This is a genomic window from Pedobacter vanadiisoli, from assembly GCF_042684385.1.
GTDB classification, from domain to species: domain Bacteria; phylum Bacteroidota; class Bacteroidia; order Sphingobacteriales; family Sphingobacteriaceae; genus Pedobacter; species Pedobacter vanadiisoli.
This window is the reverse complement of record NZ_JBHULL010000008.1, coordinates 519,043-576,713: the sequence shown is the minus strand read 5'-3', so window position 1 is coordinate 576,713 and position 57,671 is coordinate 519,043. Positions and strand designations below refer to the sequence as shown.

Sequence of the window (57,671 nt, the reverse complement as noted above, 5' to 3'; positions counted from 1 at the left end):
TAAAGGCAATTATGTATGTTAAAGTTTGAACGCTACCCCAACATTTAATAATGAGAGGCTCTGATAGCCCAACTCGGAGTAAATAGCGGTACTGGATCCCAGGTAGTATTTACCGCCGGCAAAAAGCCCAAAACCCAGGCCGCTTGAGGTACCCGAAATATTGCTTTGGTTATCGCTGATACTTACCGTAACATAACCAAGACTGGCCCCGCCATAAAGATCGAATTTAGGATCAATTTTAAGCAGCTCGTTAAAATGGTAAGAACCCCTTGCACCTATATAAATGGCACTTTCTTTAAATGTATAATTATAGCCATCATATTTAGCGCTTGCATACGATACCTGTCCGCCAACACTGATGGCATCCGTTACGCCCCTTTCGTAGCTGATGGATGGATTAACCGGTAAAGATGAGCTATAACCCGATCCAAAAAACGGACTGCCAATACCCACACCAATATTAAACAGGTTATTGCCTTTGCTAAATGAGGATTTAGACTGAGCGTTAGCTATCGTTACGGAAAGGATAAATAAAGCAATAAATAGTAGTTGTTTTTTCATTTTTAATTTATTAATTCTATTTAAGTGGTTTAAACCACCACACATTAAAAAATTAATTGGGGCATAGCGCCACACCCCAATTAACTGAGTGCATTTTTAGATTCGAAAGATTTACAAAAAAATAATCGGCAGGTAAAATTCCGGTGCTAAAGTTGCACCTGTTTCAAGAATTTGGTTTGTAGTTACCAGCTAACCTGAGTATTTTTTAATAATTATAAGATTGGGTAAAAGTATCGGTTGTAAATGTTTTATTCACTGAAGCAGCGGGTACACCATTAACTACCGGATCAACATTTATTGAAAAGGTGTGTCCGGTTGTACCACTATAGCCACTCAGTACGAAACTCATTTGATATATAGGTAATACTGATTCTACTACCACACCACCTGATTTTGTTAATTGTGCCCTGGTAAGTTCAACACTGTATTGATTATTTTGTTGTACTCCATCTACTTTTATAACCGTTTTTACCTTGTCATCAATTGGTGAGCCACCAAACTCCACTGAAATCCTGTCGTCGGCCAGCAATCCCGAAGATTTAACCGTAAACTTATAGGTTTTGGTGGGTACCTGAGGTACGTCATCGCCAGATTTCTTACACCCGCCCAAAACCACTATGCCTGCTATCAAAAGGCATATCATTAAACTCATTTTTTTCATTAGATATTTGTTTTTTTTCCATAGGCCTACTCTTTACTCGCAGTTTTCGGCATCCCTGATTATCAATTATCAAAGTTACCACCAATAAATAGGGCACATATAGCTACAAATCGCCGTTTTTTTATATAGCTATAAATAGCTATACGTTGTGTGTTTTTTAGCATAATTTAGATCGTACTATATTATTACAGTGTTAATGCATCTGTGCTTTTTCTTTTTTAACAAGAAACCAATGTTATATTAATGGGAAGGTTATCAATATTCTGTTTATTATTCTTTAGTTACCAAACTACGTTTGCCCAGCTTCTTGAAACCGATAAGCGTTACCCTGATAGTTTACAATATGTGGTCAAACATGCAGGTACAGATAGTTTAAAGGCTATAGCCAATTTCGCCTTATCCCGGCATTGGGGTAAACAGCGAGATGATAAAAAAGCAAATGATTACCTAGCCGAAGGGAGAAAAAAAAGTAAAAACTCGCGTTACCTGTATGCTTTATACCTATATTCTGCTGGTATAAATTCGGCATACCAGGATAAGGGGGCAGCAGTTGCCAAAAATTTTTTATTAAAGGCAGATAGTATTTTTGCCTATACCAAAACCAAAGAATGCAATCTTTTGAGGGCAAAACTCTGGAACAATTATTCAATTCTTTTATCGAGGGAAAACAAACAACAACAATCAATAGATATTTTATTAAATAAGGTAATTCCTTTGGCAAGGGCATCTGGCGATGTAGCGATGGAAGGTGTGGCCTACCATGCTGTTGCCGTTTTTATGGACCTGGTAGCACAAAGCGAAAAAGCATCAGTTTATTTCAAAAAAAGTATCACTATACTGGAAAACATTAAAACCGACACGGTACGCCTGGCCAGGGCTTACAACAACAGTGCAAGAAACAGCATGGTAAGGAATAAGTTTAAAGAAGCCGGGGCGACAATTGAAAAAGCCAGATTATTATTTAAAAACCATACCAATATCCCTTCTTACGTATATTTCTGCGGGTTTGAAAGTTATTATTTATTAATGCTGAAACAATACGGCAAATCACTAAAAGCATTAAATAAAGGATTAGAAACCGCTACAAGACTAAAACTTACTAAAGAACGGAACGACCTGCTGATCCAAAAGTATAACATTCTTAATGCACAACAGAACTATGAAGAAGGTAAAAATGTTATTCTGGAAATCATAAAAAGTGATAGCAACACGTATATCGAAAATAAGGCTACCCACTATAAACAAGCTTCTGAATCTTACGAATTGCTCGAAAATTTACCTGAGGCTTTTAAGTGGTTAAAAAAATATACTCTTTTGAGAGACAGTGCCAATAACATCAGGCTAAAAGAAGAAGTAAATGCGCTGGAGATCAAATTCAAGGCTGCCGAAAATCAGAAAAAAATTGCTGACCTGAATCTGGCCAATCAGAAAGCCAATTTATCCGCTAAGAATAGTCGCCTGTTAAATTGGTTGCTGAGCGTAGTAAGCCTCTTGGTTTTATCTGTATCCATTTTTGCCGTTTATTATTATTACAACCAGAAAAAACTCGCAACACAGCGGGAAGAAATCAGGTTAAGCAATGCTATGCTCCAGGGCCAGGAAACCGAACGTTACCGTGTAGCCAGGGATCTGCACGATGGTTTGGGAAATTTGCTTACCGTAATAAAATTTAACCTCGGACAACTGGTAAAAGAAAAACCAGCTGCAGAACTTAATGAAATTGCCTATCAGCTGGATCACTCTATAAGCGAACTGCGACGTATTGCACACGACATGATACCCGAAATGCTCCTCAATATTGGTTTGGAAGCCGCGCTTAAAGATCTCTGCGAATCACTTACATCCGATAACCTGGAAATTGATTGCCAGCTCATTAAGATTAAAAATACCATTCCGCAACAAATACAGGTATCCATTTACCGCATAATACAGGAACTCCTAACCAATGTAGTAAAACATGCGCAGGCCCGGAACGTATTATTACAATGTACCCAGCAAAAAAATATATTTTTTATTACCCTCGAGGATGACGGTAGAGGATTTGATACGAACCAGCAAAAGGAAAAAGCAGGAATCGGCCTTAATAATATAAAAAGCCGTGTGGCTTACTTAAACGGAAAAATGGAAATTGTATCCCATACTGATCAACCAGGTACTTCAATTAATATTGAACTCAATGTTAAAGCTTAAAACAGTATTCGTTATACAGTAAATTTTGGATGCTGCCTAAGTCCGACTTCCGGCAATAAAATATTACCCTATTTTTTTATGATAATGGAGATCTGTCCGTCTTCCATTCCTGAAATATTCTTTTCGGCGAATACTGTAGGGTTTGTTTTTTGAAGCGCTTTTAACAGGTCATCACTGGTACCACTATGTTGCAGGCTAATGCTGGAACCACCGGTACTGAATTTCGTTTTTGCGCTGATTACCCCCTTTGTATTTTCTGCTTTTTCTGCAATACTTTTTAGGGTAGCGAAATCGGCACCACTAATGTTTACAATGGTTTGTGTTTCTACAACCGCAACGGCACTCGTATTATCTTTCTTTTTACCGAAAAAATTACTAATTAAACCACCTGTTTTTCCGGCTTTATCAGCAGTGGCGCCCGCCTTATCTACCTTCTCACTTACCTTGTCAATTTTACCCAATAAGCGATCAACAGCACCCTGTGCGTTTGCATTTACCAAGCCCAACAACAGAAAGGCCAAGCATAAAATTCCAATCTTTTTCATTATATTTATTTTCCTGATAAGCCTACTCTATATCAACAGTTTTCGGCATCCCTGGTCATCCCTAATCAAATTTAATTTCAATTAAGCACCATAACTATAGCTACAACTAACCTTTTTTTTATATGGCTATAAATAGCTATTTAATGTCTTTTTTTTAACCTAATTTCGGTCATCCCTTAAAATTGAATTGTGGTGATGGCTTCCGCTCGTTTCTTCCATACCACATACAGCGGATTAATGTTTCAGTATGAGCAGATGAGGAAGTTATTGGTATTTTTTTTATTGATGTTCTGCCGGTGTTTGATTGCATTTCCACAAACACCTGTAGTGAGCAAACAATATCCTGATAGTTTATTGCAGGTAGTAAAAAAATCGCCTTCTGATAGCTTAAAGGCCAGGGCCTGTTTTAAATTAACCCTTTACTGGCGCGATAGGGACCAGGTAAAATCTAAACTGTACCTCGATCAATCTTATAAATTTGCAGCCAAATATCCTTATTTAAAAGCCATTTATTACCATTATCTGGCAGCCTACTATTACCCCACCAATACCTCTAAAAGTGAAGCCAATTACCTGATCGCGGACCGGGAATTAGCTCATTTTAAAACCAAAGAATCTTACTTTATCAGGGCTAAGGGATGGGGAAATTATGCTAACCTGCAGGGACACAAAGGCAACGACCTTTTAATGGTGGATATCCTGTTGCAGAAAAGTATCCCACTGATCAAAAAATCGGGCGAAGATGAGTTTCTAGCTAAATACTATAACGATCTGGGATTGATATTCAGCAACCAGCAACAGTATGATAAATCAGAAAAATACTTTCTTCTGGCCATATCAATTTATAAGAAACTAAAGCTATGGGATATTACCCATTTGTGCGATGCCTACTTAAATGCTGGTAAAAACTACCTGTTAACCAATAAAACAGACCTAGCCAAACAGGCACTTGACAAGGCAAAAAAAATCCTTCCCAAGTGTCCCGACAGCTTAACTTATGCAGATTATTACCTGGTAGAAGGGCAATATTTTAGAAATAAGAAAAAACTTAATGAAAGTCTCGAAAGCATTAATAAAGGGCTTATCATTGCGAAACAGATAGAAGACCCTTACGAAGAAGAGCTTCTGAATGCTCAAAAATATAAAACATTGATGGCACTGGGAGAATACCATAAGGCTGCAATTATTATAAATTCAATATTAAAAAGTCCGGAGGTAAAATTTTCACCTGATAGTTTAACCTATTACAAAGATTTATCGGCTATATACCACAAACTGGGTGAAAGTAAAAGCGCTTACAACCTGCTTAAAAAATACACGATATTAAATGACAGCTTAAAGAAGCTTGATATCCTGCGTAAAATAAACCAGTTGGAAATAAAATTTAAAACTGCCGAAAATCAGAAAAAAATCGCTGAACTGAACACAGCAAACCAGGAAGCAAATCTATCTGCAAAAAACAGCCGACTGCTAAATTGGTTATTGGGCGTAATCAGCCTCTTAATTTTGTCGATGTTTATTTTTGGCATCAATTACTACTACAACCAAAAAAAAATCAGTATACAGCGAGATGAAATCCGGATCAGTAATGCCATGATCCAGGGGCAGGAGATAGAACGTTACCGGGTAGCCAGAGACCTTCACGATGGTTTGGGCAATACTGGCCGTGGTTAAATTTAACCTGTGGCAATTCGCCAAAGAAAAACCCGATACAGAACTCGATGAAGTGATCAGTCAGTTAGACCACTCGGTAAACGAACTGCGGCGTATTTCGCATGATATGATGCCAGAAATGCTTTTCAATATTAGTTTAGAGGCTGCACTAAAAGATCTTTGCGAATCGCTCATGTCTGACGAACTCGAAATAGATTGTCAGTTTATCAATATCGAAAGTACCATCCCGCAACAAACACAGGTATCTATTTACCGCATTATACAGGAGCTGCTTACCAATGTGGTGAAACATGCAGAGGCAAAAAATGTATTTTTGCAATGCACACAGAACAAAAATATTTTCTTTATTACGCTCGAAGACGATGGCAAGGGCTTTAATATCGACCAGCAAAATGTAAAAGCCGGAATGGGCTTAAATAATATTAAAAGCCGGGTAGCTTATTTAAATGGAAAAATAGAAATCGGTACCCGGATCAATCAACCAGGTACTTCAATTAATATAGAATTAAATGTTAAAGCCTAAACCAACACTCGTTCTTGCTGATGACCATCCTATTATTATAGAGGGGTTAACCAAGTTATTGGGCAAAAACGAAGGATTTGAAATTATAGCCAGCTTTACCAATGGGCAGGATCTTCTTACTTATATTAAAAAAAATCCAGTGAACATTACCCTCATCGATATTATCCTGCCCGATATTAATGGCATGATACTGTGCAAGGAAATCAAAAGAATAGCACCTGATACCATTGTTATTGCTTTAAGTAACCACCGGGAAAGGAGCGCCATTAGCAAGATGCTGGAGAACGGGGCAAATGGTTATATCCTTAAAGATGCATCGATAGATGAAATTGGCAACTGCATAAACGAGGCCCTTGAGGGTAAGATTACTTTTAGCAAGGGAGTTACAGATGTGATATCAAAATCGCCTGCAAAAACAAAATGGGGCTTTGTAAAACTCACCTCAAGGGAAAGCGAAATCCTGAAACTGGTAGCACAGGGCTTAACCGCTTCAAAAATTGCCGAAATACTTTTTTTGAGCAAATTTACGGTTGATAATCATAAGAAAAACCTGTTGCAAAAACTTCACGCCAAAAATATTGCCGAACTCATTAGCAATGCCACCGGTCAGGGTTTACTTTAATATCAGATCAATTCTTTTTGCAGCATAAATTCTTTCGCATTCGCAAAACTGAGGAACAGCTCATCGGCCACTTTAAGCTTTTGGTGCGCACGCACATTACTCTGGATAGCATAACAGGTTAGGCCTGCAGCCATGGCAGATTTAACACCATTTAAGGTATCCTCAAAAACGATACATTCGTCTTTTTGCACGCCTAAGCGCTCTACACACAGGTTATAACTTTCCGGGTCCGGTTTTGATTTACTTACATCTGTCCGGGTAATGAATAAACTGAAATATTTAGCCAAACCATTTCGCTCAAAAACAGCTTCCACATCTATTTTAGGACTGGCTGTAACCACTGCAAGCGTAAGTCCTTTTTCATAAGCAAACTGCACAAATTCCAGGGCAAAGGGCATTAGCTGAATATCGGTTGTCCTAAAACCATCAAAGGTTATTTTTTCCCTTCTATTGATAAAGCTTTCTAAATCTTCATCAATTTTATATCGGTCTATAATCGTTTTTGCATTTTTGGGGAGGGGGATCCCTGCATAATTGCTTAGCCAATCTTTAAATTCAATGTTAACATGATATGGGCTTAAAAACGTATTCCAACAATCGAAATGAAATTTCTCTGAATCAATTAATGTACCGTCTAAATCGAAAAGCAGGGCTTTTATTTTACTCATTTATGGATTTTAAATTGGAATGATGTTATGGGATGATCTCGAAAAGAAAAAACTGCTGTACCTGCGATTTTCCAAAATTATTGTCTACACAGAATATCAGGGAATGGTGTCCGTTCGCAAGTTTGGGGCCAAATGTTACCCCTTCAAAATTATCGATATGCCTGTTTAGCGTATCAAAATCGAAAAGCAGTTTCTTGGTTAAAGGTTTTGGAGGGTTTTTCATGAACGATGTATTGTTCATCTCGTTTTCGGCACCATGCAGATCAACCAGGTAAAGTTTTAGAAAAGTATGGTCATCATGCCCTTTTGCCCAGGCCCTTTCCATCACCAAAAGGGTATGATTGTTAATTGCCAGTATCTCTGAAATGCCGTTTACATTCCAGTCATTGTCTACAGTAGGTTTTACAGGTAAAGCATCAAGATTATAGGCATATTGTGCCGTATTCTTTTTAGTAGCCACATCGAACTTTAAAATCCGGGTTAAAGCCTTATCATAGCCAAAAGAAGATTGCGGGCCATCCTGGTATAAAGGTTCTTCTAAACTGGCATATAACGTTTTATAATGATCGGCATAGGTTAAGCCCTCAAACAACGCATTTTTACGTGCGCCGCTTTCTGTTTTTGTAAAATGAAAGCCTGCAGGTAATGGTATGGTATCCAAAAACTTCCCACCTGTAGAAATAAAAGTTAAACTGGGCTGAACAATGGTCGTATCGCCATTTTTAAACAACCGTTCGCCTTCGCTGCTCCAAATTAATTGTTTGGTAACCGGATTATAACGGACAGACTCGCCATCTGGCTTCACGCTTTTATCCGTGCCATATTTGGGATATTGTTTTCCGTTTTCCTGTAAAAGATAGGTAACACCAGTTATACGGATCGTATCAATTTTATTCTCTTTGAGCGTTAGCTGTGCTGTGTAAATCCTCGCCGGGCTAAACTGAGACGGATCATCACTGATCAGGTAATATTGATTATGGACGGCATCATAATCAATCCCCGATAAACCCCCAACCACCGAATTTTCGAAAACCTGGTTTAACGGCATAATATACTCGTGGAGAAATTTAACCGACGAAATACTGGTTTCATTCTGCCTAACCGCCACCTGTTTTGTTACAGAGCATGACGATAGCAGAACCGCAAAAAAAGCATAAACAAAAAAGAGCTGCGATATGGGTTTCAAATCGGAATGTTTAGGATGTAAAAATATGGATTTTTGGTTGCCTGCAATACGTCACCATGAATTTATTTCAGGGTCTCCCCGCTAACAATACACCAGTGCGAGATTTTTCTGTGGTGTTGGATGTTTCCATCCGACACTCTTTAATAAAACCTGTTGTTTTCTCCGGATCAACCATTGTTTGGCATAAAACAAGAACAGCCAGATGTGGTACCATCTGGCTGCACAATAAGCGTATATAACCCTGCTTAAAACAACTTACCGATTACACGGTAAATAATGTTTGTTCCATCTACTATTTCTTCGTAATAAACATCATCTGGCGAAACAAAATATTTTTCGTTTTTAATGGTTACTTCCCTGCATCCTTCTGGTAATTGATTAATAATATCGCCTATATTATGTGTGTCGGCTGTACCATCACCTGTATTTAAAACACCATCTTTACCGGCAACCACATATACCGTTTTGCCATCGGCATTTTCTTTTTGGGTATAATAAACGCCTTTATATTCATAATAATCTACGCCGTTAATGGTTACCCTGTTGGCATCTGACGGTAAATTCGGAACTTCGGCACCAACCGGTGGGGTTACCACTTCGTACTGATCGTTGTTTTGTTGATAGAATAGCCCGCCAGAATAGTAAAATTGGCTCGGACCATACCAAAAAGGATAATAACCATAAGGCAGCACGTTGATCCTGAAACCTAAAAACGGTCTGTAAAAATTGTAATAACTATAGTATGGCCTGTAATATGGTCTGCTAAAGCCTACGCGATATCCATAACCCGGCCTAAAAAATCCTGATCGGTAAGCCGGTCTGCTATATCCGTAGCTTGATCTCCCTGGTCGGAAACCCTGCGAAAAACTACTTCTACCAGGTGATATATGTGCCATAGAGCCGCTACCTCTTGATGAACCGATGGAACCTGATCTTCCGCCACCTCCGCCTCTTCCGCCTCTTTGTGCAGAAACATGCTCAATACTCAAGGTTGTTATCATTGCTGCTGCAGCAAAAACAACCAATCCTCTTTTTAATAACCTATTCATTTTTTTGTGTTTAATTCCATTATCAATATGACGGTTAAAATTCTTAAAAGATTATCTCTTAACAAGATTTAACTAAATTTTTATAAAGCAATGACAAAGAGCGCGTTATTTAAATAAAATTAGCTTTCAGGACTTTTCCATCATCTATCCCACCTCTTCCATCTTATCTGTTACTAACAAACCTTTTACGGGCTGTTTTTTCAGAATCGTATACGAATCTGCTATATTTAAATTTTATTCCTAAAAACTAAACTTAAATGAACTTTCCCAGAATTTTCAGCCTCTTAATCTGTTTGTTTATTTCAAATGAATTGCTTGCCCAGCAGAATGATTCGGCATATGTTAGAGAAAATTACACCAAAATAGAACGCCAGATTCCCATGCGCGATGGGGTAAAATTATTCACCTCCATTTATATACCCAAAAATCAATCCAAAAAATACCCTTTTTTAATTAACCGTACACCTTACACGGTTGCTCCTTATGGTGAAGATAAATATAAGCTGAGCCTGGGTAATTTTCCGGCGATGATGCGCGAGGGATTTATTTTTGTTTATCAGGATGTTCGCGGCCGTTGGATGAGTGAAGGAACCTTTGCCGATATCCGTCCGCAGGTTACAGATAAAAAATCTAAAACGGCAATTGATGAAAGTACCGATACCTACGATACCATCGACTGGCTGGTTAAAAATATAAAGGGCAATAATGGTAACGCCGGTATTTATGGCATTTCTTATCCGGGTTTTTACTCCACTACCTCATTGCCCAATGCCCACCCGGCGCTCAAAGCGGTTTCGCCACAAGCACCCGTTACCGATTGGTTTGTAGGCGATGATTTTCATCATCGCGGCACCTTATTTTTAATGGATGCCTTTAGTTTTATGAGCAGTTTTGGCGTTCCGCGCCCAAAACCCATCACCCCCGATAAAGGGCCTAAAGGTTTTAAGTTCCCTATTCAGGATAATTACCGTTTTTACCTGGAAGCCGGATCAGTTAAAAATTTAAAAGACAGCTATTTTGCTGACAGCATTAAATTTTGGAACGATTTGTTTAGACACCCTAATCTCGATACTTTCTGGAAAGCCCGTTTAATCACTCCGCATTTAACCAATGTTAAGCCTGCAGTTATGGTTGTAGGCGGTTTCTTCGATGCCGAAGATGCCTATGGAACCTTTGCCACTTATAAAGCCATTGAAAAACAAAATCCCAATGCCAATAATATCCTCGTGGCAGGACCATGGTTTCATGGTGGCTGGGTACGCAGCGATGGGTCTTACCTTGGCGATATTAGTTTTGGCAAAACCACCAGTATCGATTATCAGCAACAATACGAACTGCCTTTCTTTAAACATTACTTAAAAGGCGAAGGCGATTTTAATCCTGCCGAAGCCAATATCTTTGTAACCGGAAGCAATGAATGGAAAAAATTCAGCACCTGGCCACCACAGGAAACAGAAACTAAAAACCTGTATTTACACCCCAATGGCAAGCTGGAATTCGAAAAAGTAGGCCGTACCGATAGCTGGGATGAATATGTGAGCGATCCGAATAACCCGGTACCTTATCAGGATGGCGTGCAGGCTAAACGTACCCGCGAGTATATGATAGACGATCAGCGATTTGCAGCCCGCAGGCCCGATGTAAAAACTTACCAGACCGGCGTATTGATGGAAGATATTACCTTAACCGGGCCTGTTCTGGCTAACCTGGTTGTTTCTACTACCGGAACAGATGCCGATTACGTGGTTAAACTGATTGATGTTTACCCTGAAGATGCTCCTAACCCCGTACCAAACCCAAAAAACCTGATTATGGGAGGTTACGAGATGCTGGTACGTGGCGAAATTATGAGGGGCAAGTACCGCAACAGTTTCGAAAAGCCCGAGCCTTTTGTGCCGAGAGCCATCACCAAGGTAAACTATCCTTTGCCTGATGTGGCCCACACCTTTAAAAAAGGGCACAGGATCATGATCCAGATTCAGAACTCATGGTTTCCTCTGGCCGATCGCAACCCACAAAAGTTTATGGATATTTACCAGGCAGAACCCGGCGATTTCCAGAAAGCGACCCATAAAATTTACCATGATACCTTTAACAGTTCGTTTATTACAGTTTCGGTCTTGAAATAATAAATGCCCCCGGTTCGTGCCAGCACGAACCGGAAAGATAAGATCGGACTCAAATAAATAATTTAAATACTAACTTTAATCTAAAAAAAATAAACATAACAACCGCCATGGTTCGTTTCTCCGCGAACCAAAAGCAGGCTAACTTACTTATTCTTAAAAAATGAAATACTTTAAACTCTTTATCATCCTGCTTTCAGGATATTCTGCCTTTGCCCAAAGCGACGCAAATTATCCAAAAGCCAATTATACCAAAAAGGAAGTTTACATTCCCATGCGCGATGGGGTTAAGCTTTTCACGGCTATTTACACCCCTAAAGACGCCTCCAGGAATAAAAAATATCCCATGATTATGCAGCGTACCTGTTACAGCGTGGCTCCTTATGGCGAAGATAAATTCCCTGCACGTTTAGGCCCGTCAGAGCTGATGATGAAAGAAGGTTATATTGTTGTTTACCAGGATGTACGCGGTCGCTGGAAAAGCGAAGGCACCTGGACTAACATGACACCTGTAATCGACAATAAAAAAACCAAAAAAGATGTAGATGAAGGCTCAGATACCTACGACACCATCGATTGGCTGGTAAAAAATGTAGCCAACAATAACGGCAAGGTTGGCCAGTGGGGAATTTCTTATCCCGGTTTTTATACCGCAGCAGGCATTTTAAGTAACCACCCTGCTTTAAAAGCTTCTTCACCACAGGCACCGATTTCTGATTTCTTTTTTGATGATTTCCACCACAATGGTTCTTTTTTACAAAGTTACTTTTTCACCTTCCCGGTATTTGGTGTACAGAAAACCGACACAACTGCTAAGCCGTGGTACAACAACCAAATCATTAATCCTAAAACCAAAGATGGATACCAATTTGCTTTAGACCTTGGCCCTTTAACCAATGCCGACAAATATTATAAAGACAATTTTTTCTGGCAGGAAACTGTAAATCACCCCAATTACGATGAGTTTTGGCAAAAACGTGGCCTGCTAAAGCACTATAATACTGTTAAACCTGCTGTAATGGTAGTTGGTGGCTGGTACGATGCCGAAGATTTATCTGGTCCGTTGAACATTTATAAAACCATCGAAAAGAAAAATCCAAGTGCCTACAACACCATTGTTATGGGACCTTTTGGCCACGGGAGATGGAGCCGTGAAACCGGTCATACGATGCACAGTAATGTGTATTTCGGCGACAGCATTGCTACATTCTACCAAAAAAATATCGAAGCCAAATTCTTTAATCATTTTTTAAAAGGCAATGGCGACCCAAATTCTGGCTTACCTGAAGCTTACATGTTCGATACCGGTAAAAAAGAATGGGAAACTTTTAGCAAATGGCCTGCTGAAAAAGCCAGCAAACAAAAACTATATTTAGGTGCCGATGGTAAACTGAGCATGACTGCTCCGACCACCGCAGGCTCGGTTAATTACATCAGCGACCCGCTAAAACCAGTTCCCTATACTGAAGATTTAACTACTACAATTGGTTTTACACCACATAACTACATGAGCGAAGATCAGCGTTTTGCTGGCCGCCGCCCTGATGTTCTGGTTTTCCAAACCGATGTATTGGACAACGACATCACTTTAGGAGGCGAAATCATGTCGCACCTTAAAATTGCATCTACAGGTACTGATGCCGATTTCATCGTAAAGCTAATTGATGTATACCCTGCCGATGAACCGAACAACCCATATATGCCGAATAAAAACATCATTTTAAGCAACTACTGGCAAATGGTACGTTCGGAGGTAATGCCGGCACGTTTCCGTAACAGTTTCGAAAAACCTGAGGCTTTGGTAGCCAACCAAAAAACGGATGTAAATTTCAGATTGCAGGATGTATTGCACACCTTTAAAAAAGGGCACCGCATCATGATTCAGGTACAAAGCACCGCCTTCCCATTGTTTGCGCGCAACCCACAAAAATTTGTAGATAACCCATATAAAGCAACCGAAGCAGATTACATTAAAGCCACGCAAACCGTTTTTAACGATAGCTTTATCGAAGTTGATGTCATTAAATAAATGCCTGCCCGCGTTTCTAAATGCGGGCATAAATAACCAATCGTTTTAAACGATTAATAAAATACAAATGAAAAAACTATTTACCATTTTAGCACTCGCCTGCAGCATTTCAGGTTTACAGGCTCAAATGCTGGGCAAAAACCAGGTCAACCCACGTGCCGATAGCCTACGCGGAACGCTTACCCCCCTACGTACCTGTTACGATATCAATTACTACCACTTGGATGTGAAAATCGATATCGACCAAAAATCGGTTAGCGGCAGTAACGAATTTGCTTTCACCGCTACACAGGATTTTACCAAACTGCAGTTCGATCTTTTCGATAACCTTAAAGTAGAAAAGGTGCTGTACAAAGGTGCCGAACTCCCATTTAAAAGAGAATACAATGCTGTTTTTGTAACCTTCCCTAAGGCGGTAAAAAAAGGGAGCAAAGATAAGTTCACGGTTTTTTATTCGGGTAATCCCATTGTAGCTAAAACACCACCCTGGGATGGCGGTTTCATCTTCAAGAAAGACAGTGCGGGCAACCCTTTTGTTTCGGTAGCCTGCCAGGGCTTGGGAGCCAGTGTATGGTGGCCAAATAAAGATCACCAGAGCGATGAGGTAGACAGTATGCTGATCAGCATCACCGTTCCAAATACTTTACAGGAAATATCGAACGGCAGGTTAAGGAATACGGTTGATAAGCCTGATGGATACAAACAGTACAATTGGTTTGTGGCTAACCCCATTAACAACTACGACGTAACTTTTTACATTGGCAAATATGCCCACTGGCAGGATAGTTTTGCAGGCGAAAACGGAAATCTTACCATCGATTACTGGGCCCTGCAAACCGACAGTGCCAAAGCACGGCCGCACTGGGATGCCGAGGTTAAACCTATGCTAAAATGCTTTGAATATTGGTTTGGCCCTTATCCCTGGTATAAAGATGGCTACAAGCTGGTACAGGCACCACACCTGGGGATGGAGCACCAAAGTGCCGTAGCTTACGGCAACCAGTTTAAACAGGGTTATTTGGGGAGAGATTTAAGTGGCACAGGACATGGTTTAAAATGGGACTTCATTACCATCCACGAAAGCGGTCATGAGTGGTTTGGCAATAACATTACCTCGAAAGATATTGCCGATATGTGGGTTCATGAAGGTTTTACCAACTACTCTGAAGTTTTGTTCACCGAGTGCACCGAAAATAAAGCAGCAGCCGATGAATACGTTATCGGGTTACAAAAAATTATCCAGAACAATGTTCCGATTATTGGCCCTTACGGTGTAAATAAGGAAGGTTCCGGTGATATGTATCCTAAAGGTGCCAATCTGATCAGCATCATCCGCCAGCTGATTAACAACGATGAGAAATTCAGGCAGATATTACGGGGTTTAAACAAAACTTTTTATCATCAAACGGTTACCACAGCACAAATTGAGCAGTATATCGCCAAACAGAGTGGTTTAAAGCTCGATAAAATATTCGATCAGTATTTACGCTACACCAAAATTCCCGTACTCGAATATAATATCAGTAACCATACCTTGTCTTACCGTTGGGTAACCGATGTTAAAGGTTTTGATATGCCGGTACGCGTAACTTTAAAAGCAGGTGCTTATTCTTTAATTAAACCGACCAACGATTGGAAAACCATTCCGGTAGATGCCAGTATAACTGCCGAAAACTTTAAACATGATCCGCTTTTTTATATAGGGATAAAAAAGGGGGAATGATTTACCTTTAGGTGAGGTCAGATGTTACCATCTGACCTTAATCTTCAGTTCTGAGTTAGCTATTACTAGCTGACACCACTCAGCAAATCAGCATGATATTTTTCAATTTTATGCAACTTTTTGGCTAAACCTGCGTCTTATATTCAAAACGCATTATTCATTATCAAAATCTATAACCATGAAAAAATTGTTTGCCCTTTTATTAGCCGCATTAACTTTAACTTCAGGCATTGGTATAACTGCTTCGGCACATACTAAACCGGGTACTGCAACCCATCAAAAAGAGGAGAGAGAGGTAAAAAACTTCAACGGTGTTGCCTCTGCGGGGCCCATTAATGTAATTGTGACCTTGGGTAACACCGAAAGCTGCCGTTTAGAAGGCGATGCTGATGCTCTTGCCACAATTGTGACCGAGGTTAAAGGCAACGTTTTGGTAATCCGCCCGCAAACCAGCATCAGAAGCTGGTCTAATAAATATGAGGGTAAAAAAATTACCGCTTATGTAACGGCAAAAGAACTGGCCAGCTTAACAGTGAGCGGCGATGGCAGTTTAACGGTTAATGGAAAAATCAGTACAGGCAGCTTAACTACCACCGTTAGTGGTTCAGGAAATATCAAAGCTTCGGCTGATGTAGATAACTATAGCGGTGTAATCAGCGGTTCGGGGTCGATCAACATTACCGGTGGCGCCGATCATGCCAAAGTGGTGATCAGCAGCTCTGGTACTTTAGCTGGTAAATCTTTTGCTGTAAAAACATTATCTACTACCATTAGCGGATCGGGTACAGTTAACATCGCGGTTGATGAAAGCATCAGGGCCGTAATCAGTGGTTCAGGCAGCGTAAATTATTCTGGCAATCCAACCGTTGATAAAACGGTAATCGGATCAGGAAAAGTAAGAAAAGTATAATGTTAATAAAGGCTTAATTGAAGAACGTCCCTGCGCAATCAGGGACGTTTTTTTTGTGCAACCGGGAGATATCAGCATATTCTCCTTAAATAATACTACCCATCGTTTTAAGTCGATTGTATCATATATTTTAACAATAATATCTCCCACTATATCCAAAACATGCTACATTTAGGCATGAATTTATTCAACCGATTTAAAAAGAAAAATACGACAACAAAAGAGATTGAGCCTATACCTGAAGATAACCAGCTCCAGAATTTCCCTGAAATGCTGATGACCAAGCTTTTATTTTCTGGCAAACCTAATCTCAATGCCGATCAGATTTTAGCCGAACTCAAAAAGCACATCAACAATATAGATCATTCATTTTCTGTAAGCAGCCTTATTTTTTCCTTTCCAGATTATCCTATTCAGCTGGCCGATGCTACCCTTCCTGCGCAGCTCAACATCCTGATCCCGGACAGGGATGAAGCAGGAATCGGCCTTCCCGACACTGCATTTACGCAAAACTGGCACTGGCCAGAAGCAAACCAAGTGGCTCAAAACTGCCAGTACGAAATACTGATTACTGATTTAATGTCGCGAAGCTTACCCTATAAACAACGGGTAAACCTGTTTATGGATTTCCTTGCGGCCGTAATAAGGGTTACGCAACCCAGTGCGGTATACACCTTTCACGGCGATAAAATATTAAACCCGGCGGCGATTACCAGCCTTTGGGAAACCGATAAAGTACAGGCATTGTACGCCCTCTGCAATGTAAGGTTATTTAATATAAGCAGCGATCCGCAAAAGCGTGAATTACTGATGGACAGCATAGGCATGCACGCGTTGGGTCTCCCCGATTTCCAAATCAGGTTCTCTACTTTTAATGAAAACGAAATAGCCAATTTATTGTGGACTTATGCCTACCACATTTACGAATATGGCGACATTATTGAAGAAGGAGACACTATGGAAGGATTAGCAGGTTCGAAATGGAAATGCGTAAAAGAGGTTTCGCTGGTTGCGCCAGAAAGAATGGTAATTAATATGATTCCAGCATAAAAAAATCAGTTATATTCACTCAATAAAAACGCTCAACTATATGAAAAAGTTATTGATAGGTATATTATTGATTATTCATGGATCGGCTTACAGCCAAAAGCTCAATCCAAAATATCTTCCATTGGTCAATAGTTTTATAGACTGTATAAAAAGACAAAACCTTGAAAAGCTAAGTACCAAAATCAAGTTTCCCCTTAAAAGAGAATACCCCATTGCCCCTGTTCAAAACAAGCAGGAATTTATAAAGAGGTATAAGGCTATTTTCGATGAAGAGTTAACCAAAAAGATTATCAACTCTAAACCAGATGCCGATTGGGATGATGTTGGCTGGCGGGGAATTATGTTATTTAACGGCGATTTATGGCTGGATTATGGTGGCAGTTTGATCGCCGTAAATCACCAATCGAAACAGGAAAGCGACGAAAAAATACGGTTAATTGCCGCAGAAAAAGTAAAGCTTCACCCGTTAATTAAGTCGTTTCAATCGCCCGTACTTATTTTTGAAACAGCAAAATACAGAATCAGAATTGATGATTTGGGCAATTTTAATTACCGTTATACCTCCTGGCCCATAAAAAGTACAATGCATGATCAACCTGCATTAATACTAAAAAACGGAAAATATACTCCCGATGGCAGCGGAGGAAACCATAATTATCAGTTTAAAAGCGGAGATTATACTTACACCTGTTACATTACTGTAATGGGTGAAACCGGCACTGCCCCTGCCTCGCTGGTAATTACCAAAAATGGTAAAGAAATATTATCTCAAGATGCAAAAAGAATGACTCCTTAAATGCTGAAACCATGTTGAACCAAACCCTAAAAAAACTATTTAACCGCGACCTGAATAAACTAAAAACCGAAATTGAGTCGTATCAAAACGAGGCTAATTTGTGGATCGTAGACCAAAGTATAACCAATTCGGCCGGTAACCTATGCCTGCATTTAATCGGGAACTTAAATACCTATATTGGGGCTACATTGGGCGGCAGCGGTTACATCAGGAACCGTGAGCTCGAGTTTTCTTTAAAAGATGTACCCCGCTACGAACTGATTGAAAAAATAGACCAGACCATTGAGGTAGTTAACCAAACACTTGATAAATTAACTGTTGAGGAAATCGCTGCCGAATACCCCATGCTGGTTTTGGAAGAAAAAACCTCAACCGAATATTTCCTTGTCCACCTTGCTACACACCTGGCCTATCATCTGGGGCAAATTAATTATCATAGAAGATTACTAAATGTTATTAAATTTTGACCGTTGTTGTAACTGGATGTGAGTACCGTGAAGCCAGGTTGAGCAATCTCAACCAAAGTTTAACAACTTAACAAAAAAAGGAGGTTTAAAACCTCCTTTTTTATTTAAAACTGAACACCGATCTGCCAGATATTTTCAATGTAATTAATCTTCTGAGAAGCATGATCGTACTCATCCCAGCCAGTAGTATGCACGTTTGTTAAATTAGTGGCTCCAAATTTTGTAGTATTCTGCAGGTAAACATTTTTCCAGACATAAAACTTAAGACCAACTTTAGCCGAAACACCATAACCCGAAATACTGAAATGGTTATTCCTTCCCTGGCCAAATAAACGTACATCAGACCGCGGAACCATCATTCCACCGCCCAGGCCGGTTTCTAAGGTTAGTGAGGTATTGCCGCCCGGTGCCACCCAAATATCATCATAGCGCTCTACTTCAACATTTGCGTAGTTAAAACCATCGGTATGCTCATAAGTAAGCATACTTTCCTTCACATTAATGAGCTGCCCATTATAATCGCCGGCCAAATTACCTGTAGGTGTATTGGTAGGAGAGATATTGGAACCGATATGGCCAGTAATTGCAACTGTTTGCGGGATATCCATTACATATTTCATATGGTCCCAGCCAATAGAGATACTGTAATTATCTTTTATAAAATAACCTAAACGGATGTTATACTGCGGCACGGTAATTAAACCAGGGTTCAGATACTCCCAGCTTAATTTCGACTGCCTGTCGTGTGCAACCACATCTTTCAGGGTGAAATCGTAATTAGGTCCCTGAAACCTGATGTCGCTTTTGCCGTACCAGGAACTATTGTATCCCCAATGAAAATAAAAATCGCCTTTGCGCGAAAAATTCCGTTTATGCTCCGGGTTAAATAAACTTTTCGAGGCCGGGATTGGGTTAGCCGAAGAGCTTCGAATTTCCTGTGCCTGCATCCGCTTGCCAAACAGGAGTGCTAAAAATAGAAGGGTAAATCTTTTCACGCGGCAAATTGAGCAAAAAGACCAATCAATTACAACAGCTTTAACATTTTGCATCCTTTGTTAAACAAAAAATGACTTTAAATCATTAAAACCTAGTATAAACAGCCAGCTGAATAATGTTATTAATGGTATTATTATTCAATCCGTGGGTAGCCTGATTCATATACCCCGTTTCCAGGTCAATTTTTTTCGAAAAACGGTATCCCACAGCAAGATAGGCCCTGTTCTGATCGAACACGCTGTTATTGATTTTGTTCCTGTTCTGCAGGTTTAAGAAAATTTCGTTTTGTAAAGCCACAAAAGCACCTTTTTCAAAAGCAGGCTGTGTTTTTTGTAGTGGCTGTATCAACCTTACAAAATAACGGAACCTTTGCGAAAATACATCTTCTCCGGTTCTGCCGATAAAGCGTTGCTCAAGCCTAAGCCTATGACTGGCAAATACCGAACTGATTTTATGGTTGTAGATGTATTGTTCAAAAATACGGTGTTCGTGAAGGGTAAGATCGGTACTTCCTGCCACTTCGGTGGTTGTGGTCTGCCATAGGTAACCCAGCGCAAGATTGCTTTTGTTATTGATGAAATATTGCACTGCAGGCCGTACCAGTGTATTGCGCACATAGCCCCAGTTATCTGCCGAACGGATCTGCAGATCGAACTGTAATCCCCATTTCTCATTAAACCTGGTATTGTTCAAAAACATAAACCAACCCGAATTTTGGTATTGGGTCTGCGCATATAGCCTTCCTGATGCCAGGACGAATACCATCGAGGCAAGTAATAATATTTTTCTCATAAAAAGATAAACCGGTTTTATCTGTGTGCTGCTAAAATAAAAGAAATATGTTAAAGTCGGAAGTCAGGAGTCTGGTCGTCCAAACCCTATCTCCTGCCTTGCCCCCCTCTGTGTGCTTAAAATAATAAGGGCTTTGTATATTCCGTATCCTTTGTGGTTAAATAAAAGCCCGAATTTCAATTTACAACAATAGATTTTCCGACTGCATTGCACTCCGCCCGAAATGACGATTGTGCGGAATCAACAAACTTAAAAATCTTCAATATTTAAAATTCATTTAAGGTTAAACAATTAAAAATATATCTTCGTTAAAGATTTGGACATTAAGGCATTTTCAATAACCTTAAAACTGTACTTATTTTAACATTACAAAACGTAAAAAAGAACAAAAATGATTATCGAACCTAGAATGAGGGGCTTTATCTGTTTAACTGCACATCCTGATGGTTGCGCTCAAAACGTAAAGAACCAAATTGAATATGTAAAATCAAAAGGAGCTATCAATGGTCCGAAAAAAGTATTGGTAATTGGCGCATCAACCGGTTTCGGTTTGGCATCGAGAATTACCGCTGCTTATGGTTCAGGTGCTTCTACTATTGGCGTATTTTTCGAAAAAGCCCCCTCAGCAGGCAAAACAGCTTCACCGGGCTGGTATAACAGTGCCGCTTTTGAAAAAGAAGCACATGCAGCAGGTTTATATGCAAAAAGCATTAACGGTGATGCCTTCTCTAAAGAAATCAAAGCAAAAACTATCGAACTGATTAAAGCAGATTTAGGTCAGGTAGATTTAGTCATTTATAGTTTGGCTTCGCCGGTAAGGAAACACCCGGATACAGAGGTTTTACACCGCTCTACCCTAAAACCGATCGGCCACACTTATACCAATAAAACGGTCGATTTCCACACCGGTAACGTGAGCGAAGTTTCTATCGAGCCAGCTACCGAAGAAGATATTGCCAATACGGTTGCCGTAATGGGTGGCGAAGACTGGGCCATGTGGATTGACGCTCTAAAAGCAGAGAACCTTTTGGCTGAAGGCGCCACTACTGTAGCTTATTCTTACATTGGTCCTGCCTTAACCGAGCCGGTATACCGTAAAGGAACGATAGGAAGAGCAAAAGACGATTTAGAGGCTACCGCCTTTACCATTGGCGATAAATTGAAAGATATTAACGGTAAAGCCTACGTATCAGTAAACAAAGCATTGGTTACACAGGCCAGTTCAGCTATTCCGGTTATTCCATTATATATCTCATTATTGTACAAAGTAATGAAAGCCGAGGGCATCCACGAAGGTACCATCGAGCAGATTCAAAGGTTATATGCCGATAGATTATTTACCGGCAATCCGGTTCCTGTTGACGAAAAAGGCAGAATCAGGATCGATGATTGGGAAATGCGCGATGATGTACAGGCTAAAGTGGCCGAACTTTGGGAACAGGCAACTACCGAAACTTTACCGGCTATTGGCGACCTGGCAGGTTACCGGTCTGATTTCTTAAGCCTTTTCGGTTTCGAAATTGATAAAGTAGATTACCAGAAAGAAGCAAACGAAGTGGTTGAAATTGAAGGCCTGGTTGACTAAATCACTAGCCCCTCGCCCTGAACCCGTGTCAGGGCCTCCACTATAAAATACTCAACAAACGGCTGGCTTTTTAGCCGGCCGTTTTTATAAAAAACATAATGCATTTCGATTTACAACCCACACCAGAAGACGATCTGATTAAAATTGTTCCGTTAAAAGAAACAGATTTTGAAGCCGTGTTTGCCGTAGCATCCGACCCCTTACTCTGGGAACAGCATCCCAATAAAGACCGTTACCAAAGGGAGGTTTTCCAGAATTTCTTTAAGGGAGCTATCGAATCGCATGGCGCTTTTATCGTTTATGAAAAAGAGACCGGCGAAATTGTTGGGAGCTCGAGGTATTACGATCTAAACGAAGCAAACCGTTCAGTTGCCATTGGCTATACCTTTGTTGGCCGCAAGTTTTGGGGTAAGGGCCATAACCGTTCTTTAAAAACACTGATGCTCAATTATGCTTTCCGTTTTGTAGATAAAGTAATCCTGCACATTGGTGCAACCAACTTCAGGTCGCAAAAGGCGGCAGAAAAATTGGGTGCTATAAAAACAGGCGAATTTGAAGTGGCCTACTACGGCGAACCCGTAAAACCCAATTTTATTTATCAGATTGATAAGGCAAAATGGGCAGCCAGGTAAGTTTCAGCTGATTTAAGTAATAAACACATTGTTTATAAGCTGCTTCTCCCGATTAAAATCGTGTTTATGATTCTGTATTGCTATCTTTGTTTAATTCTCCATTCCACTTACCCTTCTAAAACAATACAGCAAATAAAATATGGCTAAATCCCAGGCATCATACAGTAAAAAAGAAAATGAAAAAAAACGGTTAAAGAAACAAAAAGACAAACAAGAGAAAAAAGAAGAACGCCAGGCTAATGCCAAAAAAGGTTTAGCACTGGAAGATATGATGGCTTATGTAGACGAAAATGGAAACATCTCTTCTACCCCACCAGATCCGAATAAGAAAATTGTAATCAATACAGAAGATATTCAAATTGGTATTTCAAGGCAAGAAGACATTGTAGACGAAAACCCTGTTAAAAAAGGAACCGTTACTTTCTTTAATGACAGCAAAGGTTACGGTTTCATTAAAAACACCGAAACACAGGAAAGTATCTTCGTACACGTTAATGGTTTAACAACCCAGATTAAAGAGGGTGATAAAGTTACCTTTGAAGTAGAAATGGGTCAAAAAGGGCCAACCGCTGTTAGGGTTTCAAAAGTTTAACCGCTAAACACCCCACCGGCAGCCTATCCAGGATTGCTATAAAAAGTAAAATTCAGCAGCAAACATGCTGTTGCGCATGGTTTTATACCTCTTTATAATTCCGTCTATTTAAGCATAAAACCTTGCGCACAATTTTTCCTGAATCGGAAAACACACCAGTAAGTTTTATATTTTTCGTTACCTGTTAGCCTTTTCTGGTACAGGAATAAGCCATGCTTCGGCTGCAACATTAATACAATACTCTTGATTAATGTTCCAATTATTAAAAATATTTTATGATTAAATTTTAGCATTTATGGCTTAAAAAAATGTTTTATAAGCTTTTTTCAATAAAACACATTCAACTGAAAATAAAGCAGATACAAACCAAATAAGCCTAAATATCAATAAATAATAACCTCGCTGTAGCTATTTGCCGGCCGCAACCGTTATCAGTGAAAAGAAAAAATATTTTAATCTCGGTGTGGAATTTGTATGGCATTTACATCTTTACAGTACACACAAAGAAAAAATTTGAATTATGAAAAAGTTAATAGCACTTGCATTAGTTGCATTTTTAGGATTATCAACAGCGATGGCTCAACAAGTAGATTTACGCAGAAAGATTAATGTTAGCGGTACCTCTGAAACTGAAGTTACACCAGATATTATTTACATTGGTATTTCACTTAAAGAGTATTTAAACGGCAAGAAAAAAGTAGAGATTACTGAACTGGAGAAACAACTCTATGCGGCAGTTCAAAAAGCTGGTATTGCCAAAGAAAATTTAACCATCAGCAATTTAAGCAGCTGGAACTATGCTACTGAGAAAAAGAAAAATCCTGATTTTTTAGCAAGCAAACAATACCGCTTAAAAGTGAGCGATTTAAACAAGTTCAACGCAATTATTGAAGCAATTGATGCGAAAGGGATTGCCAACACCAACATCGAAAGCTATGATTACAGTAAAATTGAAAGCCTGAAAAAAGAGCTGAAAATTAAAGCCCTGATGGCTGCCAAAGAAAAGGCTGCTTATATGGTAGAAGCTTTGGGCGACAAATTAGGCAGCGTTATTGAAATACAGGATGGTGGCGATAATATTGTACAGCCTGTTTACAGAAGTTTTGCAATGAAAGCTGAAATGGCTGATGCCGCCGGCGCCCCGGAAATTGATTTCAAAAAGATTAAGTTGAGTTTTACAGTAAATGCCATTTTTGAGATCAAATAAAAATTTTAACCGATAATTAACGCTTTTTAAAACCTACCAGAACATTTTGGTAGGTTTTTTGTTAAGTAGAAATCGAAACACTAAAAAATTAGATATTATGAAAAAATTCATTTACACGTTAGCCTTGGTTTTCGCTTTAGGAATTAGTTTTAATTCAGCTCAGGCTGCTGATAAGCCTGCGAAAAACCCTACAGAATTAACTGCAGAACAAGCGGTAAAACTGGAAAAAATTAAAAGCCGTGTTGAAGAAATCAGAGACATGGACAAATCAAACCTGACCAGAGCAGAGCGCAAGGCATTACGCAACGAATTAAGAGAGTTAAAAGGTCAGGCACGTGCAATTTCAGGAGGTGTTTACCTTTCAGTAGGTGCAATTATCATCATTATCTTATTGTTGATCTTGATTTTATAATCATTACGAAAATCACATCTATCTATATAAAAACAAAAAGCTTTGCAGTATTGCAAAGCTTTTTTTATGCCTTTCTTACGAAGTTAGCTAAGGGTTTATACGGTGAAAACTTCGTAAGTCTTAGCCCTTGCTTAGCTATTGAAGTTTCTAATGCTCCTTTGCATCCAAAACTTCGTTAGTTACCTAACTTAATCAACCACGCAAGTCTTGGGCTTTACAACTGATTATCGGATAATTAAAAATACATTTCGTCATTTCGAGGCGGGATATGAGCGAGCCTAAGCAATCTATTCTATAATAATTTATTATCAAAAAGGTTGCTTCACTCCTGCGCAAAGCCTTCTTCTTTTCAAAATGACGAAATTAAAAGCCAAACCCCACCTTAATCAATCATATCAAAGCCGGTATACTTCACTAAAGCTTCCGGAATTTTAATACCGTTCTCGGTCTGGTAATTCTCTAAAATCGACGCAACAATACGAGGCAAAGCCAATGCACTTCCGTTTAACGAGTGCGCCAGCTGTGCTTTTCCCTCTTTTCCTTTAAAACGCAGTTTTAAACGGTTAGTCTGGTAAGTTTCGAAATTAGAAACAGAAGAAACCTCTAACCAGCGCTCTTGCGCTGCGCTCCAAACTTCCATATCGTAAGTCATGGCTGAGGTAAAGCCCATATCGCCACCACATAAACGCAATACGCGGTAATGCAAGCCAAGTTCTTGCAGAAGCGACTGTACATACTGGCTCATATCTTCTAACGTTTCGTAAGATTGATCAGGATGCGTTATTTGTACCACCTCTACCTTATCAAACTGGTGTAGACGGTTTAAACCACGTACATGTGCGCCGTAAGAACCTGCTTCTCTGCGGAAACATGGTGTATAGGCTGTATTTTTAATGGGTAAATCTTCTTCCTTGATAATTACATCGCGGTACAAATTGGTTACCGGTACTTCGGCCGTCGGGATTAAATATAAATCATCAATGGCTGAGTGGTACATCTGTCCTTCTTTATCCGGCAACTGTCCGGTTCCAAAACCCGAAGCAGCATTTACCAGGTGTGGTACCTGCATTTCTTTATAACCGGCAGCAGTAGCGTGGTCTAAAAAGAAATTAATCAGGGCACGTTGTAACCTGGCACCTTTTCCCTTATAAACAGGGAAACCAGCACCGGTTATTTTAACGCCCAGTTCAAAATCAATAATATCATACTTAGCTGCCAGCTCCCAATGTGGCAAAGCCTTATTGGGTAACTTTGCTGGTTCGCCATGCGTAAGTACAATTTCGTTATCCTCAGCAGTTGAGCCCTGTTTTACCAGATGGTAAGGCAGGTTTGGCAGCTGAACAATTAAGTTGTGCTGGGCAGTTTCCAGTTCATTTAATTTATCGCTCAGGTTTTTGATATTTTCTTTATGAGAAGCCGTTTGCGCCTTAATGGTTTCTGCTTCTTCTTTTTTACCTGCACGCATTAAATCGCCAATTTGTTTGGCAGCTGCATTTGCTTCTGCAGAGATACTATCCAGCGAAGTTTGAGTGGAGCGGCGTTCTTCATCAATTTTAATGATTTCGTCTACCAACTCTGGTTGTTTAAAATTACGTACACTTAAACGTTCTAAAACTTTCTCTCTATTTTCGCGGATATAGTTAACTTGCAGCATTATTTAATTTTTTAAGCAAAGATAGCAAGAGTTTGGAGTTTGGGGTAAGGAGTTTGGAAAAAACTGCAAACCGTTAACTGCAAACTGCAGACTGGATTATGGATGGCAAACTATTTCTTGTACCTACGCCAATAGGCAACCTGGAGGATATGACCTTCAGGGCAATCCGGATATTAAAAGAGTGCGATTTGATTTTGGCTGAAGATACCCGTACAAGCGCCCCCATGCTCAAGCATTTCGGGATTGATAAAAGAGTTTTTGCCCATCACCAGCATAATGAACATAAAGCCACTTCAGAAATTATCAGATTTTTAAACGAAGGACAGCAAATTGCCCTGATTTCGGATGCGGGTACGCCAGCCATTTCCGATCCGGGTTTCTTTCTTGTACGCGAAGCCATTAAAAACAACATTGCCGTAGAATGTTTGCCAGGTGCAACTGCTTTTGTACCGGCTTTGGTAAACTCGGGCCTACCTGCCGATTCATTTTGTTTCGAAGGTTTTTTACCCGTTAAAAAAGGCCGGCAAACCAAATTCAAAAAACTGACTGAAGAAGAACGTACCATTATACTTTATGAAAGTCCGCACCGTTTATTAAAAACTTTAGAAGAGTTTGCCCAATATTTAGGTGCTGAGCGGCAGGCATCGGTAAGCAGGGAGCTGACCAAAATGTTTGAGGAAACCGTAAGGGGTACTTTAGCTGAAATAAAATCACATTTTGAAAACAATACTTTAAAAGGAGAATTTGTAATTTGCATAGCGGGTAAACCGGCTACAAAGAACAAAAACAAATATGATGATGCCGAAGATTAGCATCTGAACATAAACCACACATCAATTTTAAAAAATATTATGATTAGTATAGATAGATTTCTGAGCGACGAGCAAGACCCTAAAGCGGTTGAAAAGGTGATTGGAAAATTAAACGATCTTTTAACCAATGGAGAAGAGATTTTATATCTGGCCGTACAGAAAAAACCTGCAGTAAACTTACTACCAGATAGTATCGCGATTTCGAACAAAAGGATTTTTTACTGCGAGCCGGGCAACCTGGGCTTAACCATGAACTTTAAAGATATTTCTTGGAAAAGCATTAAAGAAGTTTCGTTTAAAGAAGAGTTTTTTGGTTCTAAATTTATCTGTGTACCACAGCATGGCGAAAATATAGTAACCGAATTTATTCCAAAGGTACAGGCGCGCAAATTGCACCAGGCCGCAAACCAGCAGTTGGAAGAATATAAAGAAATGTTGCGTCAGCAAAAGCTCGAAGAAAACAGAGCAACTGCTTCTCCGATCAGTTTTAATGCACAACCTGTTGCCGAAATTCCCGTACCGGAACCAGAACAACCGGTTATCCAGATTGCCGAAGTAGTAGAAGAAGCCGAAGACGAAACAACTTTGAAACTACGCAAGCTTAAAACTTTGTACGATAAACACCTGATTACGCAGGAAGAATACGAAGCCAAAAAAGCAAATATTTTAGATAGTTTATAAGTCAACCCCTGTCATGCTGAGGCACGAAGCATCTTTAACATAACCGTACTGCACTTACGTTTAACAAAAACAAGGTCAGTTTTCTGTCGCATAGAGATTCTTCCTGCGTCAGAATGACAAGTATTCTTATATGAAATCTAAACAAACCTACTTCCTCGCCCTTTTAAGTGCATTTTTATTGTGGCTGGCCTGGCCACCTATGCCATTTACCACGCCATTACTATTAATCGGGTTGGTACCTTTGCTCATCGCAATTGATCATATTGCTGGCAGTAATATCAAAAAAGCAGGCAAAAGGATTTTCCTTACTGCGGGTTTAACTTTCTTAACCTGGAATACAGCAGCTATTTATTGGGTTTACAACGCCATAAGCGCATATAATAACCCCATTGTGGCTATTCCGGTTTCATTAATCCCCTATGGTTTAGGTGCGCTTTTAATGACTTTTTCGGTTTGGCTGTATTACCGTTTGAGCAGGTATGTGAATAAAACGGTGGCTTATATTGGTCTGATTTCCTTTTACATTGCGCTCGAATATTTGCAGCAAACCTGGGACCTGGCGTTCCCCTGGATGACTTTAGGTAACGGATTAGCAGGCATGCACCAGCTGGCACAGTGGTATGATTATACCGGGGTTTACGGCGGATCACTCTGGATTTTAACCAGCAATATCCTGGCTTTTGAAGCTTACAAAAAACTAAAAACACAAACCGGCTATTTAAAGTACAGACCTTTGGGTATCTGGGCATTAGTGGTTATCATTCCGGTGGCCATATCGTTAACCAAATACTTTACAGCCGAACAGAAAGGAACACCCAGCAATGTAGTAGTCGTTCAGCCGAATATTGATCCCTATCAAAAACTGGAAATCATTCCCGCCGCTGATCAAATAAAAATTTTAACCCGTCTTTCCGATTCAATCGCACAACCTAATACCGAGTATTTTATCTGGCCAGAAACAGCCATTCCTAATTATGCGGATGAAGATAGGATCAGAAGCAATAATGATTTCATTAACCTGCAAAGCTTTTTATCAAAATATAAAAATGGCACATTAATTACAGGTATAGAAAGCATTAAAATTTATCAGGATAAAAAAACAATAACCTCAAAGTTTGATAATCGGCAGGGCGTTTACTTTGATAATTTTAACACTGCCATGCAAGTAGAAAATTCGGCAAACGTACAGTTTTATCATAAATCTAAATTGGTGCCGGGTGTAGAAAAAATGCCCTTTCCAAAGGTGTTTTCATTTTTAGATGGTGTTTTTGCACAATTGGGCGGAACAGTTGGCGGCTGGGGCTGGCAGGAGAAACCCAGTGTTTTATATGCACAAAGCGGCATAGGTGCCGCACCTGTTGTTTGCTACGAAAGCCTGTGGGGCGATTGGATTGGCGAACAGGTAAAAGATGGCGCACAGTTTATCGCTGTAATTACCAATGATGGCTGGTGGGGAAATACTTCAGGTAAAGACCAGCATGAAATGTATGCCAAACTCAGGGCGATAGAAACGCACCGCGATGTGGCGCGCTCGGCCAATACCGGCATTTCGTGCTTCATTAACCAGCGTGGCGATATTACCCAAAGCACCAAATGGTGGACAAGAACCGCCATAAAGGCCAACATTAACCTGAATGACGAAATAACCTTTTATACCAAAAGCGGTGATATTATTGCAAAATTCCTGAGCCTTTTAGCGCTTCTTTTAGCTTTAATTATTCCATATAAAAAATGGATCAGAAAACCAGGCCATGCTTAAACAACAATACGAATATGTTTTATCTTCCAGAAATAGCCTTTTAACTTATATCAGTACCATTTCCGAACAGGATTTTTTAACCGATAACAGTTCATTTGGCCGGGGATCTATCAGAAATTTACTGGTGCACATCTGCCAAACTTATTGTGCCTGGATAGGCGAAAGGGCATTAGGCATTAAACAGGATTTTTTACCTTTCGAAAATTACCGAACCTTAAGCGATTGCCTAAGCTATTTTGCCCTGGTAGATGAATATATTGGTTTATTTACCGAAAAATTTAAAGGAAATGAACTGCTGCAAATTGAACTGCAAAGAAATGGGGAATCTTTAGTTGTAAATCCATTAAAGTTGTTTACCCATGTGATTACGCATGAATTTCATCACAAAGGACAAATCATGTCGTTAAGCAGGCATTTAGGCTACACTCCGGTTGATGCCGATATTATCAGATAAAAAATATGCAAAAAATAAAAACCTTGCGCTGGTCAGTATTGCTCTTATTATTAGCCTTAAATTTTGGCTGCGACCAGATATCCAAAAAAATTGTCCGCGCCAACATCAGCGATTACGAACACATCAGCATTATTAAAGGCCACTTTACCTTAACTAAAGTAGAAAATACAGGTGCATTTTTAAGCTTAGGGGATGAAATGCCTTACATTTTCAGATTAGTCATTTTAACAGGGTTGCCGCTGTTATTTTTGGGCTATGGCTTGTATTTTCTCTTTGCCAAACGTAATTTAACTATAACGATGCAAATTGCGCTGTGCTTTCTGATAGGTGGCGGTATAGGCAACCTGTACGATCGGATTGTACATGGATCGGTCACTGATTTTATGCATATGGATTTTTACCTCTTCCAAACAGGGGTTTTTAATTTTGCTGATATCTCGATTATGATTGGCATCGGAATTTTGCTTATCCAGTCCATTAAAAATAAAGCAGTTCAGCAAGAAATAGATTAGGAGTGTCAGTATCGCAATAGACTAATTAAAAATACAAACTTATTTATTAAAAATACATATTTGTATTTTTTGTATTATATTTAGCTATATAATACCTATTACGATCTAAACTAAAAACCTAAACTATGAAAACCTTATTAAAAAAAGCGGCTTTGATCGCATTGCTATCAGCAGTCATCATCTCCTGTAAGAAAAAAAATGAAATCCCGGCCGAGCCCGAAACCCAAACTACCCAAAATCAAAAAGTTCTTGCTTACATCAAAAATCTTGGATTTACTGATGCGCAGATTGTAGAAAGTGGAGATAATTATGTAGTTGACGGAGATATTGTATTCAGCAAGAAAATGGAAGTTCCGGCAGATTATGGAAAAGCAATAACCGAACAATATTACAATGGTTATATTGTGACCAACAGCACCAATATCCGCGTTAAAATCGATCCTTCGATAACCAGTATGACCAGCGAAATTAATTCAGCAATCAATCAATGGAATACAGTGCCAAATTCAAAACTGAAATTTGTGATTACCACAGGTACGGTATACGACATCCTGATTAAAGTGGATAATACCATTGGAAGTTCTACTTGCGGACAAGCCTATTTATCAACATCAAATGGTAAAGCCGGAAATACCATCTGGATCAATCAGGCCCTTATCCAAAACAATTCTCTTGCACAGCGCACAAGAACCATTACACACGAATTTGGCCATACCATTTCATTTAAGCACACCAACCAATCTACAACAACCAATGTTCCCGGTGTTGGCGGAACAGATGCACTATCACTCATGAATGGTGGTCAATGTGGAAGTGGAGCCACTGTTTTATCAGCAAAAGATAAACAAGCTACCGCAGTATTGTACCCTTTATAATAATTAAAAATCAGATAAAACAACCGAAAAGGTCGTAATAAAAAAGAAGCTGTTTTTCGAAGCAGCTTCTTTTTTTTAAACCGCTTTAGATAGGATTTTTGAAATATTTAATACGAGAATTTCTTAATAAAGAATTATCATCTTTAACCAAACATATCTTTATCTTTAGCTGTTAACAATTTAAAAACAAAATCTGATCATGAAAAGAAATGCAACAGCCGTATGGCAAGGTTCTATCAAAGAAGGTAATGGTAAAATCACTACACAAAGCACTACTTTAAATAATACTCAATATTCTTTTAATTCGCGCTTTGCAGAAGGTGTTGGAACAAACCCGGAAGAATTAATTGCTGCTGCACACGCAGGCTGTTTTACTATGAAATTATCTGCTAATTTAACTGAAGCAGGATTTACAGCCGATAAACTGGAAACCAAATGTGAAATTAACCTGGATCCATCAAAAGGTGAAATCGTAGAATCGCATTTAACTTTAACAGCTTCTGTACCTGGTTTAACACAGGAAAAATTTGATGAACTGGTAGCAGATGCAGAGAAAAACTGCCCGATCTCTAAATTATTGAATACAACCATTACGGTTGACGCTACTTTAGCATAAGAATATCTTTAACCAATAAGCGTCATTTGGGAGCATTTGCAAACCCCAGATGACGTTTTTTTTTGCATTAAACCTCAACACTTTGTTAAAAATATATAACTTAGTAAAAACGCAACTCAATGAAGGGATCATTCTTATTTCTCGGCACTATATTATGCTTAAGCAGCTGCATCCGCATTAGCAGCAAAAAAGAATTGGTAATCAGCTCTGTTCCTGCTGCCAGCTCCTCTCATTTAAACCTTACTTCTGTTTCGGAGGAAGAACTTTTTCACATAGCCTGTTTTAATAATGATACTGCTCTTGTAAAGGCCGCTGTAGCAAAATTAACCAATCAGGAAAACCTATTTCATGTTGCCTGCTTTAACACTGAAGTAACTATAAGGAAAATTGCTGTTGATAAACTAAAAGATGAATCCAACCTTTTCCATATTGCTGTGTTTGATAAAGATGCCGCCACCAGAAAGCTTGCCGTAAGCAAAATAAATAATGCGCTGCACCTTAACCACATTATTGCAAATGAACAAGACGGTGAAATCAGGAAGTTGGCACAAAATCAGCTTCAGCAGAATTAAACTGTTCTTCGGTAAGCCATTGAACAATCCCGACAATTGAACAATTTAAACTTTAAAACCTTTCAACCTTCTAAGCCATATACTTTCCAACAATTGGCATTCTTCTTCCCATACCAAATGCTTTAGGCGATACCCTTAAAATTGGGGGTGTTTGGTAACGCTTAAATTCAGCAATATTGACCATCTTTAATATGCGCTGCACCAAAGCTTCGTCGAAACCCTGTGCAATAATTGCTTTGGATCCTTGTTTCTTTTCAATATGCTGGTACAATATTTTATCGAGGATTTCGTACTCAGGCAGGGAATCAGAATCTTTCTGATCAGGCCTCAATTCTGCCGAAGGTGGTTTAACAATGGTATTAAGCGGAATAATTTCCCTTTCCTTATTGATGTATCTGGCCAATTCAAAAACCTGCATTTTATACACATCTCCAATTACCCCGATAGCACCGCACATATCGCCATACAAAGTGCCATAACCTACCGCACATTCACTTTTGTTTGAGGTATTAAGTAAAATATAACCAAATTTATTGCTCATGGCCATGTTAATAATCCCCCTGATCCGGGCCTGAATGTTTTCTTCTGCAAGATTAAATGGTAAACCTTTAAAAGCTGGCGCCAGAATATGGTCAAAAGCATCGGCAACTTCTTTAATCGGCACAATTTCGTGCATACAGCCAATATTATTCACCAGGTCTAAAGCATCCTGAACGGAATGGTCTGAAGAAAATTTGGAAGGCATTAAAACTGCCATTACATTTTCTGGTCCTAAAGCGCGACAGGCCAGTGCACAAACTACAGCCGAATCAATTCCACCAGACAAACCTAAAACCGCTTTACTGAAACCTGATTTTCTGAAATAATCTTTAATACCCAATATCAACGCATCATGAATCTGCTCAATATCTGTTAATCTTTCAGCTTTTGGATATTTATTATGAACACTTTCAATCTCATCTAAATCAAAAACCTGGAGATCTTCTTTAAAGTACTTCATTTCTGCCTTCATTTCGCCATCGGCATCAAAAACCAATGAACCACCATCGAAAATAATTTCGGTTTGCGCCCCCACCTGGTTTACATAAAATACAGGTAAATGATATTTTTTAGCATTATCTGCCAATACCTGTATGCGCTCATCGTCATGGGTATAAGAAAACGGAGAAGCCGCAATATTGATCATTACATCAGGCTGTTCTTTAATCAGCTCATCCATTGGATTTGATACATACAACGGATTGTCGTTGATATTCCACAAATCTTCGCAAATGGTTAAGGCAATTCTTTTACCCTTAAAATCGATACAGTTAAATTGTGTGGCAGGTTCGAAATAGCGGTATTCATCAAACACATCGTAAGTTGGCAGCAATGCTTTTTTAACAACAGCCTTAATTTTTCCTTCTTCTATAAAATAGGCTGCATTAAACAGGTCTTTTCCCTGTAACACGTCGTTTTTAATTGGCAGACCAACAATGCAGGCAATGCCTAAGCAATGTTTGGCTATTTCCTGGGCAGCAGTTTCGCACAATACAATAAACTCATCAAACTCTAAAAAATCTCTTGGCGGATAACCACAGATAGCCAGTTCGGCAAAAACAACCAGATCAGCTCCTTTATCTTTGGCCAGTTTAATATTTTCGGTTATTTTTTGGGTATTGGCCTCGAAGTTTCCGATATGGTAATTAAGTTGTGCTAGTGCTATTTTCATGGCTAAAGTATCAAGTAGTGAAAACGATTATCAGGAAATATACCCCCGGTTAAAAGAATACCCCAAAATTAAGCGCGAGATAATGATTTCTAACATCTCTGGCTTTATCTGTTACAATATTAGTAAAACCGTTATTAAAAGTTAAACCGGCTACAATGCTGGTATTTCCTGAAACATCGAACTCACCACCGCCACCAATGATTAAGCCGGCACGGTAAAGTTTAATATAGTCTGATACATTTGAATTATCGCCAACAACCATTCCACCTGTTACGGCATCCTGTTTAGCGCTGATATTGAACGAATTAGATAAACCAAACTGTCCATACCAACGTTTACCATCTGCTTTTATGGTTTTTAACTTCACTGTTAATGGTAAATCTATATATTGCAATTTATATTTTAAATCGTAAGCTTTTGGTGCGGTACTGCCGCTGTTTGCATAATAAGGCAATACATTGGCCTCAGTACTTTTACCGTTTATCGATGTAATGGTTAGCGCAGTAGCAAAACTATAATTAGGGGCAAAATTGAAATCGCCTATCAATCCATAAGAAAAGCCTAAAGCCACACCATTGGTTTTTCCCTGTTCGGGTTTAATCCAGCCGAAAGTTGGTGTAGCGGTTAAACCTAACCTAAAGCCGTAATTGGTTAAAGAATAATTTTGTGCCCTTACGCCAAAACTTAACAGGGACAAAATTAAAATCGTCGATATTTTTTTCATGCTATGCTGTTTATATATATTTGTTCTACATGATGTATAACGTAAAACAGTGGCAAATTTATCTAATTTTTCTTTTTGCCATGGCATTTATTTCCTGCAGGCAAGGTAACCGGCCTGATGTAAGTAAAATACAGGTTGATATCAAGATCGAAAGATTTGATAATGAGCTGTTTTCAGGTAAAAACAAAAATATTACCGGAGTCGACCAACAGCTTCGTTCTAAATATGGCGTATTTTACGATGATTTTATCCACCGGATACTCGATAGCAGGTACTCCAGTACCGAGTCGCTGGCCAATTTATACCGCGACCAGGCCTATACCGATTTAACCAAAGAAGTGGATAGCGTTTTCCCCAACCTAAAACCACAGGAAGAGGGCTTAAATGAAACGTTCAAATATATAAAATACTACTACCCGAAGGCTAAAATCCCGAGATTTATTGCTTTTGCTTCTGGTTTTGCTTACCAAATGCCAGTAGGCGACAATTATCTTGGCATTGGCCTGGATATGTTTTTGGGCAAAGACAGTAAGTTTTATAAAGCCATTGTGCAAAGTGTACCCTTATACCTTTCGCGAAGATTTAGCCCTGAATACATTGTACCCCGTGTTGCCGAAACTTATTCACACGAAGAGCTTTTTAGCGAACCTGATGAAAACAGGACACTTTTATCTAAAATGATTTTTCAAGGAAAAATATTGTACTTTCTTGACCAGGTTTTACCTGAAAATATAGGCGATTCGACCAAAATCGGCTATACGCAGCAACAATTGGATTGGGTGCAAAATTTTGAAGGCGATATTTGGGCATATTTTTTGGAGAACAGCTTTCTGTATGAAACCGATTACCAAAAGATCCAGGTATTTTTATCTGAAGGACCTTTTACACCGGGTTTAGGAGAAAACAGAGATTCGGCCCCAAAATTGGGTGTATGGGTGGGTTGGCAGATTGTACGGAAATACATGAAAGAACATCCCGATGTTACCCTGCAGCAATTGATGGCCGATAACGATACACAGAAAATTTTAAATCAATCGAAGTATAAACCAAAACAACGGAAGTAGCTAGCAGTAGGCAGTTAACCAGTTCAAAACAATTAACCCAGAAAAAATGAGAGTTGGCATTGTATTATCAGGCGGAGGCATCAGGGGAATAGCACATTTAGGTGTTTTAAAGGCCTTTAGTAATTTGGGCATTACTTTTAGTCACATCAGCGGAACCAGTGCAGGTGCAATAGCAGGTGCTTTTTTTGCTGCTGGCATCGATCCGGAAGAAGGCTTGAATATTTTCCTAAAAACCAAACTCTGGCGCTTCGTTCGGCCGGCGGTTGGCTCTCTTGGACTGATTAATATCGAGAATACAGCCTTAATTTTAAAAGAATATTTCCCTGACGACACCATTGAGAAATTAAAAATTCCGTTAACTATCGCTGCTGTAAATTTTAGCGAAGGCCGCCTTGTTTATTTCACCAAAGGACCACTCATCAGGGCCATTCATGCCTCCAGCTGTATACCAGGCATTTTTAAACCCATTATGATTGATGGCCAGATGTATGTAGATGGTGGAATTTTAAATAATTTCCCTGTTGAACCTTTAATGGAAGATTGCGATTTCATTATCGGCTCATCTTGTAACCACCTTAAGCCTGTCGATAAAATTACGGGTATTACCAATTTAATGGGGCGTGCAGGTATTATGTCAATCAACCATGACATGGAAAGAAAGGCAAAATTTTGCAATGTACTGATCGAACCAAAAGGATTGGGCGCCATTAGCACCTTTGATATGAAACGGGCTGAAGATATTTATTGGCTGGCGCATGAAGAAGCCCTGATTACCATTAAGAATAGCCCTACAATTTCTGATCTGATCACCAAACCATAAAAAAATTAAAATGGATATACTTAAATATAAGTAGTATTAATACTACTTATATTGTATTCAAAATTAAATATTTAATTAGTGTTAAAGATACGCTAGTGAAATAAAAATATTACATTTCTTTTGGTGATTATGTAATATTATTTTACTTTAGGATTATGCTTGCTCCGGCAAAGTATATTAACCTAAACGTCTATTTATGTTTTTTAGTCTGATTATTCTTTTTCAACAGAGAAGAATTCCTGTTTTTACGATCTTCTAACTTGATTTTTTGTCAAACACAGATCATTAAATTTTTACCTAAAAAACCTAAAACATGAAATTCTTAAAATTAAATAAATCCCTATTTACCGCACTTGCATTAACAACAGTATTATTTGCCTGTAAGAAGGAAAAACCAACAGAAACAGCAGAACTGCAAAAACCTGAAACTTTAGCTGTTAATCCACTTGGCGATATCCGTATCTGTACAGAAAGATCTTTAGATGGTACCACTCCAAGAGGTGCAGTTTTAAAATCGACAAAATGGACTCCCGGAACCACTATAAAAGTGAGTTTAAATGGAAGCACAGCCGCTATCAGAGCAAAAGTGATCCAGTACGCCAAAGAATGGGAAAATTACGCCAACATTAAATTCAATTTCGTAACTAATGACAATACTGCTAAAATAAGGGTAAGTTTTGTAAGCGGAGATGGATCTTGGTCGTACATAGGAAAATCAACACCAAGCACCGGAGCGACCATGAACTTTGGCTGGTTAACTGCAAGTACAGCAGATTCTGAATATAGCCGTGTGGTCATCCACGAATTCGGTCATGCCTTAGGCTTGATCCACGAACACCAGCATCCATTAGTAGCTATTCCCTGGGATAAACCTGCTGTTTACGCTTATTATGCCGCAGCACCAAATTATTGGAGCCAGGCAGATGTAGATAATAACCTGTTTGCAAAATACAGCACTACCCAAACCAACTATAGCGCCTATGATAAAAATTCGATCATGCATTATGCAGTTCCAAACGAATTAACCATAGGCGATTTCGAAGTGGGATGGAATACCGTTTTATCACCTACTGATAAATCATTTATCGCTACGGTATATCCATTTTAGTAAATAAATTATTCGACACATAGTGGTTTAAACGACCACTATGTGTATTTTGCTGTTATAAACTTAAATACAGGTATGCTGATCGCTTTGCGTATTTCTCTTATCAAACAATTTCTGGCCTGCTTAATGCTCATTTTATTATACCAAAACGCATCTGCACAAGATAAGCGCCAAAAATGGGAGTTAAAGCCTTATGTCGGCATTCAGCAATCTAAGTTTAACTGGTCCATTGCAGGCAATGCAGATGGTACCAATCCGAATATATTATCAGAACTGATCTGGAAAGACCTTAAAGGGGTTAATTTCGGTTTAGATCTCAAATACCATATTACTGATAAGCTCAGTGTTAAAATCGCCAACCAATATAGTACCATAACCAAAGGTGAAGTAGAGGATACCGACTACGCAGATGATAACCGTCAAAATGCTTTTTATTTCGATCTGCTTAATGCAAATAAAGGTTATTTGTACCATGGAGGGCTACAGCTCAGCTACCAGCTATTAAAGTTTGGGCAGTTTAATATTCATCCAATTATAGGAGCTTCATACCATCAGCAGAAGTTTTTTCTGTTAGAAAGTGCAAGTAACCCCGACAGCAAGGGCTTAAACTCTACCTATGAAGCAAAATATAAAGGCTTCGATTTTGGTGCAGAATTTGTTCTTAAAATGCAGAAATTTAGCATTGGAGCCACTGTTTTGGGAGGTTTTTATACTTATTCGGCAAAAGCCAACTGGAATTTAATTCCTGACTTTGCAAAACCTGTAAGTTTTACACATAAAGCCAACTCTTTTTCATTAAATGGCGATATCAATCTGGTGGTGCCATTAAACAAATGCTTGCAGATAGAGGCTGACTATATGATCAATAACATCAACACCTACTCTGGTGTAGATAAAGCTTTTTTTAATAGCCGGCCAACAGAGGAAACTCAATTTAATGGTGCAAATTTCAGAAAAAATGCAATATTGCTCGGCTTAAAATTTAGTTTTTAGATTGACTTTCCACAGTTCATTTCCCTAGCTTGTAAACGAGAACTGTACGATAGAAACTTTAATTTTTTAAGGCTACAAGGCGCTCACCCTCCAATACCGGAATTGCTTTGCAAACATTCAATTGTAAACAAAAAACAACATCTTCCTCAATATTTAATTGTGCAAGGCGGTGACTATGAGAAGATTTGCGCAGGTATTTCCGCAGGTCATCTTTAGCTAAAAGGTATAAATCTTCTGCGGCTACACTCGAATCATCAAAATGTTCAAAATTTTGACGGAGTTTGTTCACAACCGCACCTGCAAATAAGGTATCTTCCAGGTTAAACTGATCTTTCCAGCCGGCACATAATAAAAGTACGTTTTTATCCTGGTTTTGCAGATAAGTACAAAGTGCATCCAAATTAAGAAACGATCCGATTACCACCTGATAAGCATTCTTTTGTGCCAAATGCAACGCTTTGGTTCCATTGGTTGTGGTAAGGACAACCGTTTTTCCTCCAACTTTTTCTTTTGTATAGGAGAAAGGTGAATTACCAAAATCATAGCCCGTTACCACTTCTCCGTTTCTTTCTGCTGCCAATAAAAATCCACTGTCGCGATAATTTAAACAATCCTCTACTTGAGCAACCGGGATAATCGCTTTGGCACCATTATCGATCCCATAAGTAATGGACGATGTAGCCCTTAAAATATCAATCACCACCACAATGCTTTCTTCTATATCGTATAAACCGATTAGTGCTGGCGTTAAACAAACTTCTATTTTTTTTGACATTTGAAGAGATTTGAGTATTGAGATATGAGATATGAGATTTGAAAGTCGAAACCGTCTCAAATCTCATATCTATTGTCTCAAATCTTATTTATAAAAAGGGAACTTAACTACTTTTGCTTTAATTGGCGTATTACGGATGAGGACAAAAACTTCTGTACCTTCTTTTGCGAAATCTTTTGCGACGTAACCCATACCGATTGCTTTTTGCAATGATGGTGCCTGCGTGCCAGAGGTTACTTTACCGATGATATTTCCTTCAGCATCAGCAATCTGGTAATCATGGCGCGGAATACCACGATCAATCATTTCGAAACCAACAAGTTTCTTTTGGATTCCAGCTTCTTTTTGCGCCAATAACGCCCCGGAGTTGGTAAAAGATTTAGAAAACTTGGTAATCCAGCCCAGCCCTGCTTCAATTGGCGAAGTAGTATCGTCAATATCGTTCCCGTACAGACAGAATCCCATTTCTAAGCGTAAAGTATCGCGGGCACCTAAACCAATCGGTTGAATATTATATGGTGCTCCAGCTTCAAAAATGGCATCCCAGATCTGGTTCGCGTACTGGTTTTCGAAATAAATCTCAAAACCACCTGCACCTGTATAACCTGTTGCAGAAATTACCACGTTATCAATGCCAGCAAAAGTACCTTTAACAAAAGTATAATATTCCATTGATGCCAGATCAACATCGGTTAAACTTTGCAAAGCATCTGCTGCTTTTGGACCTTGGATAGCCAGCAAAGAGGTTTGATCAGAAATATTGTGCATTTCAACCCCTTCGGTATTAAACTGCTGAATCCAGTTCCAATCTTTCTCGATGTTGGATGCATTGACCACCAACATGTAGGTTTTATCGTCTATTCTATAAACCAAAAGGTCATCTACAATACCACCATCCTGGTTTGGCAGACAAGAGTACTGAACTTTTCCATCGTATAATTTAGCGGCATCGTTACTGGTTACACGCTGGATCAGATCCAATGCTTTTTCTCCTTTAAGGATAAATTCGCCCATGTGGCTCACATCAAAAACACCCACACCATTACGAACAGTTGCATGTTCGGCATTAATACCTTCGTAAGTAACAGGCATATTATATCCTGCAAATGGAACCATTTTAGCGCCTAAAGCGATGTGTTTTTCTGTTAATGCGGTATTTTTCATCCGTGAACTTTATTTTTTTATGATAATGAAGCAGTTTTAGTTTGTTGATCAGCTTATTAAGCTGCAAATCGTACGTTTTCGCACGTATTCTTCCCGGGCGCAAAACTACTAAGAAAAAGACAAAATTCTGCGGTTAATTTAAAGGGAGTTTTTTATCGCACAAGATGCAATAAGAGTGACAATAGGCCATCCTTATTCATTGAGGTTCCGGGCAGTGCGAAAACGAAGCCAATAAAGCAAATACTGATTGATTGTGGAGCGCCTTGCCTGTACAAAACACCTTGTTCCATCGCGTTTTTGCTGATACGCTTCAGCCGCCAGCCTGTAACGGCCAGGGGCTAGGTGGCCAAAGCAGTATTTCATTTTTGGGGTTGTAACTTGCAGAAACCTTTGTTCCTAAACCCGATTGAGCGGAATAGCCCGGAACGCAGCGAGGACTATAAGCGAAAGCGGGACTACATGCCGCCAAGGGCTACTGAATGCTCATTTCCTAATATTTCATTCTCTGAAATGCCAACCGATAGGATAAAATAAAGAATTATAGTACATGAAGACACGGACCATGGTAATGACGATCCAGTTGAAAACATTAAAATCTATCCTGCCCAAGCTAGGCCTGTACCAACTCCTCGTAAATCTTCAACATTTTACCCGAGATTAGATGAACACCATGATCATTTTCTACAGTTTTCCGGGCGTTCTCTCCTATTTCTACCCAACGTTTAGGATTAATAATACACTGCAGAATAGAACGGTAAAATTCATCTGCAGAATCAGCAATTAAAATATCATGTCCGTGCCTGCAATTAATCCCTTCGGCAGCAGTAGTTGTAGCAATGATACATTTTTTCATGGCCATGCCTTCAATAATCTTAACCCGCATTCCGGTACCTGAAATTAATGGCACAATCATAATTGCCTTCGAATTCATAAACTCTACGGCATCAAAAACCTCACCCTCTACAATCAGGTTTTCCGAATCGTATTCGAAAAAATGTTTTTGCATATTTTTCCCTGCGATGTAAAAACGGAGGTCTTTGTTCAGCTTTTCTATATCCGGCCATATATCATCCAGAAACCATTCTAAACCTTCTTGATTGGGCCGCCAGTCCATTGCACCTAAATGGAAAAGCGTAGGGAAACTGGTTTTGGTTTTATCTATTTTGTATTTATCCAGATCGATGGCCACCGGAAAAACCGACATCGGCACCTCACAGCCAAATCGGAGTATGCTCTGTCTGTCAGGCTCGCTAATGGCAAAAATCTGGTGGAAACGGTTAATCTGATCGGTTTCGTAAGCTTTAAGTCTTTGAGCTAAAAATGCAAGATATTTACGCCGGATAAGAAATTTTTCCGAATGCGAAAGGCGTTCCCAAAGCGTAAATTCGATATTGTGTGCCCTGTAAATCAGTTTGGCGTTACTGTTAGCCTTCACCACATCCAGGTAAGGTACCACAAAAAGACCTTCGAACTGGATAATGTCGAAAGCATTTTCGCGTAGAACGTTTTCCAGTTGCCTCGCGGCATCTTCACTGTAGTAACGTGAAACGTTATACGATTCGTTGGTAAAAATGTTAAAAAACGCCGACCATATATTTACATCCGTATCCAAATCGTAGGTATGGTATTTAATCTGCTCAAAAATGGGATCATAAATATCTTCGATATCGATGCGGCCCTTTGTGGGGTTAAGGCTAAACAAAGTAATATCTGCACCAAGTTGTAGCAAGCCTTTTATGGTGTTGTAAACCACAATGGGATAACCACTATTTGGCGGAAATGGAATCCGCTTGGTAATCAACAGAATTTTCACAATGTGGTGAAATTACGAAATTTTAGGCGTTTTTTGAAAACAGGTCCAACTGTGGATCACTCACATTGAAGGTTCTGCGGTGAAAAGGCGACAGCCCGATCTCGATCACGGCTTTACGGTGTGCCGTTGTTGGATAACCTTTATTCTGCATCCAGTTATAATGTGGATAATCAGCATGCAGGTTGGTCATATATTCGTCGCGGTGTGTTTTGGCCAATATCGAAGCTGCTGCAATGTTCAGGTATTTACCATCGCCCTTAATAATACAACTGTGCGGAATCTGCGGATAAGCCTTAAACCGGTTGCCATCAATAACCAGGTATTGGGGTTGGGTATGCAATTTTTCAATTGCCCTGTGCATGGCCAGAAAAGAAGCATTTAAAATATTAATGCGGTCTATTTCTTCATGATCACAAGAGGCCACTGCCCAGGCTAATGCTTCCTGCTCAATAATTGGCCTTAATAGCGCCCGCTGATCATGCGATAACTGTTTCGAATCATTTAAACCCTCCAGCACAAAACCTTTTGGTAAGATTACCGCAGCTGCAAAAACAGGACCGGCAAGGCAACCTCTTCCAGCCTCATCACATCCAGCCTCTAATAATTCTTCCTGATAGCAGTTTAACAACATGTTACAAATTTACTGAAATAGAGATACTAAGGAAATTATTTTGTTCAATATCTTTTAAATCTTAATTTTAGGATAACTTGCTTGAAGTTATAATGAGAATAATATTTTAAAAGCACCTAGCCCCTATCGATCCGTCATGCTGAATTTATTTCAGCATCTTTTTAACATGAAAGACCCTGAAATAAATTCAGGGTGACGACCGCCTTAAAGAAAAGCCGGTTCAAACTGTCCAAAGGAAATATTAATTATCTAACTCATGTTAACACAAGAATTTTAAAGCATGAAATACAACGAAACCCTTGCCCTGCGTGTAGCCGAACGTTTACTGCACGTTGCCGATGTAGAAGAAAAACTGATGTTTAACGGATTGATATTTATGGTGAACGGCAAAATGTGTATTGGCATTTCGAAAAATGGCATGATGGTGCGGCTCGATCCGAATACCCTTGAAAATTTGTCTGATAAAGATGGCTGGGAACAAATGGTGATGGGCGGACGCCCGATGAAAGGTTACATTTCCGTTTCGGAGGATGTATTGATCCGAAATGATGAGCTCGATTTTTGGGTGAAACTTGCCCTCGATTTTAATCCTTTTGCTAAAGCCTCAAAGAAGAAATAGCATATAAATCATTAAATAGCTTAAAACTAGCAGGAACCATATTTTTTCATTATTTTTACTGGTCTAATCGAATATCAATGAAAAAAAGGGCTGTTATAGCAGCATTCCTGCTATTTACTTCATTTATTGTACTGGCTCAGGTAGAAACTACCACATTAACCGAAATACAGCAAGGGGCTGCAGTATCAAAAGCCAAGCTACCAAAAGGGCATTATTGCGAGTATTGTAAACTCAACTATCCCGAATCGCATTTTCCCTGCATTATGAAATCAATTAAAGGGAAACTTGACGCAGTAACCGGCGAGATCAATTTTACGGCCGGACAACCCATCAGTGGTATTGTGGTAAAGGGAAGTAAAGAAAACGGAGACTTACTTACACTAACGACCAACGAAAAAGGCGAAATAGAATTTAATAACACCGCCACCGGGAATTACAAATTTGTGGTTTCTGTGCCTTCAACCAATCCGAATTCGAGGGTAGCTGGTTCGCCAATTGGCGGTATAGTAGTTAAAGGAGGCAAAAAACCAAAGGATAGTTCAATTACATTAATTACTACTGAAAACGGACAAATTGAGCTCCAAAATATTCCGGCGGGGAAATATAAATTTACTGCACTGGGTGCTTCTGAAGATGAAAAAAACAACTCGTTGCTTAAATCGGTCTATTCGGAAAAAGTAAACTGATCATATCAATCATAAATTCGTTAAATTTACGCTAAGTTTCATTTTTTGGCACTGTTATGGAATCTTTCAAAACTGTGCATCTTTAAGTTGTTACACATTTAAAACACACATTATGAAACGTTTAAATTTAATATTGAGCCTTGGCTTTCTGGTGCTAGGCATTCAATCATTTGCCCAAACCGATAAAGAAACTACGGCAAAAATCGTAGCGGATAAAAATTATACTTTTGTTGCCAACACTGCCCTGCCAATGTCGAACAATGATATTAGTAGAGTATTGGCCATGATGCCGGGCAGTCAGTCTGGTTCTGCGATAAACCTGACCGGATCGCAATATGATGTGAAGGTTACCAAAGACAGTATAGTTGCTTACCTGCCCTATTTTGGACGATCTTTTTCTGCTCCGATGGATCCGACGCAAGGTGGCATTAGGTTTACTTCGAAAGATTTTACCTATACCGAATCGAAAAATAAAAAAGGTTTGTACACCATCCAGATTAACACCAAGGATGTAAAAAGAGAAAATTACCGGTTTACCATTAATATTTCTACCAATGGTTATGCTTCGCTAACCGCTAGCAGTGTAAATAAACAACCCATTGTTTTTAATGGTTATTTAGACGAACCGAAGAAAAAAGATTAAAATTTGTAATCTTGAGCCTGTCGAAGGACCTATTAAAATTCATATTAAGGCATTTCGATACTTCGTCAGGCTCAGTACAGGCTAAGCTCAATGTGACATGTCAATAACTAAATTATTTCTTCACCAGTTCGATCTGAAAAATGTGTGGCCATTTTTTGCCGGTAACCCAAAGCCTTTTACCGGCCTTATCGTAAGCAATTCCATTTAATACATTATTGGCTTTTTCATCTTCGGTTTTAAAATAATCTGCCGGTAACAGTCCCGATAAATCGATCTTGCTTTCAACGGCACCCGTTTCCGGGTTAATAATCATGATTTCATTGGTGGTATAAACGTTTGCATAAATTTTACCATCAATAATTTCAAGTTCATTCAGGTTTTGAATGGCTCCTTTATTATCAAAAACATCAATCGAACCAATTTTTTGATAGGTATCTTTATTCAGGAAAAAAATGGTATTTGAACCATCGGTATTAAATACCTTTTGCCCATCGAAAGCCAAGCCCCAGCCTTCCCTTCCAGTGGTATAAGAAAACTCAGCTAATTTCTTGAATGTAGCCTTATCATAAACAAAGCCCACTTTTTCGCGATAAGTTAACTGAATAATCTTGTTTCCTATTACGGTTATGCCTTCGCCAAAATACTGTTTGTCTAGATCTGTTTTCTGAAGAACTTTCCCGGTAGATGGATCGACCTTACGCAGGCTTGAGTGCCCATAATCGCCGGCACTTTCGTAGAAGAAACCATCATGATATTCTAAGCCTTCTACATAGGAAGCGGTATCGTGAGGCAGTGTTTTAATCACTTTATAGGTGTACTCGACCGGAGCCTGTGCAGCTAAAACATTAATATTTGAAGTTAAATCTTCTGATTTTCCATCACCAAATATTTTAGCTGTTATCAGGTGGTTGCCCAATTTCAAACCTTCGGTTTTAAGTTTAATAGCCGAAGTATCGGCTTTTGAAATCATTTTAACAGTATCGATCAGGTAAACTACAGAATCTACTTTTTGCTCGGTCCCAAACTGTAATTTAACATCAAACTCCTTTCCTGACGGTACATTAAGACCTGTCATTGGTGAAAGAAAGCTACGGTAAGTAGTTTTAGAGCTGTCTTTGCAAGCGCTCGCAAATGCCAGCACGGTTGCAATGAACATAAAATTTTTAATCGGGTTAATCTTCAGGCCAAAACGCATCTTCTATATGGTTTAAATTATAATTTTTATTTTTTGTAAATGTAATGGCAATAATATCAAAGCGGATATCATTTTCATGCTTCATCAGGTCAATATAGGCATTAGCCGCCAATTCCATCTGTATTTGTTTCGCTTTATGTACAAATTCTTCTGGTTGGCCAAATGTAACCGAACTCCGCGATTTAACCTCGACAAAAATCATGATCCCGTTTTTATATACGATTAAATCAATTTCAGCTTTGCCATGGGTCCAGTTTTCATCCAAAACCTCATATCCATGATCTTCGAGATATTGTTTGGCAATTTTTTCGCTTTCTTTACCTAAATCGTTATGGAGCGCCATAGCTTAAATAGTTATTGAATTAGAGAATGAATTTTGGAGGATTGAGTTTTTAATTAATAAATGAGTTTGAATGCATGAACTTATAACTTCTTTATTACATAATGATCAACTGAAAAATCGTCATTTCGAGCAGCATCCAACGAAGTCGAGAACCAACCTCCTAGTGTTCAGCGAAGCTAAATCTGCCTCAAAATAGATCTCTCCGCTCCCCTATGCTCCGGTCGAGATGACAACTTTTTTAGAATGTATGTCTTTTGTAGTTTACTTAACAATAACCGAACCTAAAAACTTCGAAATCTCTCTTTCTACCCCTTTAATTACACCATAACGCTGCATTAAAATCATCTGGTTATCCTCGTTCTTTTCTTCTTTGATTTCTTTTAAAAGATTCATCAATATCTTCTCTACCTTTCTTTTTTTCAAGTGGAAAATTCCCCCCAGAATAGTGGCTTTTAAATTCATCGATTCGTCTTTAACGTAGATAAGGTGTTTATTCAACCAGTTTTCGCTTAAAGTATGCTCAGATGTTGAAAGTGTAATGGCCAAATCAGCAATTGACCTATCCTCGTGTTTAATAAAATAGTTCGATGTTGGTAAACGGCCATTATCTATTTCGGTTTTATAATAATCTATAATCTGTTTACAAAGGGGATCATCGAATTCAACATCAGCAAGATTCTGCATAATAAACGGACCGATGTACATATCGTCTATTTTATCCCAGTTTACAAATTCGTGCCCGTAAGCCAATAAAAGCCGTACGATTTCCTTCTCCTGGAATTCTTCCTCTTCTACGGACGGTTGTTCGTAGCCCATAGGACCGGCACTATCATCCCATAAATCATCGGGCGGACCAAGCAGCTCTGGCGGGCCGGAAGAATATGGCTTAGCACCTGCTGCAGAATGTGCCTTTTGGTTGTTGTCGAAGTTTTTCTTCAGCTTGGCCGAGCGCATTTTATTCAGCTCACCCAATAAAATATGCTCATCAATTTCAAGCAAACTACTGCATTCGCGTATAAAAACCGAAGCTTTGATCTGATCGGGGATTTTGGCAATACTTTCTACAATATCGCGGATAATGCCTGCTCGTTTAATAGGATCGTTGCCAGCATCTTTAAGCAGCACATTTGCCTTATATAAAATAAAATCTTTTCTGTTCTGTTCGAGATAGCTTTTAAAAGCCCCAGCACCAACGTGGTGCATATACGAATCAGGGTCGTGACCATCGGGGAAGGAAACAATTTTTACGTTCAAACCTTCTTCCAAAATCATATCCAAACCACGCAGTGAGGCTTTAATACCTGCAGCATCGCCATCAAACAAAATGGTAATGTTTTGGGTAAAACGGCCAATCAGTTTGATCTGCTCTACGGTTAACGAGGTACCGGAAGAAGCAACCACATTTTCAATCCCGGCCTGATGTACAGAAAGCACATCGGCGTAACCTTCGGCAAGGTAACAGTTATCGAGATCCCGAATGGCTTTTTTAGCATGAAATAACCCGTAAAGTACATTCGATTTGTGATAAATTTCACTTTCGGGCGAGTTTACATATTTAGGAACATTTTTATCGGTTTTAAGCGTTCTGCCACCAAAACCTATAATCCTGCCCGTAAAATTATGGATCGGAAACATTACACGGCCACGGAAACGATCGTAAATTTTACCGTTATCATTTTTGATCGATAGTCCCGTAGATTCCAGAAATTCTAATTTATGCCCCTGGCCGGTAGCGCTTTGTGTTAGTGCATCCCAAACATCGGGCGAATAACCCACTTCGAATTTTTTAAGTATATCTTCCCTAAAACCGCGTTCTTTAAAATAATTTAAACCAATTCCCCTGCCTTCCTCGGTATCCCACAGCTGCTTTACGAAAAAAGATGAAGCATATTGCGAAACAATATACAGGCTTTCTTTAGCGCTCTGTGTTTCTGCATCCTGAGGGCTTAGTTCAGTTTCTTCAACTTCTATGTTGTATTTATTGGCTAAAAACTTGAGCGCTTCAGGATATGAATATTTTTCATGATCCATAATAAAGCGTACCGAATCGCCCCCTTTGCCACAACCAAAACATTTGTAAATGCCCTTGGTTACGGATACATGGAAGGAAGGTGTTTTTTCGCCATGGAAAGGACAATTACCGATTAAACTGGTTCCGCGTTTTTTCAGGTGCACAAAATCTCCAACTACCTCCTCAATGCGGGCGGTATCCATTATCTTATCTATCGTTTCGCGGTTTATCATATGCGCTCTGCTCTTTCCTCTTCTTACCACAAAGATAACGGAGAAAAAACACAAAGCACACAGAGAAAATTTCTTTATGTGCTTTGCGAACTTTGTGGTTAAAAAATCTACTTCACTAAAGGCAATAGCTGATCGGCCACCAATTTATTCCCTGTTTCATTTAAGTGAACCCTATCAACAGTTAAAATGCCTTTTTCTTTATCTTCCGGATTATTTTTCGCCTCGTATTCGGCAAAAATTTTCCTTAAATCGCATACAGGAAGATTATTTTTTACGGCCAGTGCTCTAATCCCTTCAGCGTATTTATTCAAATCGGCATCCAATTCATTGGTACCGTCTTTTTTCTCGCCAACAACAGATGGGGTAACCAATACTACTTTACTGCCCACACCTTGAATTTTATTGATCAAAGCCTGATAAAATTTTAAATATTTATCATAATCTGTTCCGGTATGAGAGGATTGTTTATGCCACACATCATTAATACCTACATAAATTACCACCAAATCGGGCTTTTTGCTTAAAACATCATCTTCTAAACGCAGGTAAAGATCGTATACCTTATTCCCGCCTATGCCCGCACCAATTATATCGTATTTGGTAGAGTCGAGTGATTTTTTGATCAGGGTTACATATCCGTTTTTGGAAACACCCTGTTGGGTAATCGAATCGCCGAAAAAGATAATCCGTTTTGGTTTAAATGTCATTGATGTTAATACAATTAGGAAAAAGCTTAGTAAAATACCCGTTTTTATTATTGTTTTCATTGCTTATAATTGGTTAGATTTTTTTTCTGTCTTTTTAAAATCCAGGTCCTGAAAGTCGAAACTGAAATCGGTTAATGGGGAAATCGCTTCGATTTTAAAACCGTTGGCCTGGGCATTGTTATCTAAAGCAAAATTAACAAATGCATCGGCATCCAAACTCCTGTCATACCACTTTACAATAAAAGTATTCCCCTTATAATATGTCATATCGCCTTTCAGCTTTGGTGAATTTTTTGCCTGAAAGTGCATTTTGCCATTTACTTCGCTAATAGTTACTTCACCAAACCAGGCATCGCGAAAAGTGCCATAGTAATTTTTGTTATCGGGCTTTGCAAGCGAGAGCTTTTGCTGTGCTGCAATATCACTCCAAACTTTTGCTACTATTTCATCTGCCTGCTTTTCATTCCGAAGCCTGTTATCATTATAGGTTTTAATTCGGTCCTGCCCGGTAATCCCTAAATATCCATCTTTAATTGAATTGGTAATGGCATTAAATGCAGCACCTGATTGCTGGTTGGTTAACACAATTATGCCCAGCTTAAGGCCGGGAAGAATAGTAACCTGCGTTACAATACCCGATAAACCTCCGGTATGTGTGGCTTGAAAGTTGCCGTTAACACTGCTCAGAAACCAGCCCAAACCATAGCTGCTAAAGGATGCCGGATTACCGCCCGCTATAATGGTCTGCGGCGTCCATAACTCCTTTGCTACTGCCGGGCTGAACAGTTTTTTATCAAGGGCTTCTCCATATTTACCCTCATTTATCATGGCCATTACCCACTTGCTCATATCGGTAACGTTCGAATAAATTCCTCCTGCTGCATTGGCAATCTCACCAAAGCTTAAACCTACCGGAAGCAATTTACCCTGGTATGGTGCATGACCATCGATTACATTCGATTTATCTTTTAAGCGATACCATGAAGCAGCAGTTTTAGTCATTCCTAAAGGCCTGATAATCCTGCTTTCGATAAAATCTTCATAAGTAATACCCGAAACCCTTGCCACCACTTCGCCTGCAACAATGTACATTAAATTATCATAGTCGTATTTGGTACGGAATGAGGAAACCGGCTTTAAGTAGCGAAGGTTATGGATCAACTGCTTTTTATCGACCGTTGATGAATCCGGCCAGATCATTAAATCTCCGGCACCAAGACCTAAACCGCTACGGTGTGTAAGCAAATCGCGGATGGTAAATTCGCTGGTTACATAGGCATCGTACATTTTAAACTCTGGGATTACATCTGTAACTTTTGTGTCCCAGGTAATTTTTTTCTCATCAACCAGCATACCCAAGGAAGCTGCGGTGAAGGCTTTTGTATTAGATGCCACACCAAAAAGGGTATTTTCATCGACCTTTTTATTGGTCTTGATAGAACTTACACCATAACCTTTTAAATGGACTATTTTACCATCTTTGATTACTGAAACCGCAATGCCGGGAACATTAAAGGTGCTTAATGTTTTTCCTACTACGCTATCGATCTGTTTTGAGCTAAGCACCTGTGCATGTGTATTACTGCACAAAAACAACGATAAAGCAATTGATATTTTAAATCGTAAGGAAGAAAAGAGTTGCATTTTTATCGGTTTAAATAATCGTTTAAAGATACTAACCAAAGTCCATTAATATTTATTGATAATGACTAATTTTTATCTCCATACCCAACCGCAATCGTTATCCTGCCCCTGAATATTCGGGATCAACATCTTTCTTATGAAATAGACCCTGAAATAAATTCAGGGTAACAGTTCTGGATATTAATATAATTAACTGAATCCCTTATTTGTCTTTTTCGAGTTTGTAATCTTTGTGTACAATTAAAAAGCTTGCCCGTTCTTCTTTCTTGAAAGGGTAGTCCCAGTTACCCTGATAGGTTATTTTAGTAGGCAATTTATCATCACCAAAATAACCCATTTCGATATTCATCTGCACATCAAAATCGAAAAGCAGGTTACTGTATTTCATATCGATATACCGTCCAAGTATATTAAAATTCCGTTTATCAAAAATAGTTACCAATTCCTTAATCATAATCCCATCTTTTGTCCACTTACTTAAATCAGGCTTGACCGAAACCCTGAAACGGTAAACGGGAATAGAATCCAGGTAAGTACCGCTAGTGAAACCATAATCATAATACTGGCGCATGTTGGCCGAAAATATTTCTGTTTTACTGCCAATAAACGGAACCTTTACCGGCCTGCCCGGATTAAAAACCAGCGTTTTTAACTTGTCTTTGTAACTTTCGTTTGTTCCGCCTTTTCCATCGGGTTTTGGTGCATTTGGAACAAAATCGGTATTGTATGAATTCATAAAAATGTAATCGAACATTTCTACGGTGTATAATTGATATTTCCCGTTCTTTTTATAAATTTTTCCGGTATCCTGTTTTACCAGATACTCCATTTTGTAAGGCCCGCTATTATTATGCCTTATTTTACGGTATATCTTTCCATCAACCCGGTTCTTTTTATCATAACTATAAATCCTGTTTTCGGCAATGAAGGTATAGCGTTTCATATCCCTGAACGACTGATAAAAAGAAGTATCGTACATTACCTTCCTGATAAAAGTCTCTACATTCAGTTTTTCGGCCTTGATATTTACCGTAGAATCTAGCGTAATGGTTTTAATGGTGTCCGGATTAAAACGTTTAATCTCCTGTGCAAAACCATTATAAAAGAGCGAAGTAAACAGTAAAAACAAAAATATCTTTTTCATGGAAGAAAGTATGTAAAATGGAAGATGGGTAATAGATCATGTAAGATGGAAAATGGATGATGTAGTTAAAACTCCTCCATCATCCGCATTACATTTTTACATCCTACCTGTCTCTAATTTCCTAGTTGTTTTAACGCAATATAAGCCATTAACCCGGTCGAGATTTTCAGGGCATCCTCATCCACGTCAAATCTTGGGGTATGTACTGAATATTGTGTGTCTTTAGCTGCATTCCCTGTACCTAAACGATAAAAACAAGCATCTGTTACCTGCGAGTAGAAAGAAAAATCTTCGGCCGCCATCCAGATATCTAAATCCACTACATTTTCTTTGCCTAAAAACTCTTCGGCAAATGCCCTTGCGTTAGCAGTTAATTTTTCTTCATTGATCAAAAAAGGATAACCTCTATGAATATCGAAATTGCAGCTTCCCCCCATGCTCTCGGCAATACCTTCGGCCATTTTTTTCATGCGTTTATGGGCTTCGTCTCTCCACTCCTCATCCAGGGTCCTGAATGTGCCTTCAATTTTTACTTCATTGGGGATAATGTTGGTTGCCCCGTTGGCAATTACTTTACCAAAAGATAAAACTGAAGGGATGCGCGGATCGGCATTACGGCTCACCACCTGCTGCAGGGCAATGATGATATGCGAAGCAATTAAAACCGGATCGATATTTTGGTGCGGCTGTGCGCCATGTCCGCCTTTACCGGTTACGGTAACATATAGTTCATCTGTAGAAGCCATATAAATACCCGAACGGAAACCTACTTTACCGGCATCGATCAAAGGCATTACATGCTGACCAACAATATGCTGAGGTTTCGGATTCTCAAGCACACCTTCTTTGATCATGATACTTGCTCCGCCAGGCAGCAGTTCTTCGGCAGGTTGAAATATCAGTTTTACTGTTCCGCCAAAATCATCTTTCAACTGGTTTAAGATATATGCCGTTCCTAAAAGAGAAGAAGTGTGCACATCATGACCGCATGCATGCATTACACCATGATTTTTAGAACGGTAAGGTTTATCATTTGCTTCGTGGATAGGCAAAGCGTCCATATCGGCACGTAAGGCAATTACCTTATCGGATGGTAAATTTCCTTTAATTAAACCCACTACACCTGTATTGGCACAATCGGTATATTCGATTCCCCATTTTTTTAGTTTATCCTTGATGAATAACGAGGTTTCAAATTCTTTGAAAGACAATTCAGGGTTGGCATGGATATGTTGACGATAGCCTACTACATCATTAAAAATGTGGGCGGCCAGTTCCTGTACTTTATTTTTGATCATTGGTTGTTGTGGTATCTAAAGTTGGTGCATTGATTTTCTCCCTAAAAATGAATAATGTAGGGAAAGCTGGTCTGAGTTCGTTGATGAGGCGCTGGGCCTCCAGGCGGGTCCTGAAATCGCCCACCCGAACATAATAATTAGGTTCTTTATAGGTAAGATAAGTATTTAACTGGGGGTAAAGCCCTTTAAAACGGGCTTGCTCATTAAACACCTCACGCCGGTCTGACCCATAAAAAATCTGCACCCGGTAGCCGTAAGCAGAAACTATGGGTTTGCCCGGTTTTACCTCGCCAGAGGTTTTATAAACTTCGAGGCGTTTGGCAATTAAACTATCAATTAAAGGATCTTTTATAACCGTTACCTCTCCCCTTTGTGCAAAAGCAGTAATGGTAAGGAATAAGCACAATATAAAAGTTATTGTTGTTTTCATCAGCAAAATAATTGGCATTTGGTGAGCAGTATGTCCTCTCATTTCTTCTTAACAAGAAAAATGCCGAAACCGTTACAAAAATCGGCATTCTTTATGGGTTAAGCAAATAGTTATTATTTGGAAGAAAATCTCGCGGTACCTAAGGGTTGGAATCCTTTGTTTCTGTAATCTTGTAGAAATCAGAGCCCATTCTCAAACGGATCTTTTAAGTACCTAAGGTTACTGATTTTTTTACGCCGATCGAAACTGCGTCTTACTCGTTATGAAGAAAGGTAACAAAAAAGCCCCAACCATTTTGGTCGGGGCTTGATATATTATAGATATGCTAATTATAAGTTAGCGCCGTGGCAGTTTTTGAATTTTTTACCGCTACCGCATGGGCAAGGCTCATTTCTTCCTACAGTTGCTTCCTTACGGATAGGCTGTTGTGGAACAGCCTCGCGTGTATCGCCAAACCCGATGCCCGGTTCTTCCCTACCGAACTCTTGTTTAGTAGTCTGTAACTTTGGCTGCTTTACCGGTGCCGGTGCTTCTCTTACCTGATCAGGCTCTTGCTGAACAGGGATACCACCTTTGTATAAGAAACTTACCACTTCTTTATTAACAACATTAAGCATGTTTTTAAATAAGTTGAAGGCCTCCATTTTATAAATTACCAATGGATCTTTCTGCTCATATACCGCATTCTGAACCGATTGTTTCAAATCGTCCATTTCGCGTAAATGCTCTTTCCAGCTATCGTCGATAAGGGCTAATACAATGGTTTTTTCGAATGCACGAACTACCTCTTTACCTTTATTATCGATAGCTTTCTTTAGATCAACAGCAACCTGTATACCACGGATACCATCTGTAAACGGTACTACAATCTGCTCGATATGCGATCCGCGTTCTTCGTAAACCTGGGTTAAAACAGGTAAAGATTGCTGAATGATGGCCTCTGATTTACGTGCATAAAATGCTTCAGCTTCTTCGAACAGCTTTTCGGTTAGCTGCGGGATACTGGTTGACGTAAATTCTTTTTCAGTGATGGCTGTATCTAAAGAGAAATTTTTAATCACCTCCAGTTTAAAGCCATCAAAATTAGCTTCCTGTTTGTATTCGGTTACAATATCTTCGGCAACATCGAAAACCATGTTGTTCATATCCACATCCAAGCGTTCGCCGAATAAAGCATTTTTACGTTTTGCATAAATTACGGTCCGCTGCGAGTTCATCACATCATCGTACTCCAATAAACGTTTACGGATACCAAAGTTGTTTTCTTCTACTTTTTTCTGTGCACGTTCTATAGATTTGGTAATCATTGAATGCTGGATTACTTCTCCATCTTCGATCCCCATGCGTACCATGATGCTCGAAATACGCTCTGAGCCAAACAAACGCATTAAATTGTCTTCCAGAGAAACGAAGAACTGAGATGAACCCGGATCGCCCTGACGACCTGCACGACCGCGCAACTGCCTGTCTACACGACGTGATTCGTGACGCTCGGTACCTACAATGGCCAAACCTCCAGCTTCTTTAACACCCGGGCCCAACTTAATATCGGTACCACGACCAGCCATGTTGGTTGCGATGGTTACCGTTCCAGCCTGACCAGCTTCAGCAACGATATCGGCCTCTTTCTGGTGCATTTTAGCGTTCAATACGTTGTGTTTAATTCCACGTAGCTTAAGCATACGGCTCAACAACTCAGAAATCTCTACAGAGGTAGTACCCACCAATACCGGACGGCCTGCTTTTGGCTGCAGTTGTCCTGTTTCAGGATTAACTGCCGGAATTAAAGCACCTTTAGCATCTAATTTTGGTACAGCCCTGCCAATTTGATCGTATTTAACAACCGGTTTGCCATCTTTTTGCTTTACATTACCATCTTTATCTGTTTCATATTCTGTTTCGTAATGAGAATATGGGAAAACAAGGTATTGTATCTCTGCAGCAACAGCATTATATTTTTCTCGAACGGTACGGTAAACATAATCTTGCTCGTCAATCCTCGAAATGTTTCTGTTCGTAGGAATTTCTACCACATCCAGTTTGTAGATCGACCAAAACTCACCAGCCTCTGTGGTTGCAGTACCCGTCATACCGCAAAGTTTGTGGTACATACGGAAATAGTTTTGCAAGGTTACAGTTGCATAAGTTTGGGTAGCATCCTCAACTTTTACATTTTCTTTTGCTTCAATTGCCTGGTGTAAACCATCAGAGTAACGGCGACCATCCATAATACGACCGGTCTGCTCATCTACAATTTTAATTTTTCCTTCGTCGATGATGTATTCTACATCGATTTCGAACAAAGTATAGGCTTTTAATAACTGGTTAACCGAGTGGATACGTTCTGCTTTAACAGAATAATCGCGCATTAAAGCATCTTTTTGAATCACCTTTTCTTCTAAAGGAAGATCAGATTTTTCAAGTTCTGCAATTTCGGTACCTACATCAGGTAATACGAAGAAATGTGGATCTTCTCCCGATTGGGTAATCAGTTCGATACCTTTTTCGGTTAATTCTACCTGGTTATTCTTTTCATCAATGTAGAAGTACAATTCGGAATCTACCTTAGGCATGTTCTTAGATTGATCTGCCATGTAGTAGTTTTCTGTTTTCAATAGCAGGCCACGGATACCGCTCTCACTCAAAAACTTGATTAAAGCTTTGTTTTTTGGCAAACCACGGTATGCACGCAATAATGCCAAACCACCTTCACCTTCTTCGGTTCCGCTGTTGCCGGCATTGATCAATTTTTTAGCCTCGTTCAAAGCCTGGGTTACATAAGCTTTTTGTGCGTTAACCAAACGCTCAATACGTGGTTTCAATTCATAAAACTCATGCTCATCTCCACGTGGGATCGGGCCGGAAATAATTAAGGGGGTACGGGCATCATCGATCAAAACCGAATCGACCTCATCCACCATCGCAAAATGCAATTTGCGTTGCACCAATTGATCAGGTGTTTGCGACATATTGTCACGCAGGTA

Annotated in this window: 55 protein-coding genes (1 of these 55 running past the window's edge); 31 read left to right on the top strand and 24 right to left on the bottom strand. The window is 39.3% G+C overall.

Annotated features, from left to right (window positions below; genetic code table 11):
• Positions 1–18: 18 nt before the first annotated feature.
• Entirely contained in the window at positions 19–561 is a 543-nt protein-coding gene (locus ACFSR6_RS11205) for an outer membrane beta-barrel protein (protein ID WP_379078708.1), read from the bottom strand.
• Positions 562–766: 205 nt separating this feature from the next.
• Positions 767–1,222: a hypothetical protein gene (locus ACFSR6_RS11200; RefSeq protein WP_379078705.1), complete on the bottom strand. Its 456-nt coding sequence runs from the start codon at positions 1,220–1,222 to the stop codon at positions 767–769.
• A gap of 243 nt (positions 1,223–1,465) precedes the next feature.
• Between ACFSR6_RS11200 and ACFSR6_RS11195 the strand changes: the two genes are divergently transcribed.
• Positions 1,466–3,412 carry a sensor histidine kinase gene (locus ACFSR6_RS11195; RefSeq protein WP_379078702.1) on the top strand — a complete coding sequence of 649 codons (1,947 nt, stop codon included), beginning with the start codon at positions 1,466–1,468 and terminating at the stop codon, positions 3,410–3,412.
• Positions 3,413–3,480: 68 nt separating this feature from the next.
• Here ACFSR6_RS11195 and ACFSR6_RS11190 read toward each other — a convergent pair whose 3' ends face one another.
• Positions 3,481–3,957 (bottom strand): hypothetical protein, encoded by a 477-nt coding sequence (locus ACFSR6_RS11190; protein ID WP_379078699.1) that lies wholly within the window; start codon positions 3,955–3,957, stop codon positions 3,481–3,483.
• Positions 3,958–4,152: 195 nt separating this feature from the next.
• On the opposite strand from ACFSR6_RS11190, the gene ACFSR6_RS11185 reads away from it, so the two are divergent.
• Genes ACFSR6_RS11185 through ACFSR6_RS11175 form a run of 3 tightly spaced genes read left to right on the top strand, consistent with a single transcriptional unit; the run spans position 4,153 to position 6,776 of the window.
• Positions 4,153–5,631: an ATP-binding protein gene (locus ACFSR6_RS11185; RefSeq protein ID WP_379078697.1), complete on the top strand. Its 1,479-nt coding sequence runs from the start codon at positions 4,153–4,155 to the stop codon at positions 5,629–5,631.
• Positions 5,603–6,154, top strand: a complete 552-nt coding sequence (locus ACFSR6_RS11180) for a sensor histidine kinase (protein WP_379078694.1) — start codon at positions 5,603–5,605, stop codon at positions 6,152–6,154. The genes ACFSR6_RS11185 and ACFSR6_RS11180 overlap by 29 nt, the downstream gene beginning before the upstream one ends.
• Entirely contained in the window at positions 6,141–6,776 is a 636-nt protein-coding gene (locus tag ACFSR6_RS11175) for a response regulator (RefSeq protein WP_379078691.1), read from the top strand. Before ACFSR6_RS11180 ends, ACFSR6_RS11175 begins: the two co-directional genes overlap by 14 nt.
• A gap of 2 nt (positions 6,777–6,778) precedes the next feature.
• On the opposite strand, the gene ACFSR6_RS11170 is transcribed toward ACFSR6_RS11175, so the two are convergent.
• The 3 genes from ACFSR6_RS11170 to ACFSR6_RS11160 form a co-directional block, all read right to left on the bottom strand.
• Entirely contained in the window at positions 6,779–7,444 is a 666-nt protein-coding gene (locus ACFSR6_RS11170; RefSeq protein ID WP_379078688.1) for an HAD family hydrolase, read from the bottom strand.
• Positions 7,445–7,469: 25 nt separating this feature from the next.
• Positions 7,470–8,630 (bottom strand): esterase-like activity of phytase family protein, encoded by a 1,161-nt coding sequence (locus ACFSR6_RS11165; protein WP_379078685.1) that lies wholly within the window; start codon positions 8,628–8,630, stop codon positions 7,470–7,472.
• Between the two features lie 245 nt (positions 8,631–8,875).
• Entirely contained in the window at positions 8,876–9,679 is an 804-nt protein-coding gene (locus ACFSR6_RS11160; RefSeq protein ID WP_379078682.1) for a DUF6515 family protein, read from the bottom strand.
• 257 nt (positions 9,680–9,936) lie between these two features.
• On the opposite strand from ACFSR6_RS11160, the gene ACFSR6_RS11155 reads away from it, so the two are divergent.
• The 7 genes from ACFSR6_RS11155 (at position 9,937) to ACFSR6_RS11125 (ending at position 18,780) form a co-directional block, all read left to right on the top strand.
• Positions 9,937–11,808 (top strand): CocE/NonD family hydrolase, encoded by a 1,872-nt coding sequence (locus ACFSR6_RS11155; protein WP_379078679.1) that lies wholly within the window; start codon positions 9,937–9,939, stop codon positions 11,806–11,808.
• 160 nt (positions 11,809–11,968) lie between these two features.
• Complete coding sequence (locus tag ACFSR6_RS11150; RefSeq protein WP_379078676.1) at positions 11,969–13,834, top strand: CocE/NonD family hydrolase; 1,866 nt, start codon at positions 11,969–11,971, stop codon at positions 13,832–13,834.
• Between the two features lie 67 nt (positions 13,835–13,901).
• Positions 13,902–15,557 (top strand): M1 family metallopeptidase, encoded by a 1,656-nt coding sequence (locus tag ACFSR6_RS11145; RefSeq protein ID WP_379078673.1) that lies wholly within the window; start codon positions 13,902–13,904, stop codon positions 15,555–15,557.
• A gap of 178 nt (positions 15,558–15,735) precedes the next feature.
• Positions 15,736–16,467 carry a head GIN domain-containing protein gene (locus tag ACFSR6_RS11140; RefSeq protein ID WP_379078671.1) on the top strand — a complete coding sequence of 244 codons (732 nt, stop codon included), beginning with the start codon at positions 15,736–15,738 and terminating at the stop codon, positions 16,465–16,467.
• 177 nt (positions 16,468–16,644) lie between these two features.
• Positions 16,645–17,517 carry a DUF4261 domain-containing protein gene (locus ACFSR6_RS11135; RefSeq protein WP_379078669.1) on the top strand — a complete coding sequence of 291 codons (873 nt, stop codon included), beginning with the start codon at positions 16,645–16,647 and terminating at the stop codon, positions 17,515–17,517.
• Positions 17,518–17,557: 40 nt separating this feature from the next.
• The gene (locus ACFSR6_RS11130; RefSeq protein WP_379078667.1) at positions 17,558–18,313 is read left to right on the top strand and encodes a hypothetical protein; all 756 of its coding nucleotides are present in this window, start codon (positions 17,558–17,560) and stop codon (positions 18,311–18,313) included.
• Between the two features lie 11 nt (positions 18,314–18,324).
• The gene (locus ACFSR6_RS11125) at positions 18,325–18,780 is read left to right on the top strand and encodes a DinB family protein (RefSeq protein ID WP_379078665.1); all 456 of its coding nucleotides are present in this window, start codon (positions 18,325–18,327) and stop codon (positions 18,778–18,780) included.
• Positions 18,781–18,884: 104 nt separating this feature from the next.
• On the opposite strand, the gene ACFSR6_RS11120 is transcribed toward ACFSR6_RS11125, so the two are convergent.
• Together ACFSR6_RS11120 and ACFSR6_RS11115 are read right to left on the bottom strand one after the other, a co-directional pair.
• Positions 18,885–19,775 (bottom strand): hypothetical protein, encoded by an 891-nt coding sequence (locus tag ACFSR6_RS11120; RefSeq protein ID WP_379078663.1) that lies wholly within the window; start codon positions 19,773–19,775, stop codon positions 18,885–18,887.
• A gap of 85 nt (positions 19,776–19,860) precedes the next feature.
• Positions 19,861–20,568: a DUF2490 domain-containing protein gene (locus ACFSR6_RS11115; protein ID WP_379078661.1), complete on the bottom strand. Its 708-nt coding sequence runs from the start codon at positions 20,566–20,568 to the stop codon at positions 19,861–19,863.
• 391 nt (positions 20,569–20,959) lie between these two features.
• On the opposite strand from ACFSR6_RS11115, the gene fabV reads away from it, so the two are divergent.
• From fabV to ACFSR6_RS11090, 5 genes are all read left to right on the top strand, one after another.
• Positions 20,960–22,153, top strand: coding sequence for an enoyl-ACP reductase FabV (fabV, locus tag ACFSR6_RS11110; protein WP_379078659.1), 1,194 nt, complete (start codon positions 20,960–20,962; stop codon positions 22,151–22,153).
• A gap of 98 nt (positions 22,154–22,251) precedes the next feature.
• Positions 22,252–22,785: a GNAT family N-acetyltransferase gene (locus ACFSR6_RS11105; protein WP_379078657.1), complete on the top strand. Its 534-nt coding sequence runs from the start codon at positions 22,252–22,254 to the stop codon at positions 22,783–22,785.
• Positions 22,786–22,924: 139 nt separating this feature from the next.
• Positions 22,925–23,377, top strand: a complete 453-nt coding sequence (locus ACFSR6_RS11100) for a cold-shock protein (protein ID WP_379078655.1) — start codon at positions 22,925–22,927, stop codon at positions 23,375–23,377.
• Positions 23,378–23,897: 520 nt separating this feature from the next.
• Positions 23,898–24,584, top strand: coding sequence for an SIMPL domain-containing protein (locus tag ACFSR6_RS11095; RefSeq protein WP_379078653.1), 687 nt, complete (start codon positions 23,898–23,900; stop codon positions 24,582–24,584).
• 97 nt (positions 24,585–24,681) lie between these two features.
• On the top strand, positions 24,682–24,996 hold the full coding sequence (locus ACFSR6_RS11090; RefSeq protein ID WP_379078652.1) for a hypothetical protein: 315 nt from the start codon (positions 24,682–24,684) through the stop codon (positions 24,994–24,996).
• 382 nt (positions 24,997–25,378) lie between these two features.
• Here ACFSR6_RS11090 and serS read toward each other — a convergent pair whose 3' ends face one another.
• Entirely contained in the window at positions 25,379–26,650 is a 1,272-nt protein-coding gene (gene serS, locus ACFSR6_RS11085; protein ID WP_379078651.1) for a serine--tRNA ligase, read from the bottom strand.
• 98 nt (positions 26,651–26,748) lie between these two features.
• Here serS and rsmI point away from each other — a divergent pair, with 98 nt between their 5' ends.
• The 8 genes from rsmI to ACFSR6_RS11045 all read left to right on the top strand — a co-directional run bounded on the left by rsmI (position 26,749) and on the right by ACFSR6_RS11045 (position 32,931).
• Complete coding sequence (rsmI, locus tag ACFSR6_RS11080; RefSeq protein ID WP_379078649.1) at positions 26,749–27,462, top strand: 16S rRNA (cytidine(1402)-2'-O)-methyltransferase; 714 nt, start codon at positions 26,749–26,751, stop codon at positions 27,460–27,462.
• A gap of 39 nt (positions 27,463–27,501) precedes the next feature.
• On the top strand, positions 27,502–28,143 hold the full coding sequence (locus tag ACFSR6_RS11075) for a PH domain-containing protein (protein ID WP_379078647.1): 642 nt from the start codon (positions 27,502–27,504) through the stop codon (positions 28,141–28,143).
• Between the two features lie 130 nt (positions 28,144–28,273).
• Positions 28,274–29,902 (top strand): apolipoprotein N-acyltransferase, encoded by a 1,629-nt coding sequence (gene lnt / locus ACFSR6_RS11070; RefSeq protein ID WP_379078645.1) that lies wholly within the window; start codon positions 28,274–28,276, stop codon positions 29,900–29,902.
• Complete coding sequence (locus ACFSR6_RS11065; protein WP_379078643.1) at positions 29,895–30,356, top strand: DinB family protein; 462 nt, start codon at positions 29,895–29,897, stop codon at positions 30,354–30,356. The genes lnt and ACFSR6_RS11065 overlap by 8 nt, the downstream gene beginning before the upstream one ends.
• 5 nt (positions 30,357–30,361) lie before the next feature.
• Positions 30,362–30,868, top strand: coding sequence for a signal peptidase II (lspA, locus tag ACFSR6_RS11060; RefSeq protein WP_379078641.1), 507 nt, complete (start codon positions 30,362–30,364; stop codon positions 30,866–30,868).
• 125 nt (positions 30,869–30,993) lie between these two features.
• Positions 30,994–31,743 carry a M57 family metalloprotease gene (locus ACFSR6_RS11055; protein WP_379078639.1) on the top strand — a complete coding sequence of 250 codons (750 nt, stop codon included), beginning with the start codon at positions 30,994–30,996 and terminating at the stop codon, positions 31,741–31,743.
• A gap of 199 nt (positions 31,744–31,942) precedes the next feature.
• The gene (locus ACFSR6_RS11050) at positions 31,943–32,359 is read left to right on the top strand and encodes an OsmC family protein (protein WP_379078637.1); all 417 of its coding nucleotides are present in this window, start codon (positions 31,943–31,945) and stop codon (positions 32,357–32,359) included.
• A gap of 119 nt (positions 32,360–32,478) precedes the next feature.
• The gene (locus ACFSR6_RS11045) at positions 32,479–32,931 is read left to right on the top strand and encodes a hypothetical protein (protein ID WP_379078635.1); all 453 of its coding nucleotides are present in this window, start codon (positions 32,479–32,481) and stop codon (positions 32,929–32,931) included.
• 70 nt (positions 32,932–33,001) lie between these two features.
• Here the strand turns inward: ACFSR6_RS11045 and ACFSR6_RS11040 are convergent, their stop codons facing one another.
• Together ACFSR6_RS11040 and ACFSR6_RS11035 are read right to left on the bottom strand one after the other, a co-directional pair.
• Entirely contained in the window at positions 33,002–34,642 is a 1,641-nt protein-coding gene (locus tag ACFSR6_RS11040; protein ID WP_379078633.1) for an NAD+ synthase, read from the bottom strand.
• A 49-nt stretch (positions 34,643–34,691) separates the two neighbouring features.
• A complete protein-coding gene (locus tag ACFSR6_RS11035; RefSeq protein WP_379078631.1) occupies positions 34,692–35,366 on the bottom strand; it encodes a porin family protein in 675 nt (224 codons plus the stop codon).
• A 29-nt stretch (positions 35,367–35,395) separates the two neighbouring features.
• Between ACFSR6_RS11035 and gldB the strand changes: the two genes are divergently transcribed.
• From gldB to ACFSR6_RS11015, 4 genes are all read left to right on the top strand, one after another.
• Positions 35,396–36,430: a gliding motility lipoprotein GldB gene (gene gldB, locus ACFSR6_RS11030; RefSeq protein ID WP_456238599.1), complete on the top strand. Its 1,035-nt coding sequence runs from the start codon at positions 35,396–35,398 to the stop codon at positions 36,428–36,430.
• Positions 36,431–36,476: 46 nt separating this feature from the next.
• On the top strand, positions 36,477–37,250 hold the full coding sequence (locus ACFSR6_RS11025) for a patatin-like phospholipase family protein (RefSeq protein WP_183765539.1): 774 nt from the start codon (positions 36,477–36,479) through the stop codon (positions 37,248–37,250).
• 313 nt (positions 37,251–37,563) lie between these two features.
• The gene (locus tag ACFSR6_RS11020) at positions 37,564–38,358 is read left to right on the top strand and encodes a M12 family metallopeptidase (RefSeq protein ID WP_379078627.1); all 795 of its coding nucleotides are present in this window, start codon (positions 37,564–37,566) and stop codon (positions 38,356–38,358) included.
• Positions 38,359–38,400: 42 nt separating this feature from the next.
• Positions 38,401–39,351, top strand: a complete 951-nt coding sequence (locus ACFSR6_RS11015; protein ID WP_379078625.1) for a hypothetical protein — start codon at positions 38,401–38,403, stop codon at positions 39,349–39,351.
• Between the two features lie 58 nt (positions 39,352–39,409).
• On the opposite strand, the gene ACFSR6_RS11010 is transcribed toward ACFSR6_RS11015, so the two are convergent.
• The 4 genes from ACFSR6_RS11010 to ACFSR6_RS10995 all read right to left on the bottom strand — a co-directional run bounded on the left by ACFSR6_RS11010 (position 39,410) and on the right by ACFSR6_RS10995 (position 43,734).
• Positions 39,410–40,126, bottom strand: a complete 717-nt coding sequence (locus ACFSR6_RS11010) for a 2-phosphosulfolactate phosphatase (protein WP_379078623.1) — start codon at positions 40,124–40,126, stop codon at positions 39,410–39,412.
• An 84-nt stretch (positions 40,127–40,210) separates the two neighbouring features.
• A complete protein-coding gene (gene gcvT / locus ACFSR6_RS11005; RefSeq protein WP_379078621.1) occupies positions 40,211–41,290 on the bottom strand; it encodes a glycine cleavage system aminomethyltransferase GcvT in 1,080 nt (359 codons plus the stop codon).
• Positions 41,291–41,900: 610 nt separating this feature from the next.
• Positions 41,901–43,103, bottom strand: coding sequence for a glycosyltransferase family 4 protein (locus tag ACFSR6_RS11000; protein WP_379078619.1), 1,203 nt, complete (start codon positions 43,101–43,103; stop codon positions 41,901–41,903).
• Positions 43,104–43,125: 22 nt separating this feature from the next.
• Positions 43,126–43,734: a ribonuclease HII gene (locus ACFSR6_RS10995; RefSeq protein ID WP_379078617.1), complete on the bottom strand. Its 609-nt coding sequence runs from the start codon at positions 43,732–43,734 to the stop codon at positions 43,126–43,128.
• Between the two features lie 280 nt (positions 43,735–44,014).
• On the opposite strand from ACFSR6_RS10995, the gene ACFSR6_RS10990 reads away from it, so the two are divergent.
• The 3 genes from ACFSR6_RS10990 (at position 44,015) to ACFSR6_RS10980 (ending at position 45,682) form a co-directional block, all read left to right on the top strand.
• Entirely contained in the window at positions 44,015–44,353 is a 339-nt protein-coding gene (locus tag ACFSR6_RS10990) for a TfoX/Sxy family protein (protein WP_379078615.1), read from the top strand.
• Between the two features lie 77 nt (positions 44,354–44,430).
• Positions 44,431–45,039 carry a hypothetical protein gene (locus tag ACFSR6_RS10985; protein WP_379078613.1) on the top strand — a complete coding sequence of 203 codons (609 nt, stop codon included), beginning with the start codon at positions 44,431–44,433 and terminating at the stop codon, positions 45,037–45,039.
• Positions 45,040–45,151: 112 nt separating this feature from the next.
• Positions 45,152–45,682 (top strand): DUF4251 domain-containing protein, encoded by a 531-nt coding sequence (locus tag ACFSR6_RS10980; RefSeq protein ID WP_379078611.1) that lies wholly within the window; start codon positions 45,152–45,154, stop codon positions 45,680–45,682.
• Between the two features lie 112 nt (positions 45,683–45,794).
• On the opposite strand, the gene ACFSR6_RS10975 is transcribed toward ACFSR6_RS10980, so the two are convergent.
• The 9 genes from ACFSR6_RS10975 to ACFSR6_RS10935 form a co-directional block, all read right to left on the bottom strand.
• Positions 45,795–46,838 (bottom strand): glutaminyl-peptide cyclotransferase, encoded by a 1,044-nt coding sequence (locus ACFSR6_RS10975; protein ID WP_379078609.1) that lies wholly within the window; start codon positions 46,836–46,838, stop codon positions 45,795–45,797.
• A gap of 16 nt (positions 46,839–46,854) precedes the next feature.
• Positions 46,855–47,220 carry a YraN family protein gene (locus ACFSR6_RS10970; RefSeq protein ID WP_379078608.1) on the bottom strand — a complete coding sequence of 122 codons (366 nt, stop codon included), beginning with the start codon at positions 47,218–47,220 and terminating at the stop codon, positions 46,855–46,857.
• A 261-nt stretch (positions 47,221–47,481) separates the two neighbouring features.
• Entirely contained in the window at positions 47,482–49,464 is a 1,983-nt protein-coding gene (gene dnaG / locus ACFSR6_RS10965; RefSeq protein ID WP_379078606.1) for a DNA primase, read from the bottom strand.
• 107 nt (positions 49,465–49,571) lie between these two features.
• A complete protein-coding gene (locus tag ACFSR6_RS10960; protein ID WP_379078604.1) occupies positions 49,572–50,231 on the bottom strand; it encodes an SGNH/GDSL hydrolase family protein in 660 nt (219 codons plus the stop codon).
• A 3-nt stretch (positions 50,232–50,234) separates the two neighbouring features.
• Positions 50,235–51,815, bottom strand: coding sequence for a serine hydrolase (locus ACFSR6_RS10955; RefSeq protein ID WP_379078602.1), 1,581 nt, complete (start codon positions 51,813–51,815; stop codon positions 50,235–50,237).
• 202 nt (positions 51,816–52,017) lie between these two features.
• Complete coding sequence (locus ACFSR6_RS10950; protein ID WP_379078600.1) at positions 52,018–52,959, bottom strand: hypothetical protein; 942 nt, start codon at positions 52,957–52,959, stop codon at positions 52,018–52,020.
• 113 nt (positions 52,960–53,072) lie between these two features.
• Positions 53,073–54,257 carry a M20 metallopeptidase family protein gene (locus ACFSR6_RS10945; protein WP_379078598.1) on the bottom strand — a complete coding sequence of 395 codons (1,185 nt, stop codon included), beginning with the start codon at positions 54,255–54,257 and terminating at the stop codon, positions 53,073–53,075.
• Positions 54,244–54,687 (bottom strand): SPOR domain-containing protein, encoded by a 444-nt coding sequence (locus ACFSR6_RS10940; RefSeq protein WP_379078596.1) that lies wholly within the window; start codon positions 54,685–54,687, stop codon positions 54,244–54,246. Before ACFSR6_RS10940 ends, ACFSR6_RS10945 begins: the two co-directional genes overlap by 14 nt.
• 329 nt (positions 54,688–55,016) lie before the next feature.
• Positions 55,017–57,671: the 3' portion of a preprotein translocase subunit SecA gene (locus ACFSR6_RS10935; RefSeq protein WP_379078594.1), read on the bottom strand. Its footprint extends 822 nt past the window's final position; 2,655 of the gene's 3,477 nt are visible here — the last part of the coding sequence; the start codon falls outside the window, past its right edge; its stop codon occupies positions 55,017–55,019.

Excerpts from the sequence above, each read along its gene's own strand:
- ACFSR6_RS11205 (WP_379078708.1), bottom strand. The coding sequence starts at position 561 with ATGAAAAAACAACTACTATTTATTGCTTTATTTATCCTTTCCGTAACG.
- ACFSR6_RS11200 (WP_379078705.1), bottom strand. The coding sequence starts at position 1,222 with ATGAAAAAAATGAGTTTAATGATATGCCTTTTGATAGCAGGCATAGTG.
- ACFSR6_RS11195 (WP_379078702.1), top strand. The coding sequence starts at position 1,466 with ATGGGAAGGTTATCAATATTCTGTTTATTATTCTTTAGTTACCAAACT.
- ACFSR6_RS11190 (WP_379078699.1), bottom strand. The coding sequence starts at position 3,957 with ATGAAAAAGATTGGAATTTTATGCTTGGCCTTTCTGTTGTTGGGCTTG.
- ACFSR6_RS11185 (WP_379078697.1), top strand. The coding sequence starts at position 4,153 with ATGGCTTCCGCTCGTTTCTTCCATACCACATACAGCGGATTAATGTTT.
- ACFSR6_RS11180 (WP_379078694.1), top strand. The coding sequence starts at position 5,603 with ATGGTTTGGGCAATACTGGCCGTGGTTAAATTTAACCTGTGGCAATTC.
- ACFSR6_RS11175 (WP_379078691.1), top strand. The coding sequence starts at position 6,141 with ATGTTAAAGCCTAAACCAACACTCGTTCTTGCTGATGACCATCCTATT.
- ACFSR6_RS11170 (WP_379078688.1), bottom strand. The coding sequence starts at position 7,444 with ATGAGTAAAATAAAAGCCCTGCTTTTCGATTTAGACGGTACATTAATT.
- ACFSR6_RS11160 (WP_379078682.1), bottom strand. The coding sequence starts at position 9,679 with ATGAATAGGTTATTAAAAAGAGGATTGGTTGTTTTTGCTGCAGCAGCA.
- ACFSR6_RS11155 (WP_379078679.1), top strand. The coding sequence starts at position 9,937 with ATGAACTTTCCCAGAATTTTCAGCCTCTTAATCTGTTTGTTTATTTCA.
- ACFSR6_RS11150 (WP_379078676.1), top strand. The coding sequence starts at position 11,969 with ATGAAATACTTTAAACTCTTTATCATCCTGCTTTCAGGATATTCTGCC.
- ACFSR6_RS11145 (WP_379078673.1), top strand. The coding sequence starts at position 13,902 with ATGAAAAAACTATTTACCATTTTAGCACTCGCCTGCAGCATTTCAGGT.
- ACFSR6_RS11140 (WP_379078671.1), top strand. The coding sequence starts at position 15,736 with ATGAAAAAATTGTTTGCCCTTTTATTAGCCGCATTAACTTTAACTTCA.
- ACFSR6_RS11135 (WP_379078669.1), top strand. The coding sequence starts at position 16,645 with ATGAATTTATTCAACCGATTTAAAAAGAAAAATACGACAACAAAAGAG.
- ACFSR6_RS11130 (WP_379078667.1), top strand. The coding sequence starts at position 17,558 with ATGAAAAAGTTATTGATAGGTATATTATTGATTATTCATGGATCGGCT.
- ACFSR6_RS11125 (WP_379078665.1), top strand. The coding sequence starts at position 18,325 with ATGTTGAACCAAACCCTAAAAAAACTATTTAACCGCGACCTGAATAAA.
- ACFSR6_RS11115 (WP_379078661.1), bottom strand. The coding sequence starts at position 20,568 with ATGAGAAAAATATTATTACTTGCCTCGATGGTATTCGTCCTGGCATCA.
- fabV (WP_379078659.1), top strand. The coding sequence starts at position 20,960 with ATGATTATCGAACCTAGAATGAGGGGCTTTATCTGTTTAACTGCACAT.
- ACFSR6_RS11105 (WP_379078657.1), top strand. The coding sequence starts at position 22,252 with ATGCATTTCGATTTACAACCCACACCAGAAGACGATCTGATTAAAATT.
- ACFSR6_RS11100 (WP_379078655.1), top strand. The coding sequence starts at position 22,925 with ATGGCTAAATCCCAGGCATCATACAGTAAAAAAGAAAATGAAAAAAAA.
- ACFSR6_RS11095 (WP_379078653.1), top strand. The coding sequence starts at position 23,898 with ATGAAAAAGTTAATAGCACTTGCATTAGTTGCATTTTTAGGATTATCA.
- ACFSR6_RS11090 (WP_379078652.1), top strand. The coding sequence starts at position 24,682 with ATGAAAAAATTCATTTACACGTTAGCCTTGGTTTTCGCTTTAGGAATT.
- serS (WP_379078651.1), bottom strand. The coding sequence starts at position 26,650 with ATGCTGCAAGTTAACTATATCCGCGAAAATAGAGAGAAAGTTTTAGAA.
- rsmI (WP_379078649.1), top strand. The coding sequence starts at position 26,749 with ATGGATGGCAAACTATTTCTTGTACCTACGCCAATAGGCAACCTGGAG.
- ACFSR6_RS11075 (WP_379078647.1), top strand. The coding sequence starts at position 27,502 with ATGATTAGTATAGATAGATTTCTGAGCGACGAGCAAGACCCTAAAGCG.
- lnt (WP_379078645.1), top strand. The coding sequence starts at position 28,274 with ATGAAATCTAAACAAACCTACTTCCTCGCCCTTTTAAGTGCATTTTTA.
- ACFSR6_RS11065 (WP_379078643.1), top strand. The coding sequence starts at position 29,895 with ATGCTTAAACAACAATACGAATATGTTTTATCTTCCAGAAATAGCCTT.
- lspA (WP_379078641.1), top strand. The coding sequence starts at position 30,362 with ATGCAAAAAATAAAAACCTTGCGCTGGTCAGTATTGCTCTTATTATTA.
- ACFSR6_RS11055 (WP_379078639.1), top strand. The coding sequence starts at position 30,994 with ATGAAAACCTTATTAAAAAAAGCGGCTTTGATCGCATTGCTATCAGCA.
- ACFSR6_RS11050 (WP_379078637.1), top strand. The coding sequence starts at position 31,943 with ATGAAAAGAAATGCAACAGCCGTATGGCAAGGTTCTATCAAAGAAGGT.
- ACFSR6_RS11045 (WP_379078635.1), top strand. The coding sequence starts at position 32,479 with ATGAAGGGATCATTCTTATTTCTCGGCACTATATTATGCTTAAGCAGC.
- ACFSR6_RS11040 (WP_379078633.1), bottom strand. The coding sequence starts at position 34,642 with ATGAAAATAGCACTAGCACAACTTAATTACCATATCGGAAACTTCGAG.
- ACFSR6_RS11035 (WP_379078631.1), bottom strand. The coding sequence starts at position 35,366 with ATGAAAAAAATATCGACGATTTTAATTTTGTCCCTGTTAAGTTTTGGC.
- gldB (WP_456238599.1), top strand. The coding sequence starts at position 35,396 with ATGATGTATAACGTAAAACAGTGGCAAATTTATCTAATTTTTCTTTTT.
- ACFSR6_RS11025 (WP_183765539.1), top strand. The coding sequence starts at position 36,477 with ATGAGAGTTGGCATTGTATTATCAGGCGGAGGCATCAGGGGAATAGCA.
- ACFSR6_RS11020 (WP_379078627.1), top strand. The coding sequence starts at position 37,564 with ATGAAATTCTTAAAATTAAATAAATCCCTATTTACCGCACTTGCATTA.
- ACFSR6_RS11010 (WP_379078623.1), bottom strand. The coding sequence starts at position 40,126 with ATGTCAAAAAAAATAGAAGTTTGTTTAACGCCAGCACTAATCGGTTTA.
- gcvT (WP_379078621.1), bottom strand. The coding sequence starts at position 41,290 with ATGAAAAATACCGCATTAACAGAAAAACACATCGCTTTAGGCGCTAAA.
- ACFSR6_RS10995 (WP_379078617.1), bottom strand. The coding sequence starts at position 43,734 with ATGTTGTTAAACTGCTATCAGGAAGAATTATTAGAGGCTGGATGTGAT.
- ACFSR6_RS10990 (WP_379078615.1), top strand. The coding sequence starts at position 44,015 with ATGAAATACAACGAAACCCTTGCCCTGCGTGTAGCCGAACGTTTACTG.
- ACFSR6_RS10985 (WP_379078613.1), top strand. The coding sequence starts at position 44,431 with ATGAAAAAAAGGGCTGTTATAGCAGCATTCCTGCTATTTACTTCATTT.
- ACFSR6_RS10980 (WP_379078611.1), top strand. The coding sequence starts at position 45,152 with ATGAAACGTTTAAATTTAATATTGAGCCTTGGCTTTCTGGTGCTAGGC.
- ACFSR6_RS10975 (WP_379078609.1), bottom strand. The coding sequence starts at position 46,838 with ATGTTCATTGCAACCGTGCTGGCATTTGCGAGCGCTTGCAAAGACAGC.
- ACFSR6_RS10970 (WP_379078608.1), bottom strand. The coding sequence starts at position 47,220 with ATGGCGCTCCATAACGATTTAGGTAAAGAAAGCGAAAAAATTGCCAAA.
- dnaG (WP_379078606.1), bottom strand. The coding sequence starts at position 49,464 with ATGATAAACCGCGAAACGATAGATAAGATAATGGATACCGCCCGCATT.
- ACFSR6_RS10960 (WP_379078604.1), bottom strand. The coding sequence starts at position 50,231 with ATGAAAACAATAATAAAAACGGGTATTTTACTAAGCTTTTTCCTAATT.
- ACFSR6_RS10955 (WP_379078602.1), bottom strand. The coding sequence starts at position 51,815 with ATGCAACTCTTTTCTTCCTTACGATTTAAAATATCAATTGCTTTATCG.
- ACFSR6_RS10950 (WP_379078600.1), bottom strand. The coding sequence starts at position 52,959 with ATGAAAAAGATATTTTTGTTTTTACTGTTTACTTCGCTCTTTTATAAT.
- ACFSR6_RS10945 (WP_379078598.1), bottom strand. The coding sequence starts at position 54,257 with ATGATCAAAAATAAAGTACAGGAACTGGCCGCCCACATTTTTAATGAT.
- ACFSR6_RS10940 (WP_379078596.1), bottom strand. The coding sequence starts at position 54,687 with ATGAAAACAACAATAACTTTTATATTGTGCTTATTCCTTACCATTACT.